Source organism: Planctomycetia bacterium (assembly GCA_015200345.1).
Taxonomy (GTDB): Bacteria; Planctomycetota; Phycisphaerae; order UBA1845; family UTPLA1; genus PLA3.
Window position 1 is genome coordinate 1,326,200 of the sequence record CP054187.1, and the last position, 57,671, is coordinate 1,383,870.

A 57,671-nucleotide genomic window follows, 5' to 3' on the forward strand; every position below is an offset into this window, starting at 1 on the left:
CAGGACGCCATTGCGACAGGTCGCCGACACACCCGATTCGCTCACCGGACCGGGCAGTTCGATCTTGCGCGCGAAGCTGCCATAGCGACACTCGCCGCGCAGCTTGCGACACGCCGCCTGGCTCTCGCCCGCCCCGACGGCGCCCGGTTTTTCACTCGCCCGCGCAGGCTCGGCCTTGAACCCGCGAATCGAGAGCGTCTGACCCAGCATCTCGACCGAAACGTCTTCCGCCGCCATGCCCGGCAACTCGGCTCGGACGATGTACCGATCCGCCTCCTCGAAGAGATCCAGGCACGGCGCCCAGTCCTGACCATCAAGCGGCGCGGTGCTCAAGCCCAGATGCCACACACGATCCAGCAGCCGATCCACCTCGTTCCGCACCCCCTGCACGTTGAACGGCCAATCCGACGGAAACGGGAAACTTGCCATGAGTGATTTCTCCTGCTGCCCCACGCGACGAAATCGCCGCGAATGAACGGACAAGCTCATTATATCACGGACGATGAGCCGGCTCGCCGGCTAATCGCTTCGAGCACGGCCCCGCTCGCCGCGCTGGCGCCGCGCCTCGTAGAACATCACCGCCGCCGTCGTCGCCACGTTCAGGCTGTCGGCCAGGCCCGCCATGGGCACGCGCACGAGCCGTGTTTCCGCACCGCGCCAGACGCCGGACAACCCGCGCGATTCGCTGCCATACACCAACGCCGTCGGCCGAGCCAAATCAATATTCGTGTATATTTCGTCCGCCGCCGGATCGGCCGCGACCGCCTGCATGCCCCGCGTCAACACCCACGCCCTCGCCGCGGACGCCGTCGTCTCCACCACCGGCAACGAGAAGATTGTCGACACGCTCGCCCGGATCGCATTCGGACCGTACACGTCGATCGCCGAATCCACGACGATCACCGCCTCGACGCCGGCTCCGTCGGCCGTTCGCACGATCGCTCCGAGATTGCCCGGCTTCTCCACGCCTTCTAAGACCGCAACCAGCGGCGACGATGAGAGCCTCAATCCATCGAGCGTGCGATGAGGCCGCCGCGCCACCGCCAGCACGCCGCCGGTCCGGTCGCCGTAGCGAATCTTCTCAAACACCGGCCGCGCCACTTCCACGGCCCGCGCCCCGGTTGCCTGCACCGCGTTCACCAGCGCCCCGCCAGGAGCGGCTTCCCACAATTCTTTACAATAGTATAATTCAAGGATCGCCGCCCCCGCCGCCGCCGCACGCGAAATCTCCCGCACGCCGTCAATCAGGACTTCCTCCCCGCCGCGAGACCGCCGCCGCAGCCGAAGCAGTTCCTTGATGCGCTCGTTCGAGGCACTGGTGATCACCGGCGAAGCTCCGCTAAAAGTTGTTCCATCGAATCGCCCGGACCGTGCGCCCGTACCGCGCCACCCAGACCGCCCCCAGCGCGAGATTCCCCAGTAACATGATCACAACCCCCCACGGAACTCCGCCGATTCCTCGCATTCCGGTAACCGCATGCATGAACGCTTCGAATTGCTTTGAAGCAAGAATGAACACCGTCAGCAATGAGCCATTGAACGCACAGTGTGCGAGCAGGAAACAACTCTCGTAGTTCAGCAGCTTCAGCAGCCAGCGCCCATCGCGCAGCGGCGCTTGCCACGCTACCAGCAATGCCACAACGGCCCCAATCCCCCGATGCCAGAGCCAACCGACCAGGGGACAAATGCATCCGGGAACCATCGGAATCGCCAGCGCTTCGACCCAATCAAATCGGCCCGGCGTCGCCGGCTTGCGCAACAACGCGACCATGCAATAGACCGTAAAAAACCAGCCATATGCCCCAACGCCGATCGCCAGGAACATCATGATCAAGAACCGGCCCGACGCGCGCATCCCGCTGCGCATCGGCATCATCCTGTAAGCCTCGGTCGGCATCAGCAAATTTGACCAGGTCGATTTTAGCCAATTTAAAAAAACCGGACGCGCCTCCCAGTCGGGCGTCCTCCGCGACCGCCCCGGCAGCAGGGAATCCGCCGCCACACGACCGCACTCCGAACACACCGCTTCGGCCTGTTCATCCACCAATTGGTAGCCGCAGCCCTCGCAGACCATGGGCAGTTCGTCCGTCTTCGTGCGCGAGACCATGCCTTCATCCAGTTGCCTCACCCACCAGACCAGCCCCCAGAACAGAAGTGAGACCCCCGTAAGAGCCAGAATGCCTTCCGCGTCGTGGCGATGGGAAGGGGGAACAACTCGCCGGAGTTCATAATCCACCGCGATCACCACAAAATAGCTCACCACAATGAGGATCGCCGCCAGCCAGACGAGGAGCAGGGACGATCGCAGGCCCCTTGCCAGCGTCTGCCACACGGACCCGTTGCGATGCAGCCCGGGAAACCGCAATACCGCGAGAATCAACGAGATGCCCACGAACCCCAACGGCGCCCCGAACAGCGCCGCCTGGCCGTCAGCTCGATTATGACCACGAACGTTGCGCGCGAGCGTTTCGGCGAACCCATTTCCGGATAGACCGTCCTCAAAAATGACCAGTCCGAAGACGGTCAGACTCAAAAACGCCAGCCCCGCAAGGAGGGACAGCGTTTGCGCAGCCGCTGGGCATCCCACAAGAGCGGCGCCCATCGCCCTCGGACGCAGTAGATGCGTCAGGGGTAACCAGAAGCCCCGGCAAAAAGTCAGCCGCGACATGGACGATTGAGACACGCCCTGCTCAACAACGCCGGACCCGGCGGCAATCTGAAGCGTTTCAAGATCGTTCATGCACGCTCTGTTAAGAAATGGAGCCGAGATGAACCTGCGGCGCCGACCCTGCCGGAGATTGCATCTAGTCGTTTGTCAGCTTCGCCGGTCCCTGCCGCTCAAACTCCGCCGGGTCGCGCAGGCTCTTCAGCGCGAAGCGGTCGGTTGTCCGCGAATACAGATCGCCCCCCATTCGCGCCACGGCCCGCAGTTTCGCCGGGTCGCATACCATATCCCCCGTCGCCAGCACCGTCTCGTCCACGTGCACCGCCACCACCTCGCCGAACACCGCCTGGCCCGCCCCCGGCTGGTCACCGCAACTGACAATCTGCATCAATCGGCACTCGATGTTCACCGGGCTTTCTTTCACGAGCATTGCCCGCACCTTCTTCCCCGGCAGCGGCGTCAATCCGCTCTTCTCAAACTCGCTCACGCCGTGCGGGAACTCCGTGCTGCACACGTTCATCCGCTCGGCGATGGCCTCCGTGACCGTCGCGATGACAAACTCCTTTGTCGCCCGGATGTTCGCCAGCGTGTCCTTCGGCTGCCCGTGGCGATTCAGCGCCGGGCTGAACACCACCACCGGCGGATTCGCCGACATCATGTTGTAAAACGAAAACGGCGCAAGATTCGGCCGACCCTCGGCATCGATCGTCGAGGCGAAGGCGATCGGCCGCGGTTGAACAAAGGACAGGTACAAGCGGTGCATGGCCCGCCACGAGTGCTCGGTAGTTGCCAAGTCAATATACATTGCGCCCTCAATCGGATCCGGTGAAACCTCGCCGCCGCCGCTCGAGCGACGCGGTGCGTTCGCGCGCGCAAACAACTCTACGAATCATAATCATGCCGCGCCCTCGCCGAGTCGGCCACGCGCAAAAAAACGCCCACGGGTCTTATTACCCCGTGGGCGCTGAATGGGTTCAACTCTCTCGCCGAATCGGTCGCCAACGGCTCACCGACTGGCCGATCTGCCGCCGCGCGTTAATTACACGGCGTCACGTTGAGCAGCAGGCTGACGAACATATCCACGTCGGCCGAGTCGAGCGGACCGCTCTCCGGCTTCTCAACCTGGGCGCACGCACTGGTGCTGATGCTGCCGATGTACATCTGGGTAAACAGGGCGACGTCGCCGCCGTCCACCACACCGCTATTGTCCAGATCGCCCGGACAATCGCAGGTCGGCACCGAGGGCACCAAAACGTCCGCCACCACGCTCGTCGGCGTGCCGGCCTTGTAAAGACCGATGGTCATCAGGCCCTCGACCGGCGGGCTGTCGGCGTCGAACCGGTAGTTGTACAACGTGCCCCAGCGCAGGGCGTTCGAGTTCGCCGCCGGCGAGGCCACGGGCATGTTCCACGAGATCGACGTTCCAGGAGTGACCGTCGCCGGCCAGTCGCTGCCGTCGAAGTTGATGCCAATCGTCGCACCGTCGCCGTTGTGGTACTCCACGTCGTGGAAGCCGGTGTTGGTCACCACGCTGCCCGCCGGAAGCGGAATGGAAATCGACGACGCGCTGCGATCCGAGTTCATGTTGAACACGGCGTACTCGTAGTGCCACGGGCCGTTGCCGACGCCACTCAAATCGGTGACGCGATAGCCGATCGTGAAGCGCCCGTCGTTGATGACATCGACGTGGACGATCTGTACCGCCGGATCATGCACTTTCCACGCGTTGATCGCTGCCTGCTGCCGCACCGTCTGACCGGCCAACGTGCTGAACCAGGTCATCGGATAGCTGCCGCTGGCGCCAAACTGACATCGCCGATACGAGGCATTGTTGTTGTCGTTGCCGGCGCCGGCGTCGTCTTGTGAAACATACATGCCCTCGGCATAGTACGCCGCCCCGGCATTTTGAGCCGGATCGATATCCGAGATCAGTACGCGACAGCGACCCAAGGTTGAATTGCTGGGAGGATTGCTTGTCGGATAGGGCCAAACCAGGATCTGACCGGTCGCCGCATTAATCTGCGACTTGGGGCCCATGCCCGTTCGATCGCCGTTGCGCGATGCCGTGTACGGGTCAGAACAACCGACGCCGAGATTGTCACAGCAGCCGCCGCAGTACGGCGAGCACGCACTACACACCGTGCCCTGCAACGCGCAGAAACCATGCTTCAGCCACGCCTGCCCCAGCATCTCAAAGCGACCCGAGCCATCGACGACCTTGTAGCGATACAGACCTTGGTTGATGACCGGGTGCCACGACGGATTCGCCGCCCCAAAGGTGTACCACCACAATGGATTCGTCCCAACGTTGCAGGAAGTCGTTCCAAACGAGTAGGCCACGTATCCGCCATTCGTGCCCCAATTCGAAGGCTGCGTCCCCGGGCTATCCCCATTGCCGCGCAGCTCGCCCACCGTCACGTCCGGACCCGGCGCACGAAGACCGGCCTCGCTATCCGGCTCGCTCGGCTCCATCGCCTCGCGGCTCATCCCCTGAATCGTCAGATGGCCGACAAAACGCCCGGCCATGCCCGACTGGTTCAGGACGTTGGCGGCAAATTGTTCCGAGACGACCAGCTCACCCCGCACGGTGATCGTGCCGAACGCTCCGTCGAAATCCACGGTGACGCTTTCAGGCGACACGGACAGGACTTCCAGGTGCAGGTCCTGGGCATCGCTCACATGGCCGTGTCGGCCGGCAAAGCCGATCAGAAAGTCGCCGACGTTCACCGTCTGGCGGCCGGCGTCGGTCGAAATCGTCCACTTGCCGGTGCCTTCCGTCGCGAGCACGCCGTACAACCCCGCGCTGGCGCCATCCACGCGCGCCAACTGAAAACTCGACGCGGCGCCATTCACATTGAACTGCATGCCGACGTTACCGTCCGCCCTGGTTTCGACCGGAAACGTCACGCCCAAAGCGCCCATCGCGCCGGCATTCAGCTCCAGCAGGGCCGTTCCCGTGGTCAAGCCGTATCGCTTCTCATTCGCCGCCGGCCCCTCGGCACGCACCCCAACCGAGGTCGCAGACAGCACCACGCCCAGGAACGCCAGTCGTTTCGTCCAGCCAAACACTTTCATTTCCACATCCTTATAAAACGAGCGGCCATCCCGCAGCACGTCCGGCGAACCGACGTCGATTCCGCGCGCGGTGTAGGACCGACTAGAGACCAATGGTGCGATGTGAACCTCACCCGCTCCTCGACTCCACCCACACATGGATCGGTCGACTCGCTGGTCGGGTCCCGCAGGAGCGCGCGGCCAGCGCGTCAATGACACGGAATGCTAGTTGCAACCACCGCCTCCATTATAACGTCTGAAAACCGCCCCCAATCGCGTCGAAAAAGTTTCTTAAATGGGGCTGCGCATTAACGCACGCTGGTAGCAGGCGGCCGCAACCATCGCCCTGTCAATGAGTTACGGCCCACGGCGATCGGCCCCAAGGGTAAGCGGCCCTCCTTGGGCGGGGTACACCGAGGCCGAGCAGTGGATGCCCCCGTCGCGACGGAGGCTTTCTCCGCATCGAATCGGCACAACCTTCACCCCTTCGCCCCAGGCGCGCGCGATCAATGCCGCCGCGTTGGAATCGAGTGCCACGAACATGCCACCGTATGCCGGCATGAAATAATGTGACCGCGACTGGATGCCGTTTAAATAGCACAAACTTTGCTCCGAATCGGCGAGGCTCGGCACGGCGACGACCTCCCAGCCCAGGCGCGTCAGCGCCTGCGTGATGTCCTGACGCTGGGCCCGCCGCCGGATGAGCGAGCGGAAATACGACGACGCGTGATCCGCGCCCGCGAAGGATGATTCCGTCGCTCCCGCTGTGTGAAGAATATCCACCGATGCCATGAACAGATTGAAGTTGCCCACGGCCGACTCCCCCGACCCGACCGCAAAGCAGCGAACCAGATCGAGCGGCCACTGTCCAGGCTGAACGGCGAGGCGTTCGAGGCATTCTGCCGCGGCGGCCCCTGCCTCGCGGTCATTCGACCGGTCCAGCATCGCCCTGGACCGCGCGAGCGATGTCCGGGCATCGAGCGGCAACGGACCTGACGAATCGCTTGACGCAAGCCGCGCCAGGCCCAGCCGGACGATCTCCCTCGCCGCAGCCAGCTCATCATTCATCAGGACGACGGGCCGGCCGTTGACGTTGCGGACCGCCACTTCGTAGTCGATGTGATAGGAAACCGCCGGTAGTACGACGGTTTCTTCGCAGCCGAACTCGATCGCCAACGCCGCTTCGACTTCCGCCGCGGTCAGGCCCAGCGATACGTTGCGTTGAATCTCCGCCTCCCCCACCAGCAGGACACGCTTACGCCGCGCGGCGTCCCACACCGCCAGCAAATTGCCCCCCTGAAACAACAGAGGCGACTGCGCAAACGGCAGCCCCGCCTCGGCCACGCCTTCGCACACGAACGAGTCGCCGGTGACAAAGATCGACGCCTCCTCGCCGCGGCTCGCGTAGCGCGGCACCAGCGTCAACGGCGACGCGGCCTGATCGATCTCGCCCGGCGCGAGGACCGTCCCCGGTTTTCCGTTGTCCTGCGCCCATTGTGAGAGGGGAAAGTCTTCAATAATTACTATTGTCTCATTCTGACGCGGAACCGCCCATCCGCGGAGCGAACCAAGCAGCCCGCCGGCGTGTTTGCGCTCCACGCTGATGATAAACCGAGCGTCGGGCAGCGCCGCGAGCAATTGGTGAAACACGTCCAGACAGCCGCCGTCACCGGGGCCTTCGTAGTAACTCCCGGCCGACGCCTGGAGCCGGACCCAGCCGATCGCGTGTTCACCTGACTCCGTCGCGGCGCGATAGCCCGGCTGCGTCGGGCGAAACACGAAGCGCCGCGCGCGGGCCATGGCGATGACTTCGTTCTCCGAACGACCCGCGGCGACGGCTTCATCCACCGCGCGCACCAATGGAGGAGGATCGCCGGCGATGCGTACGCCGATCGATTCACGTTCCGACGCGGAATCATCCACGAAGAACGATAACAAATCCGTGGGGAGGCCGATGCCACGCAGCACTGATTCGCGATCTCGATACGGAACGGTGAGATACGTCGGATCGCGCGCCGCCAGCCAGTACTCCACGCGCGCGAACGTCATCGGGAGACCGTCCGCCGCGAGACGTTTGGCCACGAGATCCGCCACGTGTTTTCTCGCCGCGGTTTCTCCGTCACGGCCCACTTCAAACGACCACCTGCCGCCGATCGGCTCGGAACCGCCCGCCGCAGGCGAAAACACCATCGCGCGAAAACCACGCGCGCCCGGGCGAGACTCGGGATACGACCGTCGAAGCTCCTGCCGAGCGCGATACCCCGGTACCGTTTCGCCCGCGTCTATGACTCGCACGACGCCCGACCCGTCAGTCTGCTGCGCCTCGGCGCGAGTTGACACACGAGCCAATCCATGCGCGCCGATGAGCGAAACAGCAAACGCATACGCTTGAATGAAGCGTCGGGTCATGCCCGCCTCCCGCGACGCCACAACACAACGTACAACACCGCCAATCCGATCACGAACCCACCCGCGCCCCACGCCAGCCAGTTCGCCGCGGTCGCACGATCGTCCATCGCGCGTTCCGTCACCGGCAGGACGCCGGGGCCAACGGGATTCCCTGCGGACGATCCGCGGATTGCATCGGATCGCACCACCGGGACCGGCAGGTTCGTCTGCGCGACGACCACGCGATACCGTTCTCGGAAAGTCGTGCGGATGACCCGATCGGCGACGCGCCGGAGAAATGGCTCCGGGAGTTTCAGATCGCGCACCGCCGCCGGGCCGAGTTCCTGCCCACGCAGGTTTTCGAGCACCTCGTCTTCTATCGCCGTCGAAACCCTTGGCGCATCGGAACGCGCCGCCCCGCCGGATTGACCCAGCGCGATCGGGCGCGCCGTGCCCAGGACAAGGCAGGTGAACAAAACGCCCCCCCCCAGGATGCCAGTATTGCTTTTCTTGATGTGCTTGTCTCTCGACATGAGTCCTGCCGATTGCAGAAGCCGACGATCTGCGCGTCGAACATGCGGTACGTTGCGCTCCGCGCCACGGCGAATCCCGGACCGATCGCGGCTCGGACGGCGCTCGCTCACTTGCCGCCGACTCGCGCAATGTCCCGCCGCCAGGCAGGCATCTGCTCGCGCCGGACGGCCGCCCAAAGCCCGGCCTTCGCCTTCTCCGCGCGCTGTTCAGCGGCCACAAACTCGCGCTCGCGGACATGACCAAATCGCCGATCCGCATACGCCAAGCCGCGCTCAATCAGCATCCGGTTCAGCAACTCGCCCTCGGTGTCGGAACCTTCGGCCACCACATACAGATACGCCAGCAGGCGACCATACCGATCGCGATTGGTTCGGTTTCGATCCAATTCCACACGCACGCGTCGACCCACGACTTCTCGCCGCACAAAGTTCGCCGCCTCGCGGCCGAAATGCGCGTCGGTCTCGCCCGGTGCGTGCGCGATCTCCGGGCAGTCGACGCCCCACAAGCGTACACGCGTCATCGGTCGCCCGCCGTCGGGCAACTCAAGGTCCAGCGTATCGCCATCGGCGGCGTGAATCACCCGTGCAACGCGATCATGATAATCCTGATCGCGCGCGCCACGGCGAATCGGCTCCCGCGCGTGATCCAGCGCGGACAGCAGCACGACGACGCCCAGCACGCTCGCCACGCGCCATCGACGACGCCAACGCCATCGCTTGACCAGATCGGGTATCACGGCTTGTGCAGGGGGTTCGCGCCGGGCTGGCCGCCGCTGGCTGCGTGATCCAGTTCAAAGACCTCGTGCACCGCGCGGAGCGCACGCTCGCCGTCCTCCTCGCGGATCACGCACGAAATCACGATTTCGCTCGTGGAGATGTTTTCGATGTTGACGTTTGACTGATGCAACGCCTCGAACATGCGGCTGGCCACGCCCGTGTGCGTGCGCATGCCCACGCCCACGACCGACACCTTCGCCAGCTTGTCGCGAATCTCGACGGACAAACCCGGCAACTCCTGCCCCAGCTCCAGCCCCAGATTGCGGCACGCCTCCACGTCGCCCTTGTCGACCGTGAAGCTTAAATCGGCCGTCGTGCCGCCGGCATGGATCACCTGGATGATGTCGTCCACCATGACCTCGCGCTCGGCCACGCGCCGGAAGATTTCGCTGGCGATGCCCGGCCGGTTCGGCACGCGCACCAGTTCCACGCGGGCCAGGCCCTTCTTCAGCGCCGCCCCGCGCACGATCACCTGCTGCAAGTCGCTTGATACGTTCACGATGTCGGTCCCCTTCGCGTCGGTCAGGCTGCTGCGCACACAAAGCCGCACGCCGTAGTTCTTGCCCAGCTCGATGCTGCGCGAGTGCATCACCTGCGCTCCCAGCGACGCCAGCTCCAGCATCTCGTCGTAGAAGATGTAGTCCAGCTTCCGCGCCGCCGGCACGATCCGCGGATCAGCCGAATAAATCCCATCTACATCTGTATAAATCTCGCACACGTCCGCCTGCAAGGACGCCGCCAGCGCCACCGCCGTCGTGTCCGATCCGCCCCGGCCCAGCGTCGTCACGTTGAACTGCTCGTCCACCCCCTGAAAACCCGCCACGATCACGATGCTGCCCTGATTCAGCAGGGACATCAACTGCGTCCGGCCCGTAATTTCGCGAATCCGCGCGCGCCCGTGCGAGCGATCCGTCTTGATGCCGATCTGCGCGCCGGTCATGCTGATCGCGTCGTGCCCCGCGTGATGAATCGCCATCGCCATCAGCGCGATCGACACCTGCTCGCCGGTGGCCAGCAACTGATCCATCTCCCGCCGGCTGGGACGGTCGGTCACTTCATACGCGAGGCTGATCAGCTCGTCGGTCGTCTGATCCATCGCCGAGACCACGACGGCCACCTGATTCCCGGCGAGCTTGGCCTGAATGGCGCGCCGCGCCGCGCGATGAAACTTCTCCGCATTGGCCAGGCTCGTCCCCCCGAACTTTTGAACGACAATGGGCATGATGGTTCCACGCGGATTATCGCCGTGGGGAGGCCGCGCCTCAACGCCAGCGAAGCCGTCCGCTCCCGCGGCGAACAACGCCGATTCGGTACACCGTCTCCCCGCGGACTTTCAAGAACGCCGCAACGCTCCGCGCGAACGCCGCACGAACCACCAACACGTAGCCAATGCCCATGTTGAACACTCGAAACATCTCGCGACGATCGATCCCCGTCGATGCCAGCAGCCGGAAGATCGGCGGCACCGGCCAGCTCGTTCGATCAATCTCCACGTCGCACGATTCCGGGATGACGCGCGGCAGGTTCCCCTCCAAGCCGCCACCGGTGATGTGCGCCATCGCGCCGACGACGCGCTTGCGCCGATACTTTTTCAACAACGCCGTGATCGACGGGGCGTAGATCCGCGTCGGCCGTAGCAGCGCGTCGACAAGCGGCTCACCGAGATCGACCGGCAGCTTGCCGCGCCGGGGCAGCCGCGCGATCGCTTTCCGCGCCAGCGCGTATCCGTTCGAATGAATCCCGCTCGACGCCAGGCCGAGGACCACGTCACCCGGCTGAACCGTGGAACCGTCGATGATCCGCCGCCGCTCGACAACGCCGACGCAGAAGCCGGCGAGGTCGAAATGCTCCGGCTCGTAGAGATCGGGCAGTTCGGCCGTCTCGCCGCCGAGCAGCGCGCAGCCGGCCTGGAGACATCCGTCCGAGATTCCGCCGACGATCTCGGCGACGCGAGCCGGTTCGAGTTTGTGACAAGCAACGTAGTCAAGAAAAAAGAGCGGCTCGGCGCCGCACGTCAGCACGTCGTTGACGTTCATCGCGACAAGATCGATGCCCAGCCCGGCGACTCGGCCGTACTTCAGCCCCAGCAGCATCTTCGAGCCGACACCATCTGCCCCGGCGACGAGCACGGGCTGCTTGTAGTTTCGCCGGAGAATCGGCTCGGCGTAGTCCAGGAGCATCAGCCCGGCAAAGGCGTTGTGACGCGAGAGCACGCGCGGGTCGTGCGTGCGGCGCAGGGCGTGGCGGATCTGTTCCACCATCTCGTCGTTCGCGGAAATATCGACACCAGAAGATTTGTAAGTCAGGGCTGCTTGCTTCGGCCGCGAGGTCCGTCTCATGGCAGGCTGCGCTGGGTGAGGGGTTGTCCGATCCGTCCGCCGGTCGTGAGGGGTCATCCTATCCGCGAGCCGGGATTTGCGCAACCTTCCACCGTGAACGCGTCAATTGTGCGGATTCCGATCGCAGAGGGATTCAATTGAGCATGTTTCTGGGGGCGTGGCGCGGAACGAGTGACTCCGCCTTACCGGCGTATTCAGGCCGAGCGGTAAAAATGAAAACCGCCGGTCATTGCTGACCGGCGGCTTGGGTTTCAAGGCTTTGTTGCCCGCCATACAAGCCGGGCGGCAGGAGGCTTAGCGTCGGCGGCGGATCAGGCCGAGCGCGCCGAGGCCGAGGAGGGCCAGCGACGACGGCTCGGGGATCAGGACCAACTGAACGCCGTTGATCGTGCCGAAGCTCGGAGCGACTTCATCAGCGCTGATCGTCAGCGTACCCGCGACGACGGCGACATTCGCGTGCAGCGTGTGCGTCTGGCCGGCGATGAAGACGTTGCCGGCCGGAATCGGACCGGTCGAGTTCAGCGTGATACCATTGACGGTAACCGCCGTGGTGTCCGTTCCGGTGAAGTCCGGAGCGACTGCGTAGGTGTACACGTCATAGATACCGTTGACCAAGCCAGTGAACGTAATCGTCAGCGGGCCGGTGACCGCACTAAGGTCCTGGCCATCGTCCAGCAGAAGCTCCTGGTTGCCAGTGGTGTTCGCATTGTTGAACGCGAAGTTACCACCGAGTGCGGAGCTGCGTGTGACCGTCACAGGCGTCGGCGTGCATGCCGCACCCGTGCCCGCATTCAGAATCTGGGTCTGCGAGATGCCGTCGAACAGGTTCCAGCAACCCGCACCCGCAGCGCCAGCAGCTGCGCCATAGGTGTTAGCAGGAGCGCCGTCGCCAGCACCGCCAGGTGCAGCCGTGTCAAAGTCGATGTTGATGTTCTGGGCGTTGACCGAAACGGCCGCAGCCAGAACGAACGCTACCGCAAGTGAAATCTTCCGCATGTCTCTTCCTCCTGATTGCCTTGAGGCGGCCAAGTCGATTTGACCCTCCGCCGCCTGTATTTCCTCGCTCCAACGGCACGCGCAGCTCGCCCAACGGGCCTGCACTACCGCAACTTGAGAGCATCCTAACCGAATTCACGACTCGATGTCAAGAGTTTGCGGCACTCGATTTCGTTTTTTTCCGCAGTCACTACAAAACACGAGCAGTTCGGCCGCCTGAACCACATGCACAAGCCGCCCGATTCGCCGTAACTCAATTATTTTCAAACGGTTAAGCCAATAACCGAGTGCCCGAGTGCCCAAGATACAAGATAGATAACAAGTATAGATAAATGGATTCGGGACGTAAACCACCATTTATCGCGAAATCAGTGATCCGGGAATACACCGCCGGATCCCGTCAGTCTTTCGAATGGAGCCGAAGAGATTTGAACTCTCGACCTGTCGCCGCGGCGAACGCTCTCCAGCAAGCCCTCCCGCCAGCAATCGTCGGTGCGTTTCCTGGCCCCAGCCCGACTTGTAATAACGCTCCTGCTGAACGGCTTGAGATCGTTCGGAGTAGCCCTCGCAGTGAACGAGTTGCCGCGGCACATCATGCCGCGTCGATTTGGATTGGCCGCGATTGTGGCGGGCCAAGCGATCAGTCAGGTTGCCCGTCGAGCCGACGTCAAGCCGACCCGTCACTTTGACCTGCCCAGAGTTCCTCTTCGACACACAGTTCATCGGTCCCGCTTCGGACCTGCGTTCCCGGCTGGATGCTCCGCGAGGCGTCAGGACTGTCAATCCGAGACTATCACCCGATGGCAGCGGGGTCGAAAACCAGGCCGAGGCGCGGTAACCTGTCAGGACATGAAGACGAGTGACGAGTATGGGTCCAAGCTCGATCTCAAATTTCTTTTTGCAGGCCGTCGGCGAAAGCTGCTTCGGATTTCAAGAGCGTTTTGCGCGCGAGCTGCCGGCGCTGGTCAATATCCCGACCGGACTGGGCAAGACCGCGATGGCCGTCGTGGGCTGGTTGTGGCGGCGGTTCGGGGCGGGCGACGAGCTACGCCGCCAGACGCCGCGGCGGCTGGTGTACTGCCTGCCGATGCGGGTGCTGGTGGAGCAGACGCGGGACAACGCGATCCGATGGCTGCACAACGTGGGTCGGCTCGGCGGCGAGGTGACGTTCGATCCTCCGCTGAGCTGGGGTCGGCAGGCGACGCCGAACGACGGCGTTGCGAAGTACGTACCGAGCGCCGACAAACCGGGCACCGTCGCGGTATACGTCCTGATGGGCGGTGAGGATGAGGACGACTGGGACCTCCACCCCGAGCGCGAAGCCATCATCATCGGCACGCAGGACATGCTTTTGTCGCGGGCGCTCAACCGCGGGTACGCGGCCAGCCGCTCGCGCTGGCCGATGCAGTTCGGGCTGCTCAACACGGACTGCCTGTGGGTCTTCGACGAAATCCAGTTGATGGGCAGCGGGCTGGCGACGACGGCGCAGTTGGAGGCGTTCCGCCGACTTTTACCCACCAACGAATCGCCCCACGCGAAGGAAGGCCACGGTTGCCTCAGCGTGTGGATGTCTGCAACGCTCGACCGAAAGTGGCTGGAGACTGTGGATTTCAAGGATCGCGTTGGCAACCTGGTTGTTCTGGAGCTGGACAAAACGGATCACGACAACGAAGAGATCAAGAAGCGCTGGGCGGCGAAGAAACCGCTCGGGAAGTCCTCGGCGACGATGGGCGACGCGGCCAGCCTCGCCGACGAAGTTCGCAAGGCTCACAAGCGCGGCACGCGGACGATCGTCGTGGTGAACACGGTCAAGCGGGCCTACGCGCTGTTTGAGGCGTTGCGCACATCGATGGCCGGGGGATCGAAGGCTCAACGGGGCAGGCGAGGAAAGGGCGCGGACACGCCGGTTCAGGCGTCGCCGGGAGACCAAACGCCGAAGGTCGTCCTCCTGCACTCGCGGTTTCGGCCTCCCGACAGAGCCGAGCGAGTCGAAGAGGCGCTCGCCGATCCGCCGCCCGAAGGCACGATCGTCGTCAGCACGCAGGTCATCGAGGCCGGCGTGGATGTGAGCGCCGCGACGCTGTTCACGGAGCTGGCGCCGTGGGCGTCGCTGGTACAACGATTCGGGCGGTGCAACCGGCGCGGAGAGCAGAATGAACGCGCATCCGTGCGGTGGATCGACGTGCCGGACAAGGACGCCGCGCCGTACGACGCGGAAGACCTGCGGAAGGCACGCGACACGCTGGGAGCCATCGCCGAACAGCCCGAGGCGCAACGGAGCGTCAGCCTGGCCGCGCTGAGTGCGCTGGACGTCAACCTGCCGTTCAATCACACCCACGTCATCCGCCGGCGGGATCTGATCGACCTGTTCGACACGACGCCGGACCTGGCCGGCAACGACATCGACATCGACCGCTTCGTGCGCGAGGTCGAGGACTCGGACGTGCGCGTGTTCTGGCGCGACTATGGTGACCCGGAGAAGGGCGCCACGCCGAACAACATCGGGGGAAAGGACGCGGAGAAGGGCGCCCCACGTATTGAACCGGCCCCGCGACGGGAGGAACTCTGCCCGGCGCCGATCGGGGCGGTGAAAAAGGACACCAAGGGGAAGACGACTTACACCGAGTTCCGCAAGTTCGTGAACGAGCACGCTAACAGCGTCTGGCGTTGGAGCTTTCTCGACGAGAAGTGGGAGCCGGCTCGGGCGGACGCCATTGCGCCCGGACAGGTGTTCCTGATCCATGCTGACGCGGGCGGGTACTCGGCGAAAACGGGATGGGATCCTGGGAGCACAGCGCGCGTTGCGCCCCTTGCCTCCCCGTCGGGTGCCGCGGGTGAAACGCTCGACGGGACTGACTCGGACCGGCTTTCCCGCGCCGGCGTGTGGCAGACGATCGCCGAGCACACGGACGCGGTGTTCAGGGAACTGGTCGCGATCGTAAAGTCACTTAAGCTCGACGGTCGCCAGGCCAGCGTGCTGAAAGAAGCGGCACGGCACCACGACTGGGGCAAGGCGCATCAGGTGTTTTGCGGCGCCCTGCCGGACGGCATGCCGAACCACGCAGTTCAGTGGGCCAAGGCACCCGGTTCGTGGAAGCGGTACGCCCGCCGGCATTTCCGGCACGAGCTGGCTTCCGCGCTGGCCGTGCTCCAGCGCCCGCACGATGCGCTCAAAAAACTGCGCGACGATGACCTCAACCTTGTCGCGTACCTCGTCGCCGCACATCACGGCAAGGTGCGGCTGTCGATCCGCTCGCTGCCCAACGAGCAGCGGCCGAACCCGCGGACTGACACCGATGGGCACGAACGGCGCTTCGCCCGCGGCGTATGGGACGGCGACGAACTACCGGAGGTCGACCTTGGTCAAAACGGCGATGGCACCCGGATCATCGCGCCCCGGGTCACGCTCTCGCTGGAACCGATGGAACTGGGCCTGTGCGAACAGGGGCAGTTTGCCGGTCAGCCGTCGTGGGCCGAGCGCATGATCCGCCTGCGCGATACGCTCGGACCATTCCGCCTGGCGTACTTGGAGGCGATCCTCCGCGCGGCGGACATGCGGGCGAGTCGGGCGGCGACCAGTCAAACGGCTGACAACACGGATGACAGCGAGGGAGCGAGCGATGGCTGAGTTGCAACGCCACGATGATGCAGGTACCGAGCACAAATCGTTGGAACCCACTCCCCCACAGTCGCGGCTCGGATCAAACCACCACGACCTGGAACTGCCGGGCTGCACGCCGGAACCGCTGATGGCGTACCTGAAGGCCCTGGGCGTTCTGCGCCTGGTGAGCGAACAGAAGGACCCCGGCGCCCGCGGCTGGTGGAAGAACGACGTCTTCTGGCTGCGATCCAAGCTCGACCGCGACGCCCTGGTGACGTTCTTCCTGGAGGTATACAAGCCCACACCGATCGTCGCACCCTGGGCCGGCGGCTCCGGATTCTTCAAGAAGGACAACACAAAGTACGTGAAGGAGTTGAGCAACAGCAAAACGTCTCGCGTCGGTCTTTGCGCGGAGGTGATCCGGACCGTCCAAGCAATCATCGATGAGGAGAAAATCGGCGACAAGCCGAAGGACGAGGACAAGACCCGCCTGATCCGCCGATACCGGCGCGAACTGCCCGACGAAGTCGTCGCGTGGATGGACGCCGCGATGGTGCTTCAGCAGGACGGGCAGGGGTTTGCCCCTCTACTCGGCACGGGCGGCAACGACGGCCGTCTCGACTTTACGCAGAACTTCATGCAACGGATCGTCTCGCTCGGCTTGCATAAGGAAGAGCAGGCGACTGACGAATCTCGAGCATGGCTTGCCCATGCCCTCTTCGCATCGACAGCAAAACTCCACTCGGCAAGTGTTGGCCAGTTCGCTCCAGGGCGTGCGGGCGGACCGAACGCCACGCAGGGCATGGAGGGCGACTCGACCGACGACCCGTGGGATTTCATCTTCATGATGGAGGGCGCGCTTGTCCTCGCTGGGGCCGCGGTACGACGGTTCGGCGTCGCAGATTCGGCACGAGCAGCGTTCCCGTTCACGGTTCGCGCCATCGCCGCCGGCTTCGATTCGCCAGCATCCAAGGACGGAGTGGATTCCCGAGGTGAGCTGTGGCTCCCGCTCTGGACCCGCCCGACCAACGTCGCCGAACTCCGTCAGCACTTCGGCGAAGGGCGTGCGGAGGTTTCCAGGCGCGCGGCACGGGACGGAGCGGACTTCGCCCGCGCCGTAACGGGTCTCGGTGTAGACCGCGGCATCACAGGATTCAACCGGCTTGGGTTCCTGAAGCGCAGCGGCAAGGCCTACTTGGCCGCGCCGCTGGGGCGGTTTGAGGTCGTCGAGCGCACCGATGTCGATCGACTGCGCGAGGTTGATCCTTGGCTCAACGGCTTCCGTCGTGCCGCTGGTGATAAGAACCCCCCGCCGCGATTCGCTTCGGCGCTGCGGCGGATAGACTCGGCAATCTTCGATTTCTGCAAGTACGGCGGCGCGGCGTTTTTCCAGAGGATCATCGTCGCGCTGGGCGCGGCCGAACGGGAACTCGCCAATACGGAGCGGTTCCGGGAAGACAAGAAACTCAAACCGCTCGCCGGGTTGTCGGCGGAGTGGATCGGGGCCGCCGATGACGGATCGCGCGAGTACAGCATCGCCCTGGCCCTGGCCGGGGTGCATCACGAGCCGGACGGCCCGGCCGAGCAGCCGAAGATCGGACCGCTGCGCACGAATCTGGAACCCGTGGATTGGCAGAAGCGCTGCCGCGCCTGGGCCGAGAAGGAGCGCTGCGTCGTCTGGAACGCCGCCGACCTGGCGACGAATCTGGCCAACGTCCTCCAGCGCCGCATGATGGACGGTGAGCGCGCCGGCTGCCAGCGCCTGCCGCTGGCGTCGCGCTTCACCGTGCCGCTCGACGTTATCGCGGCCTTCATCGCCGGCGAGCTCGACGACGCGCGGATCGAGGAACTGATCTGGGGACTGATGCTGATCGACACGTGGCGCCGGGATCTTGCGCCTGCGGGCATGAATCAGAGCCGCGACGGTCAGCGGGCCGATCCCAACCCGCTGCCGCGCGAGTACGCCCTGCTGAAACTTCTGTTCCTGCCGCGGCCGCTCGTGGCCGAACGGCCCGGCGACAAGGTCCGGTGGCGGCTTGCCCGGCTCCGGACTGATCCAGTCAACCCGCGTCGCAGGCACCTCGAATCGGGCATCGTCATCCGTCCCGAGCCGCGCATCCTGCCGCTTCTCCGCGCCGGACGGATCGGCGAGGCGTGCCGGATCGCCGCCCAGCGCCTGCGCGTCTCCGGCCTGCCGCCGATGCCGGGGCCATTGCCGACCGGCGTGATGCGCGACGGCGCCTGGGCCGAACGAATCATTGAACCGCGTCGTGCCCAGCGACTGGCCGCCGCGCTGCTGATCCCGATTGCATCAGAATCCGTCAACCGACTCGTTCATCTGGTCTGCCGCGCCGACGGATCGGACGCGGCCGAAGCACTCGCCGCTTCGGCGGCAGGAGAATCCCAATGAGCAATGGCAACACGATTGATTATCAAGCACTCAAGGACGCCCCGCGCCTCCTCATGGAGGCCAGGCTGAAACCGCTTCAGGGCCACCGTTTCCAACCCACCGGCTTCGCCGATCTCGGGCCGGCCCGTTACACGCTGCCCGACGGGACGGAGATGCTGCTGGTCGACTCCGTGCAGTCCGTGGCCAACCGCATGGAGCTGGCCTGTTGGGACGCTCCAGCAGAGGATTTGATCGCTGAACTGCGCGGCCTGCCATACATCAAGATCATAGACGCGAACAACAGGCACGTGAGCAATTCCCTGTTGGAAGCGCATCGGATTAACTCCGAGTACGTGATGAAGGAGGCGTGGCGCATCTTAGAGATAAACGGGAACCGGGAAATCGCCAACAAGCCATTCAGCGAGGAGTTTGCCACAGAGATCGGCTATGAGAAGGATGGTCGTGTCGATTGGAAGAAGTTCCACGCGGGGTTGCTCAAGTACGATCCCAACAGCCTCATTCACGGGTGTTTTCTCGAAGAGATCGGAGGTCGATTACGTGCGACGCGGGCCCTATCGGGCTTCATCGAGGCTTGCGGGGTCGCCGTAGCGGAGAGCGGTGGCGTCAAGAACAACATTGTTCAGCCCGAACTGAAGGGCGGCGAAGGCAATGTCCCCTTACATCGGACCGAGTTCACTGCGCGAGAGATCAAGGCCTATTTCAACCTGGACCTGGCCCTGCTGCGCGGCTACGGCCTGGGGCACAATCCTGACCGGAAAACGGACGGCGGCTTTGAATGGTCAGACCCCGAGAAGCTGCTGATTGCGCTGTCGCTGTTCAAGATCCGCCGGTTCCTTTCTACCGGCCTGCGCTTGCGTACCGCCTGCGACCTGGAACTTGATGGTGAACTGACCGTCACGCGGCCCGGCGGTTTCGCAGTGCCGTCCGAAAGCGATCTCCTGGCGGAATGCACGCAGCTGATCGGCGCTTGCAAGCCGTACTTTGCCGCAGCGCAGAAGGACGGCGACTTCAAAGACCGCCCCGTCACGCTGGTCGAGTGGAAGCCAGGCAAAAAAAAGAGCGGCAAGGGCAAGAAGTCTGAGGAGAGTGACGAGGCCGAAGACGAGAATGCCGGCGATAGTAACACGGATGATCAACAGGACGACGACGAATGATCGCAATCTCCTTTAAGTTCCTCGCCGGCCGTTACCACGCCACGCCGTGGGGCCGGCACGTCAACGAAGGCGCGGTCGAGTGGCCGCCCTCGCCGTGGCGGATTCTCCGCGCGCTGGTCGCGACGTGGAAGCGCACGATGCCGGACGTGGCCGAGTCGGAGATGAGGCCTATCTTCGAGGCGCTCGCCGCCGCGCCGCCGCGGTTCATATTGCCGCCCGCCTCAACCGGCCACACGCGCCACTACATGCCCTGGTTCAAGAAGGGCCCGGATGACCGCACGCTGGTGTTTGACACCTTTGTCGCCGTTTCGCGCGAGGCGGCGCTGCTTGTCCGCTGGCCGGAGGCTTCGCTTGACGACGCGCAGCGCGATACGCTGAACCGCATTCTCGCAAACGTCAACACCCTCGGCCGCTCCGAGTCCTGGTGTGAGGCGCGGCTTATGAACGACGATGACGCTTGCGCCATGATTGAGAATCGCAGATCAGTCCACGTCGAGCCGCTCAACGGCGCCGGCGTTCCCGACGACTGCGAAATCATCCGCCTGCTCTGCCCCGACCCGGGCACGGCGTTCGCGGACAGCCACGTTGTCAAGGTGAACGTGAAGACCATCGGCCGCGGAAGGAACAGACAGACAGCGGAGGAACGCATTACCATTTACGACCCGGCATGGAACCTCTGCATGGAAACGCTGCAACTGCACGACGAGAAGTGGTCTGACCCGCCCGGCTCGCGATGGGTCCAATACGCCCGCCCGCGCGACTGCTTCAAAATTGAGCCGACGGCGCGGACCGGTTCTCGTTCACCGGACCGCCCGCACATCCAGGTCGTCCGCTACGTACTCGATTCGACGGTCCTGCCGATGGTGACGGAGACGCTCCCCGTTGCCGAGGCGGCGCGCCGCAAGCTGATGAGCATTCACGGTCAACTCACGAAGCGCAACGGCGTTCGCGGCCGCTCGCCCATCCTCTCTGGCAAGGACGAACGCGGCCAGCCCCTCGTCGGCCACATCCATGCGTACTTCCTGCCCACCGACGAAGACGGCGACGGCCGACTCGACCATCTCACGGTTTTCGCGCGCGACGGCTTCGATCCCGAAGAGCGCCGCGCGCTGGACCGCCTGCGTGAACTGAAGACCGGCCGAAAGGGCGAAGAACGCCATCCGCTTCACCTGCTTCTGCTGGGCATGGGCACGCTCGACGAGTACTGCCCAGGGCCGCTTCGGGCGTCAAGCGGCTGGGTCTCCGCTACGCCGTACGTCGCCACGCGGCACGCGAAGGCTCGAGGGCGAGACCGGATCGACACGTCGTCGTCGCAGGCGCGTGTCGATTTTCTCATGTCCGATCTGCGCAGTCAGATTCGTGCCGTGCTCCCCGATTTCGCCAGCAACGCAGACAAAGTGAACAAGGTGAACATCACTCCCGTGCTCGACGGCGGCGCGTTCAAAATCGCCGGTCGCTGGCGGCCGATCCAGTTCAATCGCTTTCGTCGCAAGCCCGGCGACGACGGCGGCCTACGCCTCGCCGGTGCGTTTCGCATCACGTTCCCGCAGCCGGTCGCCGGCCCCATCGCCCTGGGCCATTCGTCGCACTTCGGCATGGGCTTGTTTGTGCCAGACTCAACCAACAGATCAGGAGAGGGCATTCCATGCTGATTCTCGCCTCTCTGTCCGGCATCCAGGACTTCCTGTTCGACGTCCGCGAGTCCGGCGGCGGGCAGGCCCGCTCGCTCCGCAATCGCTCGTTCCGGATCCAGCTCATCGCCGAATGCGTCGCGCTGCGCCTGCTCGAAGCGGCCGAGCTTGCCTACCACCGCCTCCTGTTCAGCGCGGCGGGCAAGGTCTGCATTGACGCCACGGGACTTTCTGGGGGCGCCATCTGCGCGGTGCGCGAGGCGGCCCAGGACATGGAGCGGCAGTTGCTCGAGGAAACCCATGGTCGGCTGCGCCTGTCGATTGCGGTGGAAGAAAGGCCCGGCAGCTTTGCCGAGCGGTTTGAACGCGCGGGCCGTGCGCTGGTCGCCGAAAAGTTGCGTCCCTACGCCACCACTGCCGCCGACCGCGGCACATGGCCGGACGGCGCGCTGTCGGTTCGCGCGATCTGGGACGCCGACGGGGAGGCCGAGCGCGACGCTGATCTGGGGCGCCGCCTCGTCTCCGCCCGATGGCTGACCATCCGGCGGCCTGATGATGCGACCCGCGCAGGCACCCTCGGCTACCGCGTGTCACTCGAAGCCAATGAACCGGACTCGGGGGCCAACCTGGTCTCGTGCAGCAATCTTGCCCAGCCGGAAACCCCGCCGCCCTCGATCGATCGCGGCCTCTTCCATCCCCGCCATCTGGCGCGGCACGTGCCACGAGATCGACACGGCCAGCCCATCGAGTTCCTCGACCTGGCCCGGCAGTCGCGCGGCGCACCCATGCTCGGCGTGCTCAAAGCCGACGCAGACTCACTCGGCACCGTGGTATCCGCGGCGCTTCGCGACTCCGACGGCGACGGCCTCACCGCCATGCGGAGGCTGAGCCAGTCGCTGGACCGCTTCTTCGCGGAGACGCTCGAAGCCGAAAAGCGGCGCAAGCCGTGGGATCTCATCTACACCGTCTTCTCCGGCGGCGATGACATGCTCGCCGTCGGCCCGTGGGACGTCATGCTCGACTTCGCCGCTCACATGTGCCAACTCTTTGACCAGCACTTCGGCACCGCAGCGCGCGAACGCCCCTGCTCAATACCGCTGACGATCAGCGCCGGCGCGGCGATCGTCAAGTCAAGGTATCCCGTCCATCTGGCCGTTCGGCAGGCTGAAGAACTGCTTGAAGAAGCCAAGAGCCACATCGCGCCGCATGCCGCACAGCCCAAGGACCAATGCGCCGCGCTGGGCGGCCTCTGGAAATGGGCCAACCACGATGCCATCATCGGCGCCGGAAAACAACTGGCCGACTGGGTGGATGCGGGCATCATCCAGCGCGGCTGGCTGCACACGCTGCTGCAACTGGCCCTCCTGCGCCGCGGACAGGCCGGACCCGAATACGCCGACGTACACCCAGCCGTCGGCACCTCGCGACTGGCGTATCACGTCGCCCGGAACTGGCCGGGCAAGCGCAACAATCCCCGCAACGACGGAGATCGCGCGGCCAACGCCGCACGCGACTGGATCGACGCCGTCCTGCGCGAGTTTGATCAGTTCGATACCACAGCACACGTGCATACGATTCACCTGCCGGCCATCGTGCGATACGCTATGCTCGCCACGCGATCCGGCGGTTCGGAGGACAAGCCATGAATCAATACAACCGTGCCGGTTACGGCGGAGGCGGCCAACAGGGCGGCCGTCAACAGGGGTACGCTGGCGGTCGGGATCTACCACGTGATGACAGGGTCACGAATTACTGGCCCGACTACCTCAAGGGCGGCTACTTCGACGACGACGGCTGCCTGAAGATCGAATACGTCAGCCGCGAAAAAGTCGAGCCGCTCGTGAAGAAAATGGCGAGCCTCACCTCGCACCAGGTTCGCCGCTACTTCGGCCACTGCCGTGCGCTCGAAACCCGTCTGAAATCCGGCGGGACCTCCTGGACCGCCGTCTGGCCCGAGGTCAAGAAGCTGGCCATCGCCGCCTCCGACGGTGTTTCCAAGTCTCCTCCGAAGATTCCCACGCTCTTCCACGACTTCATCCAGCGCAATGTCGACGCGATCAAATCCGAAAAAGACTTTCTGAAGGGATTCCTGCCCCACTTCGAGGCTCTCGTCGGCTTCGGACAAGCCCATTTCAAGAAGGAAAGGAGTTGATGAAATGAAGAAAGTCGACCACTACGTCATCCGCCCCGAGATCGAACTGCTCTCCGGAACACGCATCGGCGGGTCCGACGACATCCTCCAGATCGGCGGCACCGATCTCACCTGCATCAAAGACCCCGTCACCGGTCGCCCCTATATCCCCGGCTCATCCATCAAAGGCAAAATGCGCTCCAGCCTGGAGAAGGCCCTCGGCAAGACGACTTACGGACGCGAACCCTGCGGCTGCGCCGACGCCAAGTGCCCCATCTGTCGTGTCTTCGGCCCGCACAAGCAAACCAACCACCAGCTCGGCCCCACGCGCATCATCCTCCGCGACGCCCCGCTGATCAGCGGCGAATTCGCGATCGAGAACAAGACCGAATCCACCAATCGCCGCGACACCGGCGCCGCCGAGCACCCCCGCACCGTCGAACGCGTCGCCCCCGGGGCCAAGTTCGCCCTCGAAATCGGCGTTCAGGTATTCGATATCGACGCGCAGTTCAAGTACAAGAACGCCGACGGCAACGAGCTGACCGGCGCCAACGCGTTGCTCGAAGTCGTCGATCACGCCCTTTGGGAAATGGAGCAGACCGGCATCGGCGCCGGAACCAGCAAGGGTTACGGCAAGGTCAAGATCCACTGGGACGGCAGCGTCGAGAAGTGCAAACGCACCAGCCGAGCCAGGAACATTTCCGCCGGTCCCTGCATCACTCCTGGCGCAACCTCATGAAGCTCTACCGCCTCAAACTCTGCCCCCGTTCCCCATGGCGCACGCCTTGGCAGGCCGACACCCTCATCGGCGCGCTCTGCGCTACCGCCGCCCGCGTCCACGGCGCTGCCTTCCTCCGCCAGCGCCTCATCGAACCCATGCTCGCCGGTTCCCCGCCGTGCGTCCTCTCCGACGCCTTTCCCGGCGATCTGCTGCCGGTGCCCGTCACCGTGCGCCTGGCCCAACCGCCGCCCGACGCGGACCGCAAGGCCGTCAAGCGCGGCCGCTGGCTATCTCGTGACGATTTCTTGACACTCCGCGCCGCGACTCCCGACGCCGATGTGCCATGGGATCGCTTCCTGCCCGACTCCGCCGTCTTCCTCGACGAAACCACCCGCCACAACACGCTCGCCCGCGACTCCGACGCATCCCTCGAAGAAGGCGGCCTCTTCTCCAGACCGGACACGCACCTGCGCACCGGGCACAACGGCCGAACCGCGCTCACGCTTTACTTCCGCGCCGCGGACGACGCAGCCGCCGACCTCCTCCGCGACCTGCTGCACGAACTTTCACTCACCGGCTTCGGTGCAGACGTCGCCACTGGCCGCGGCCAGTTCGAGATCGCCGGAGACCCCGAACCTGCTACCGACCTGGACGCTGCGCCGCAGGACGCCGACGGTCTGATCGTGCTTTCCACGTTTCAACCGGCCCCCGGCGACCCGACCGACGGCTGCTGGGAGGCCTTCCCCAAGTTCGGCAAGCTCGGCCCCGACCTCGGCCTTGCCGACGTCCGCAAGCATACGCTCATCATGTTCCGACCCGGCGCTTGCTTCCGCACCGATCCGGCTCGCCCGTTTCTCGGAAGGGCTCTGCCGATGGACCTCGTGCTCCCGCAGGCATCTGCGTCCGAACTCCGCGCAAGAAGCATCGAGCTCGTCCATCCGGCATTCGGTTTGGCCGTCCCTGCGAGGCTGAACCTGGCGGCAGAAATGGAGTCATGACGAAGATGGATCAGGAATCGATGTCACAAACCCTCCTCATCTGCTCCGTCGGCGGTACGCCCGATCCGATTGTCAAGTCCCTTCTGCACTGGCGACCGGCGCGCGTCATCTTTATCCCCTCCAACCAGACGCGCGCCCATGTCGACGCCGTCCTCCGCGCCTTCGCCGAGGCCGCTGGCGATCCGCTCAGTCCCGGCCAGTACACCGTCAAACCGGTCCCCGACGCCGAAAACCTCCTCTCCGGCGTCGCAGCCCTCCGCACGCTCGATTCCGAAGTGGCCGACTGGCTCACCCGCGACGGCGCCGACTTCCGCGTCGTCGTCGACTTCACCGCCGGCACCAAGTGCATGACCGCCACACTCGCCCTCGTCGCCCGCCGCTGGCCGTGCCAGTTCTCCTACGTCGGCGGCCAGCAGCGCACCAAGGGCGGCGTCGGCGTCGTCGAAACGGGCACCGAGCGCGTCGTCTATTCTGCCAAACCCTGGGACGCCCTCGGCTACCAGGCCGTCGAAGACGCCGTCACAGTCTTCAATCACGGCGGATACGCCGCCGCCGCTCATCTGCTCGACGGCGCGGTGAAAAACGCCGGCAAACCGGAGGTCAAGCGCGAGCTGGCCACGCTCAAGGCCGTCATCGACGCCTACGCCGCTTGGGACCGCTTCGCGCATCGGAAGGCCGAGCATCACTTCGCCGACGCGTTGAAGAACCGCAACGACCTCGCTGCCATTTTCCCTCACGAAGCTTCCGCGCTGTTGACGCGCCTTCAGCAGCATCGTGACCGCGTTGCGAAATTGACCGAGCTGAATGAACCGACTGTTGAATGGGTCGTTGACCTCATGGACAACGCCCGCCGCCGCGCCGCCGAGCAACGTTTCGACGACGCCGTCGCCCGCCTTTACCGCGCCTGCGAAGCCCTCGCCCAGGTCCGACTGCGCGAGAATCATGACATCCCCGACACGAAGGCCGTTTCTCTGGCACAGTTGCCCGACGTACTCCGTACGGAGTGGGCCAACCGTGGACGCGACAACGGCTGCTTTGCCATCGGATTGCAGGACGCCTACCGACTCCTGAAGGAGCGCGGCGACGAGCTGGGCCGGAAATTCTTCGAACTCGGGCTGGCCGACGAAGAGTCACCACTCGCCGCCCGCAACCAGTCCATCCTGGCCCACGGCTTCGAGCCGGTCAACGAGACTGTTTATAAAAAATTGCTCCGGTGCCTGCTCCAAATCGCGCCATTTGACCAGCGCACCGACGCCGACGATTGGCGCTTCCCCGCCGCTGGCCTGGTTCCGAGGGAAAGCTGATCGTCATGGAGCGCCTCACGACCACACCATGCCCCCTCGCGACGCCGCTGAATCGCGGCATTCGCCCCCGTCGTGGCGGGGCCGCGCGTCGTGGGTCCGATCATCTCACCCGCGCCGGTGAGAACTGAAGGCGGCCGCACCGCGCGCCGATCTTTGACAAGTGAATACCACTTCCAGGGCTGGTGCAGATGTCCCTACCGGACCAGCGAGCGACATGCGATTCAGCTTCACCCGGCGGCGCGGCGGTGAGTGCCTCCACCGCCCCGCCGGCCGGGTCGGCTGATTCGCCCCCTCCGCTTTCAAACACCGACGCTGATCTCGGCCTGCCCATCCTCGGCCCCGGCGTCCCGGACCTCATACCCGCGCGGATGCTCAACGAGTTCGCGTACTGTCCGCGGCTCTACTACCTTGAGTTCGTCCAGGGACAGTTCGCAGACTCCGCCGACACGATCGAGGGCCGCCTTCGCCACAGACGGGCCGATCAGGAATCCGGTGACCTCCCTGTTCCCGAACCCGACGACGCTCGCACGGCGGGCGCGGAACCACTGATCGACGAGTCGGTTCCCGCCTCTGGTGTCGGCGCCGGCCCCGCCGACCGGGAAATTCACGCCCGGTCCCTCATGATGTCGGCACCGACGCTGGGCCTCATCGCCCGAATCGATGTCATCGAAGCCCAAGGCCGCCGCGTGACGCCCGTCGACTACAAAAAAGGCGCAGCGCCGGATCACCTCCCGGAACGGGCATGGGAGCCGGATCGCGTCCAGATTTGTGCGCAGGCCCTGATCCTCCGTGAGAATGGTTTCGACTGCGACGAGGGAGTTATCTATTACGCCGCCGGCAAGACCCGCGTTACGGTTCCCATCACCGACGATCTCGTCCGCCGCACTCTCGAGCTGCGCGACCAGGCCCACGCAGTGGCCGCCGTAGGGCAAATCCCGCCGCCGCTGGTGGACAGTCCCAAGTGTCCAGGTTGCTCGCTCGTCGGCATCTGCCTGCCCGATGAGACCAACGCCCTGCTGGATCAGGAGCGCGGCGCGGCCCGCGAAGTTCGTCGTCTCCTTCCCGCTCGCATCGAGGCCGCCCCCGTCTATGTTCAAAAACAAGGTGCTTCCGTGGGCAAGTCGGGCGACCAGCTCCGCATTGTCGCCAAAGACGATCCCCCTCGTTCCATCCGGTTGCTCGACGTCTCGCAGCTCAATCTCATCGGCAACGTCCAGGTCTCCTCCCAGGCTCTCCGAGAACTGGTCGCCCGTGGTATTCCCGTCTGTTACTTTACCTTCGGCGGCTCGTTCTCGGCCATCACCACCGGCATGCCGCACAAGAACGTCGAGCTGCGTATTCGCCAATACGCGGCCGCCTCGAACGCCGACACCTCCCTTGCCTTCGCCAAGGCCATCGTCATCGGAAAAATCCGCAACTGCCGCACCCTCCTGCGGAGGAACTATTCCGACCGCCCGCATCTCGCACTTCGAGACCTTAACGACCTCCGCAAGCGCGTCCCCGCTGCCGACTCGCTTGACTCTCTGCTGGGCCTCGAAGGCAGCGCCGCTCGAATCTATTTTCAGCACTTTGCCGGTATGCTCAAATCCTCTTACGGACCGCCGTTCGCCTTTGACTTCGCCGGCCGCAACCGACGCCCCCCTCGTGACCCCGTCAATGCCCTGCTTTCCTTCGCCTACGCCCTTCTGGTCAAGGAGCTGACAGCCGCACTGGTCGGTGTCGGCTTCGACCCGTTCCTAGGCCTGTACCACCGGCCCCGCTACGGCCGTCCTGCCTTGGCCCTGGACCTCGCCGAGGAGTTTCGGCCGATCATCGCTGACAGCGTCGTCATCCAGGTCATTAACACCGGCGAGATCAGGCCGGCCGATTTCGTCATCCGCGCCAATGCCGCTGCCCTTCGCCCGGCGGGCCGCCGGGCCTTCCTCGACGCCTATGAACGCCGCCTCGATTCGCTCGTCACCCATCCCATGTTCGGATACACGATCAGCTACCGCCGCGTCCTCGAGGTCCAGGCACGCATCCTCGCCGCACACCTCGCAGGTGAGTTGCCCCATTACGTCCCCTTCTGTACCCGCTAAACGCCATGCGCCATCGCTATCTCGTCTGCTATGACATTGCCGACCCCAAGCGACTCAAGGCCGTGTTCAAAAAGGTGCAGGGCTTTGGCGACCCCATCCAGTTCTCGGTTTTCAAGTGCGATCTCTCCCGCGCCGAAAAGGCCCTCATGATCGGCGCCCTCACCGAACTTGTGAACACCCGCACCGACCGCGTCATGATCGTCCGCCTCGGACCTGTTGACGGCCGCTCCGATGATCAGGTAGAATTCCTCGGTAGTCCGTTGATGTCTTGGGAGCGCCAACGCGTCGTGATTGTCTGAACGCTCGTATTGAGCCCGCCTCCCGCAACGGAGATCTCCGCTCACAGGCCAGCGACCCCGGACGACGGTGGGCAGGGCGGACCGTAGCATGATGTTCGCAGGGAGCAACGGCTTCGGAACCAGGCCGACCAGGAAGCACCGGCCAGAATATCGGGCCCACGCCTGCCACGTCGTCCCAGGCTACCGGACCCGTCTAAGACTTGATTTCGCCTTCGAGCGAGGAGGTGATGACAAAACGTTGGGAGTCGCTCGAATTCGTAAGGGCCCGAACCCACTGGACTTGCAATCCGACCTCCGCCATCGGCCACGGCCGGCGGTCCCGGATCGCCAGTCGCTCGAAATGCCCACGGCAAACTACGGCCGTCAATCGACTTGCGCGGTCGGCGATTTCCACGACCGAAAGGTCGTGGCCCCATTGAAGCCAGATTGATGATGATCGGATCAGCAAAGCCCGCGAATTTCCACGACCGAAAGGTCGTGGCCCCATTGAAGCGTCTAAATCCGCGCCCAATTCTTCTGGCGTATAGCAGATTTCCACGACCGAAAGGTCGTGGCCCCATTGAAGCCAGACCATCCACGCGGGCAACACCTTTTCGATAGTATTTCCACGACCGAAAGGTCGTGGCCCCATTGAAGCAATTACTCGCCGGATCAGGCGTTGGCCGAGCGGCAATTTCCACGACCGAAAGGTCGTGGCCCCATTGAAGCTTCCGGCCAGCCGCGGGGTGTTGAAAGGTTCCCATATTTCCACGACCGAAAGGTCGTGGCCCCATTGAAGCACTTCCGGCGGAAGATGAGCCGGTAATCGTCGCGAAATTTCCACGACCGAAAGGTCGTGGCCCCATTGAAGCGTCTGAATGCCAATGTTGACAGGATTGCCGGATGAATTTCCACGACCGAAAGGTCGTGGCCCCATTGAAGCACGCTCCTGCTCTCCAATCCCGGCAACTTCTTCCATATTTCCACGACCGAAAGGTCGTGGCCCCATTGAAGCAACCAAAACGCTGGCAATCCTTACGCCGGTGTCGATATTTCCACGACCGAAAGGTCGTGGCCCCATTGAAGCACAAAGAGCGCCTGAAGTTTTTGAGGGTCGAAGTCGGATTTCCACGACCGAAAGGTCGTGGCCCCATTGAAGCGATATACCTATCCGCTTCGCGGCCTCGGTCTGCGTGATTTCCACGACCGAAAGGTCGTGGCCCCATTGAAGCGCCGCGTAGTTTGCGTTGGCCGAGCCGATCGCTCCGATTTCCACGACCGAAAGGTCGTGGCCCCATTGAAGCGTAAGCGGAAACAACGGAGTGGGCGAACTGCTCTGGTATTTCCACGACCGAAAGGTCGTGGCCCCATTGAAGCATCATTGCGTTTCCTTTCTATAAATGGCGAGAACTTAATTTCCACGACCGAAAGGTCGTGGCCCCATTGAAGCGTTCTGCGGGATGGTGGCGATGGCTGAATCGTCCGGGATTTCCACGACCGAAAGGTCGTGGCCCCATTGAAGCAGCGTTCCGACGTTTCGACTTCTTGACGTTCTTCAATTTCCACGACCGAAAGGTCGTGGCCCCATTGAAGCGTCGCGTCCGGCAGCCACCATCGGCTCGCAAACCACATTTCCACGACCGAAAGGTCGTGGCCCCATTGAAGCGCATGTCAACTTTTCGCATACGGGGCAAAAGTCGCCATTTCCACGACCGAAAGGTCGTGGCCCCATTGAAGCATAGCGGGCCACGGTTCGGATGGGCGCGCTGGAGTATTTCCACGACCGAAAGGTCGTGGCCCCATTGAAGCACGATCAGGTCGCCGCGTGCAAGGGTCTGGTTGTTATTTCCACGACCGAAAGGTCGTGGCCCCATTGAAGCGTACCCCTTGCGATGAGCCTTGCGTGCAGGTTCAGATTTCCACGACCGAAAGGTCGTGGCCCCATTGAAGCGCATATTCCCGAACGTCGTTGGCGGTGTGAACAATGACATTTCCACGACCGAAAGGTCGTGGCCCCATTGAAGCCGGCAGTAAGAGGGGCCGTCGTCAAATAGACGCGAATTTCCACGACCGAAAGGTCGTGGCCCCATTGAAGCATTTCTGGAAGCTGTGGGAAAAAGCCGGAAAGACGATTTCCACGACCGAAAGGTCGTGGCCCCATTGAAGCCAGGTCTCCGGCGAATCACCGCGTAGGCATTATTATTTCCACGACCGAAAGGTCGTGGCCCCATTGAAGCCCGCCTTCCTCCTTCTTCTCGATTCCCAGCGCTGACGATTTCCACGACCGAAAGGTCGTGGCCCCATTGAAGCGACCCCTACTTCGCCAACTGGGAAGGCGGCAAGCATATTTCCACGACCGAAAGGTCGTGGCCCCATTGAAGCCCTGAAATCGGCTATCGCAGTTCCGACCGCAGCGCATTTCCACGACCGAAAGGTCGTGGCCCCATTGAAGCCAATCTGCACGCGAAGTAGCCTCTCCACAACGAATGATTTCCACGACCGAAAGGTCGTGGCCCCATTGAAGCCCGCAAGCTACTTGCCTGCTAGCAGTAGTGTATCCATTTCCACGACCGAAAGGTCGTGGCCCCATTGAAGCAGACATGCTCCCAGATGTATCGACAATTATCGAGATATTTCCACGACCGAAAGGTCGTGGCCCCATTGAAGCTTGCCTTCGTCAGGGTCTGGCAGCGCTCGCGCGAACATTTCCACGACCGAAAGGTCGTGGCCCCATTGAAGCGGCGTGTTTGCCGCCTTCCCAATTATGGAGGTAGGCATTTCCACGACCGAAAGGTCGTGGCCCCATTGAAGCTCGCGGCGTCTGTCGCAATCAGCCAGCGCGGATCGGATTTCCACGACCGAAAGGTCGTGGCCCCATTGAAGCCTTCGCGTCATCCACGAGCGCACCGCTGGCGGTGCATTTCCACGACCGAAAGGTCGTGGCCCCATTGAAGCGTTTCCTCAAGCGCCGACAACACCAAAGTACACACATTTCCACGACCGAAAGGTCGTGGCCCCATTGAAGCGCTTCTTCCAACGAAATCAAAACGAGACTACAAAAATTTCCACGACCGAAAGGTCGTGGCCCCATTGAAGCGCTAACTTCGTAGGCAGCAACAAAGCGCTGCCCGAATTTCCACGACCGAAAGGTCGTGGCCCCATTGAAGCGAGACAACCGCAGCGATACGCCCGTCTAATTCAACTGGATTTCCACGACCGAAAGGTCGTGGCCCCATTGAAGCACTGGTGAAGTTGCGGCAGACTCCGGCATCTTGCCATTTCCACGACCGAAAGGTCGTGGCCCCATTGAAGCGAGAAGTCGGGCCGCGACCGCATGAATCCTCGTTCATTTCCACGACCGAAAGGTCGTGGCCCCATTGAAGCATCCGCTGCGTGGAGGCCCTGGGCGGCGTGGCAATATTTCCACGACCGAAAGGTCGTGGCCCCATTGAAGCCATAAACGAAGGGGTCCATTTGTGTCTCCATTCTCCCGATTTCCACGACCGAAAGGTCGTGGCCCCATTGAAGCAAGGCTGGCTGCGTCGCGCCGACCGCTGGAATGAAAATTTCCACGACCGAAAGGTCGTGGCCCCATTGAAGCCTGTCAGAAACGTGGCACAACTCATAATCTGTCTCCATTTCCACGACCGAAAGGTCGTGGCCCCATTGAAGCTCGAGGGCCTCGGCCTCCAGCTCGGCGATGCCCGCGATTTCCACGACCGAAAGGTCGTGGCCCCATTGAAGCACGAAAGCAAGCGTGTCGGCATAGACCGCGTGAATAGATTTCCACGACCGAAAGGTCGTGGCCCCATTGAAGCAGCGGAACCCGAACTTCAAACTGCCGGAGCGCGGAGATTTCCACGACCGAAAGGTCGTGGCCCCATTGAAGCTCTTCGCCCGAATCGTCGACAGTTGTCTGGCCCTTATTTCCACGACCGAAAGGTCGTGGCCCCATTGAAGCGCCAATTGGGCGGGGGGCATCCACGAGCAATTCGCATTTCCACGACCGAAAGGTCGTGGCCCCATTGAAGCTTTTCCGCGCCGGGCGGATACGGCGGCGGCTCCGGCATTTCCACGACCGAAAGGTCGTGGCCCCATTGAAGCCGAAATGCCGCCGAATACTGTTCCAGATCAAGACGGATTTCCACGACCGAAAGGTCGTGGCCCCATTGAAGCTCTCGTTGACGCCACGCAGCTGCGCCGGTACGCCGATTTCCACGACCGAAAGGTCGTGGCCCCATTGAAGCCGATTCGAGTGTACATAGTTGTCTCCATTCTCTCATTTCCACGACCGAAAGGTCGTGGCCCCATTGAAGCGTAAGACGGCTGCTCTCGCGCGCGGCGGTATCCTTTATTTCCACGACCGAAAGGTCGTGGCCCCATTGAAGCGCGACGGCACAGCCGCTTGACGCACGCAAGCAGGCATTTCCACGACCGAAAGGTCGTGGCCCCATTGAAGCCTGTTCCGAATTGAGCGCGCAGTGGGTAGTTTGGTTATTTCCACGACCGAAAGGTCGTGGCCCCATTGAAGCGCTGTCATTAACGTGTCACTCATACTCTCATCCTTTATTTCCACGACCGAAAGGTCGTGGCCCCATTGAAGCAGGACATGCCTCGCGCGAATGAGTTTCAGTACATGAATTTCCACGACCGAAAGGTCGTGGCCCCATTGAAGCGCGGCGAGCCTTCCTTCGCCTCCTCCCGGTTTTCGTAATTTCCACGACCGAAAGGTCGTGGCCCCATTGAAGCACATCAACCGTGCCCGCGCCTCGGATCGCCTCCGAGATTTCCACGACCGAAAGGTCGTGGCCCCATTGAAGCGCGTTCGGCGACGGGCCGCCGTTGTGGCAGCGGGCATTTCCACGACCGAAAGGTCGTGGCCCCATTGAAGCTTCCAACCAGCCTACCAATCGGTAGAGGATGGTTAATTTCCACGACCGAAAGGTCGTGGCCCCATTGAAGCGTCGCCACACCACGCCGCGCGTCTTTTTGTCGGCCATATTTCCACGACCGAAAGGTCGTGGCCCCATTGAAGCGCGCCAACACTAGTGTGCATACTGTGCGGACGTTTGATTTCCACGACCGAAAGGTCGTGGCCCCATTGAAGCAAATTAGCCATTTTTCGATCTCTCCTTTTCTGCTATATTTCCACGACCGAAAGGTCGTGGCCCCATTGAAGCACACTAGACGGTGCAGCACTGTTCGGGGCCTTGCCCATTTCCACGACCGAAAGGTCGTGGCCCCATTGAAGCGCGCAGCAGGCGCGGGGCCTCGGATTCAGAGATTCCGATTTCCACGACCGAAAGGTCGTGGCCCCATTGAAGCAACAATTCTTGCAGCTTGCGGGCAAACATCTGCCTCATTTCCACGACCGAAAGGTCGTGGCCCCATTGAAGCGGCCTGGACCGACACATGGGGAACCGGCCTGACGTAATTTCCACGACCGAAAGGTCGTGGCCCCATTGAAGCAGGAAAAGCCCGTTCGCGCCGGGTGGCGGCGGTGGATTTCCACGACCGAAAGGTCGTGGCCCCATTGAAGCCGCTGCTTTGTTTTTGCTTGCCGCGGCGGCGCTGGATTTCCACGACCGAAAGGTCGTGGCCCCATTGAAGCCGGCGAGCATGGCGTCCGACGGCGGGGGGGCAACGATTTCCACGACCGAAAGGTCGTGGCCCCATTGAAGCTGGGCCGTCGTCCTCGAGGCGAAAACTTTCCACCGCATTTCCACGACCGAAAGGTCGTGGCCCCATTGAAGCAGTTCGACCGGCAACTTGGCATCCTCCATAGCCAGATTTCCACGACCGAAAGGTCGTGGCCCCATTGAAGCTCCATTTGTCTCTCTCTCTTTCTCCCGCAAGCGCGGGAATTTCCACGACCGAAAGGTCGTGGCCCCATTGAAGCGAGGCCATCTGCCCGCGCTTCGTTCAGGCGCGTTGATTTCCACGACCGAAAGGTCGTGGCCCCATTGAAGCACACTAGAAGGCGCTGCTGATTCGAGCGCTTTACCCCATTTCCACGACCGAAAGGTCGTGGCCCCATTGAAGCCCGCTTGCCGCCAGCTCAGCGATCTCCGAGATTCGCTATTTCCACGACCGAAAGGTCGTGGCCCCATTGAAGCCAGAGCCAGCAAAACAAGCGAACACACCGCCTTCAATTTCCACGACCGAAAGGTCGTGGCCCCATTGAAGCTGGACGCACCGTGCGAGCCGTGCATCCGCGCGTGCCATTTCCACGACCGAAAGGTCGTGGCCCCATTGAAGCGGTGCTCATCCTGGCGATGCTGCGGATTTTGGATTTATTTCCACGACCGAAAGGTCGTGGCCCCATTGAAGCGGCGACGACCCAGAGCCGCCCCGGTGGTCAGCGTGGTATTTCCACGACCGAAAGGTCGTGGCCCCATTGAAGCTCGTGGACTTCAAAACGCAAGGCGCGGAAAACGACATTTCCACGACCGAAAGGTCGTGGCCCCATTGAAGCGGCTTGAATCCGTCGGCCAGACCGCGGATACGGTCTGATTTCCACGACCGAAAGGTCGTGGCCCCATTGAAGCGGTTAACTCGCCACCCTCATCCAAATCGGAAGCCTCATTTCCACGACCGAAAGGTCGTGGCCCCATTGAAGCACATTTTGTCTACCCTTTCCTTGTGCCGCGTTCACGATTTCCACGACCGAAAGGTCGTGGCCCCATTGAAGCTCGACCGCGCGTCCGCGGCCATCAGCGCGGGCATCGCCATTTCCACGACCGAAAGGTCGTGGCCCCATTGAAGCGCACCGGCGCGACGCACAACTGGGAGCGGTTGCTGATTTCCACGACCGAAAGGTCGTGGCCCCATTGAAGCCTACTCACGCACGACGGCCCAGGCGAACGCCCTGCGATTTCCACGACCGAAAGGTCGTGGCCCCATTGAAGCCTGCCAGCTTCTTGGCAGTCAGCGTCACCACGTCAAATTTCCACGACCGAAAGGTCGTGGCCCCATTGAAGCCCAACTGCGTGCGGCGTCCTCGTCGGACCATATATATTTCCACGACCGAAAGGTCGTGGCCCCATTGAAGCCAGCAGCGCCAGCGTGCCCGTGCCGTTCCACAGCAATTTCCACGACCGAAAGGTCGTGGCCCCATTGAAGCACCGGCTGGTTCACAGCGAACCGAACGCGGACATGAAATTTCCACGACCGAAAGGTCGTGGCCCCATTGAAGCTTTTACGTTACGAGAAAAGGGGGCTGGAAGGGCTAATTTCCACGACCGAAAGGTCGTGGCCCCATTGAAGCGGAAGCGAAGGCGCGCCGCTGTCAGCGCTCTACGCCGATTTCCACGACCGAAAGGTCGTGGCCCCATTGAAGCTTCTTGCTGGAAGTAGTATTGCCTTCGTCAGGCAATTTCCACGACCGAAAGGTCGTGGCCCCATTGAAGCGCTAACGAATTGGCCGCGCTAGGCGGAGACGCCGAAATTTCCACGACCGAAAGGTCGTGGCCCCATTGAAGCGACCCCTACTTCGCCAACTGGGAAGGCGGGCGTCACGATTTCCACGACCGAAAGGTCGTGGCCCCATTGAAGCCATCAACACCCCACGTCCGGTACATAGCGTGAGTTGGATTTCCACGACCGAAAGGTCGTGGCCCCATTGAAGCTACGTTTTTATCGCATGCCCAACAACTTACAGTCGCATTTCCACGACCGAAAGGTCGTGGCCCCATTGAAGCATTAGGCGCCTTACTCCACAGACTAAGGCCGTGGTATTTCCACGACCGAAAGGTCGTGGCCCCATTGAAGCCACAATTGGGCGGGGGGCGAGCACGCTCAATTCGCATTTCCACGACCGAAAGGTCGTGGCCCCATTGAAGCTTTGGTTTCCACGTCGCAGATTCGCCGGTACGCGGCAATTTCCACGACCGAAAGGTCGTGGCCCCATTGAAGCTGAAAAATATGACCATACAGCAAGCGTGCCACAAGATTTCCACGACCGAAAGGTCGTGGCCCCATTGAAGCTCCCGCACAAGCGCGGGCCGTTGGGCGTGCCGTGAATTTCCACGACCGAAAGGTCGTGGCCCCATTGAAGCCGTTCGGACTGCTCCACGAAGGCATGGCCGGCCAGATTTCCACGACCGAAAGGTCGTGGCCCCATTGAAGCGAGGAGGCAAAGCTTCCTCCAAAACTGGATAAGCAGGATTTCCACGACCGAAAGGTCGTGGCCCCATTGAAGCATTTAGCGCGTCGACCAAGGCGTCTAGTGTCCACGCATTTCCACGACCGAAAGGTCGTGGCCCCATTGAAGCCGATCCCGGCGCCGGACGTCATGCTCGCCGGTATGCCCATTTCCACGACCGAAAGGTCGTGGCCCCATTGAAGCCACTAGCTGCAGGCCCAAAAGCCGAAGTCAGCACCAATTTCCACGACCGAAAGGTCGTGGCCCCATTGAAGCAAGCCGGTCGCGCGCATGCAACTAAATCCACGCTCTGATTTCCACGACCGAAAGGTCGTGGCCCCATTGAAGCTTCTTTAGAGGGCGTTTTGCCTTCGCGCCGCGCTCATTTCCACGACCGAAAGGTCGTGGCCCCATTGAAGCTCGTCGGCTTCGCGCTCAAGGTCGGCGATGCCGGCATTTCCACGACCGAAAGGTCGTGGCCCCATTGAAGCAAAACAACCGCCATCTGCGGCGAAATCTTCTCTTCATTTCCACGACCGAAAGGTCGTGGCCCCATTGAAGCTCCAGCTTTGGCGGCAATTCCACCTCCTGCTGCGCTATTTCCACGACCGAAAGGTCGTGGCCCCATTGAAGCTAACGCCAACGGGGGTGCCCCACCCGGACGATGCCGAATTTCCACGACCGAAAGGTCGTGGCCCCATTGAAGCTTGGCGATTTCCAGCGCGATCTCCTGTGTCACCAGATTTCCACGACCGAAAGGTCGTGGCCCCATTGAAGCGGATCGGCGGACCGGCGGCTCGGACCGGCGGCTCGGACATTTCCACGACCGAAAGGTCGTGGCCCCATTGAAGCAAAACGAACGGGTCCATATTCTCAATCCTTTCCGATTTCCACGACCGAAAGGTCGTGGCCCCATTGAAGCGTCCAGCCGCTCAGCCGACAGGCCGTACCAGCCGTGGAATTTCCACGACCGAAAGGTCGTGGCCCCATTGAAGCCGCGCGTGCCGTGTTCGCGGCTCGCGCGTTTGGCTTAATTTCCACGACCGAAAGGTCGTGGCCCCATTGAAGCCACTTGAACATGCGGACCGAGTCGGCGGTGCGCTATTTCCACGACCGAAAGGTCGTGGCCCCATTGAAGCGCCGCGCTCCAGCGCCGCTTCGGCGGCCCATCGCCATTTCCACGACCGAAAGGTCGTGGCCCCATTGAAGCTAAGACAAAGGGCTTAATGACGGTGGCCTCTCATGATTTCCACGACCGAAAGGTCGTGGCCCCATTGAAGCGCCGATGCGGCGATCGAAGGTGTGCGTGCGCTTGTATTTCCACGACCGAAAGGTCGTGGCCCCATTGAAGCGCAGACCATCGCGAGCCTGCCGCGGTTCGTGTTCCGATTTCCACGACCGAAAGGTCGTGGCCCCATTGAAGCGGGGGCGGCGCGAAGATCACGGGCGGGACGTATACGAATTTCCACGACCGAAAGGTCGTGGCCCCATTGAAGCTATATATTCTATGCTATATTACATACATACACACGGATTTCCACGACCGAAAGGTCGTGGCCCCATTGAAGCACCCCATGCGCTCAATCCATGGTTAGTCCATCCGCGGATTTCCACGACCGAAAGGTCGTGGCCCCATTGAAGCCTTCGATCCGGAGGTTTCGCCCTCGGCCACCGCGCCGAATTTCCACGACCGAAAGGTCGTGGCCCCATTGAAGCCATATCTTGTCTCCGTTTCTCTCGCACAAGCGCGAGCATTTCCACGACCGAAAGGTCGTGGCCCCATTGAAGCCATGCTCCGTGCTCACTTTCTCCGAGAACTCTCGAATTTCCACGACCGAAAGGTCGTGGCCCCATTGAAGCGCGGACCTGCGAGACTTCGGCGTGGCGGCATACGTATTTCCACGACCGAAAGGTCGTGGCCCCATTGAAGCCTAGTGTGTGGATTAATACGCATACCTTTTAACTCATTTCCACGACCGAAAGGTCGTGGCCCCATTGAAGCCAAGACATCTGTGTTCGTGCTGGGACAAGATATGACAATTTCCACGACCGAAAGGTCGTGGCCCCATTGAAGCGCGAACAACTCCACCACCGCGGGCACGCGCTGATAGATTTCCACGACCGAAAGGTCGTGGCCCCATTGAAGCTGTCAAGTGTCGTGATTCCGCGCGCCCGCTGCATACATTTCCACGACCGAAAGGTCGTGGCCCCATTGAAGCCTCTCGCAAGCGCGAGCCGTCAGGCGCGCTCGAGCGATTTCCACGACCGAAAGGTCGTGGCCCCATTGAAGCGATTTCAGCGCGAGACAGCAGGCTCGGCTCCGCCTCATTTCCACGACCGAAAGGTCGTGGCCCCATTGAAGCTTTTTCGCCGTCCGGTCCGCCGCAGCGCGCCGGTGATTTCCACGACCGAAAGGTCGTGGCCCCATTGAAGCGATTGCCACAAATGGCGACATTGCTAGCTGGTTGGGATTTCACGACCGAAAGGTCGTGGCCCCATTGAAGCGACAGCATATTTTGACATTTGTAGTCTCCATTTCTCATTTCCACGACCGAAAGGTCGTGGCCCCATTGAAGCGCGTGCGTGGCCGCCGAGCCGACCGAATGCGATGGACATTTCCACGACCGAAAGGTCGTGGCCCCATTGAAGCAGTTCCAGCACGCGGCCGGCTCCGTCCAGCAGCGTCGGCATTTCCACGACCGAAAGGTCGTGGCCCCATTGAAGCGGCGGGCAGGACATTTGGTTCGGCGGCCAGAAGAACCATTTCCACGACCGAAAGGTCGTGGCCCCATTGAAGCGCCTGCACTGTCGCCGGGTCGGTGATTCGCCGCCGGATTTCCACGACCGAAAGGTCGTGGCCCCATTGAAGCGAGAAAACGAACGGATCCATCTCTGTCTCCCTTTCCATTTCCACGACCGAAAGGTCGTGGCCCCATTGAAGCTTGGCGTCCGGTTCGTGATTTGCGCGAACCACGAAATTTCCACGACCGAAAGGTCGTGGCCCCATTGAAGCCCGTCAACGTGTCACTCACAACGGCGGCGATTTGCCGGATTTCCACGACCGAAAGGTCGTGGCCCCATTGAAGCGAGACCGCCCTTTGCGAGATTCACAAAGGTTTCAGATATTTCCACGACCGAAAGGTCGTGGCCCCATTGAAGCAAGCCGGTAATGGTCACACTGGTGCCGGTTCCGTTATTTCCACGACCGAAAGGTCGTGGCCCCATTGAAGCACACGGCGCGTGGCGTGGTGTACATTTTCTACAGCATTTCCACGACCGAAAGGTCGTGGCCCCATTGAAGCTACGCCTCATTGACGCGATTTACCAGCTCCGGCGTATTTCCACGACCGAAAGGTCGTGGCCCCATTGAAGCTTCATCCAGAGAACTTCGCTGCGAAGGGTTTTTGATTTCCACGACCGAAAGGTCGTGGCCCCATTGAAGCTGCTCGAACCACGAGCACTTGGGCCTGTCGCAGACATTTCCACGACCGAAAGGTCGTGGCCCCATTGAAGCACCGCTGCCGATGACAAAGAAGCACGGGCCAAAATATTTCCACGACCGAAAGGTCGTGGCCCCATTGAAGCAGCAGCGCCGACGGATGTCGATTTATGAAGCCTGCATTTCCACGACCGAAAGGTCGTGGCCCCATTGAAGCCGATCCTTATGCGTCTGCCTGTTTTGTGGCCGAACATTTCCACGACCGAAAGGTCGTGGCCCCATTGAAGCCGTTCCCGTTCAAGCCAGTGCCCATATCAGAAATCATTTCCACGACCGAAAGGTCGTGGCCCCATTGAAGCTCCGAACCACGAGTATATACGTCGGTCTGGAAACGCATTTCCACGACCGAAAGGTCGTGGCCCCATTGAAGCGGGGCAACTGGCGATACGTTCATGCTCGAGACATCCCCATTTCCACGACCGAAAGGTCGTGGCCCCATTGAAGCCGATGTAGGTGCAGCGCCGCAGGCGCAGCCAGGCCGATTTCCACGACCGAAAGGTCGTGGCCCCATTGAAGCCTCCCGCTCAAGCGCGGGCCGTCAGGCGTGCCGCTATTTCCACGACCGAAAGGTCGTGGCCCCATTGAAGCCTCAAGTGAGGAAGTGACCAGTGTGCACACCGTTTATTTCCACGACCGAAAGGTCGTGGCCCCATTGAAGCTAGTCTGTCTGTCGGCGGCGACTTTTTCGTCGCCAGCATTTCCACGACCGAAAGGTCGTGGCCCCATTGAAGCTACCGCGCTGCGAGATCAGCGGCGGTGCCGTTGATATTTCCACGACCGAAAGGTCGTGGCCCCATTGAAGCTTCAATAGCAAGGTTGATTGGACCGTTAGGTAATATTTCCACGACCGAAAGGTCGTGGCCCCATTGAAGCAAGCGCGGCGGACAGGCGAATGAGCATGTGCCATGCATTTCCACGACCGAAAGGTCGTGGCCCCATTGAAGCTGCATCGGGTCAACGGGGCAGGGTGGGGGTTTCATATTTCCACGACCGAAAGGTCGTGGCCCCATTGAAGCTCGATCTGATGCCTCCAGAGTGGCTGGCGGTTTGCATATTTCCACGACCGAAAGGTCGTGGCCCCATTGAAGCTCCGCGGCTTCGGCTTCCAGGTCGGCGATGCCCGCGATTTCCACGACCGAAAGGTCGTGGCCCCATTGAAGCGCACGCCCTCCGGTTCGCGCTCGCACTAGCCCGCCTATTTCCACGACCGAAAGGTCGTGGCCCCATTGAAGCCATCCGATATCCCGACGCCATGACCGCCTCGCCGCCATTTCCACGACCGAAAGGTCGTGGCCCCATTGAAGCCGTCAATTTTCCCAGAGCTTGCGTCTTTTGCAGGCCATTTCCACGACCGAAAGGTCGTGGCCCCATTGAAGCTGCTATCTGCTCTGTCCCGCAGGCGGCGAGGCCCGCATTTCCACGACCGAAAGGTCGTGGCCCCATTGAAGCGCTGTGCGCCGGTGTTCTGCGTATGCTTGCGCATAATTTCCACGACCGAAAGGTCGTGGCCCCATTGAAGCATATCCGAACCAACCGTATGGACGACGGCCTGGAAACGATTTCCACGACCGAAAGGTCGTGGCCCCATTGAAGCCGCATAACCCGATCCTGCTCAGCCAAACCGGCGCGATTTCCACGACCGAAAGGTCGTGGCCCCATTGAAGCTCAATGTACGCCGACAAATCAGGGTCCGCATTGCGATTTCCACGACCGAAAGGTCGTGGCCCCATTGAAGCCAGCCCGGGCGGCACCAGAGTGAGAAGTTTCGCGCGAATTTCCACGACCGAAAGGTCGTGGCCCCATTGAAGCGTCCATCGCTCGAGCGTGTCATCCGCCTGACACGGGAATTTCCACGACCGAAAGGTCGTGGCCCCATTGAAGCGACGGGCCTGGCACGTATGAGATACCCTGCCTTAATTTCCACGACCGAAAGGTCGTGGCCCCATTGAAGCGCCGTCCTGGTGCGCGCCCCGGTCCGCCGATCCGGTCATTTCCACGACCGAAAGGTCGTGGCCCCATTGAAGCGCCAACTCCGGCGTCAAAGAGCTAGCCGAGAGTGCGATTTCCACGACCGAAAGGTCGTGGCCCCATTGAAGCGTGCAAATGACGAAGCGGACTCCAAACGAGGGGTCAATTTCCACGACCGAAAGGTCGTGGCCCCATTGAAGCTCCCGCTTGCAAGCGCGGGCCGTCAGGCGTGACACGAAATTTCCACGACCGAAAGGTCGTGGCCCCATTGAAGCCGGAGGATATGCCCGCCCGCGTCCACCGCGGCGAGATTTCCACGACCGAAAGGTCGTGGCCCCATTGAAGCTCTAAAAGACAAAGTGAATAGTGACCAATGGTACGATTTCCACGACCGAAAGGTCGTGGCCCCATTGAAGCACGATCTGCGCGAACGCCGAGCACCTCGGACTGTCGCATTTCCACGACCGAAAGGTCGTGGCCCCATTGAAGCCGGCAGATCACGAAGCGCACGCCGAAAGAAGGGTTGATTTCCACGACCGAAAGGTCGTGGCCCCATTGAAGCGAGGTTGAGGATGGCGAAATGGTCTGGGGGAAGTGATTTCCACGACCGAAAGGTCGTGGCCCCATTGAAGCGCCGTCCTCGTCGATAAGCGAGTCGCGTCGCTGAAATTTCCACGACCGAAAGGTCGTGGCCCCATTGAAGCGGCAAATCAGAGCGCAGGCCGCCGCACGGGCGGCGGCTTCGTCGCCCCGGGCGAAGGCGGTGTAGATGCGGCAGTCCTGCGGGAATTGCTCCGGCAGCCCGAGGCGGTTCTTGGCGACATGCGCCGGCCGGCGGCGTCGCGGTAGTACTCGCGCGCGTGGCACCAGTAACGCGCGAGCAGTTCTTTGACGGTCACGTCGCAGAGTTGGAACTTAGGCTGCTGGCCGGCTGCCAACCACTCGGCGATCACCTGGTGGTAGCGGCGCTCGGTTACGAGCAGGCCGGTGCGGCCGAGGTAGATCGCGCGGCCGTTGAGCACGACGTAGCCCTGGCCGGTGGCTTTGTGGGTGCGGAGCTTGGGGACGCGGGGTGGTTTCTCGACGGGCATCGGCCGTCCTCCTGGCGGCGCGAGTAGTACTACTCGCGTTTAGGCCTCGGATTACGGCCGCTCCGCCCGCAGGCGGGTCTCCGCAAGATCGCGGAATCGGCGTTAGTTACGATCACTGGAGCCGAAGAGATTTGAACTCTCGACCTCTTGCATGCCATGCAAGCGCTCTCCCAACTGAGCTACGGCCCCGGGATGTCTTCCATTTATTCCGTAAACGCCCATCTGTCAAGCCGACGGCCGGTCCGCACCCAGCGCGTGCAAGACCGCTCGAACCGCCGCCGCCGGGTCTGGTGCACCAATTGCACCCTGGCAAACCGCTACGCTAAACCGACCGCCGCCGCGGCACGATTCCGCCAGGGACGCGGCGTTGGTTGCGTTGACGCCGCCGATTGCCACGACGGGCATTTTTGACCCGCTCGCCGATCCAACGATCTCCAGTGACCGCTTCAACAAGCCCGGTCCATTAACAGACACGGCCGGCTTGGTCGGCGAACTGAACATCGGCCCCACGCCGAGGTAGTCTGCCCCGGCCGTCAACGCATCGGCGATTTCGCGCTCGTCGTGCGCCGTCGCGCCAATCATCACGGTCGGCCCGGCGATGGCCCGCGCGGCCGGCACCGGCAGATCGTCCCGCCCGAGGTGTACCCCGTCGGCCCCGGACAATCGCGCGATGTCGGGCCGGTCATTGATAATCAGCAACGCGCCGCGCGCTTGCGTCAGCTCGCGCAACGCAACCGCCCGTTCAAGCAGCGCCGCATCGGGCATGGCCTTCTCGCGAAGTTGAATCGCCCCCGCACCGGCCTCGAGCACGGCCACCGCCACGTCGCGCCACGGCCGACGGCACAGCGACGCGGTCAGGAGGACGTGCAATTTCGCCTCGGCAAGCTTTCGCCGGCGCGGGCCGGTCAGAAGCAGCGACTGCTCGGCCGTGTAAACGCGATAGCGAATCGCCTCCACGCGCGCCGCCACGTCCACGGCGAGCGTCTTGCCATATTCCTCCATGCAGCGGAGCGATTCCGCCGCGCGCTTGCACGCCGCCGCCGCGACGGCCTCGGCGCTGTCACGCACGCCTTCGCTCGCGGTGGTGATCGTCGTGCCGACATCGCCGGGCGTGTCGCGCGACGCCAGCAATTGCGACGATCCGATTAATCGGCCGACCTCCGCGAGCTCGTGGCGGAGTTGCTTGATCTCGGCCGTGAGCCGCGCGTCGTTCAGCACCATCCGCGCGTGCTCTTCCATCACGCGCAACCCCTCGCGGGCACGGTTGAGATTGGCATCCAGAATTCGCAGGATCGCGGCGTCCATTCAGGGGGATTGTAATCGCCCGGTCGCCCCCTCGTGCAACATCTCAAACACGCCTTGCACGAGCAGCTCATCGCCGGGTTCGACTTTCGTCTCCACCGGAGGGAACAACTTCGCCGCGCCGCCACGCGGGCGATGCTCCACCACGCCCACGCCGCGCGTGCTGATGATCTGACCGATCGTCCGCCCCGCCAGCCCGCCGGCCGCGTCAATCTTCCATCGCTGCATCACCACCAGTTGGTCGCCCACGGCGAAGCTGTTCTCGATCTCCGCGCCGATCGCCGCCGTGGCGAAGGCCGGCGCCGACATGGCGGATTGCGACATGGCCATGGGAATATTGAAGCCCTCGCGGATCTTGTCGGCCATGTTCTGATCGAACATGCGCAGAACGACGCGGATGCTCGGATTGATCTTGCGGGCGTCCAGCGCGATTTCGAGATTGGCGAGATCGTTGTCGGTCGCGAGGATGATGCTGCGGGCATGTGCGACGTTGGCGTCGGCAAGGAGCAATTCGCGCCGGGCATCGCCGATCAGCACGGGCACGCCGTCGCGCCGCGCTTCTTCGAGGAACTGACAACCGGTGTTGCTTTCGATGATGACGACCGACTCGTTGAGTTGATGCAGGAGCTTGTAGGTCCGAAAGCCGAGCTTGCCGAAGCCGACGAGCACGATGTGATTCTTGTAGGCCGCCGCCATGATCGCGCACCACCTCCGTTCGGATCGCCGCCGGTCGCCCACGAGCAGCGACAAATCGACAATTCCCTCGATGATGACCGTCAGCCCCAGCACCGGCACGATGAAGAACAGTGATTGCAGGAACAAATGATCGGGGAACTCCTCCGGCGACTCGCCGAAGACCAGCGCCCAGGTGAAATAACACGCGCGGATGAAACCATGCTGCCGCTCCGGCTCGAACAGCTTGAAACTCACGCCGCCCATCACGACGATGGCGACCATCAGCCCCAGCCGCACCCCGAGGTGCCCGATCGTCGCCTTGAGAAAGCACCATTCGCGCCAGACCCGCGCGCGCAGCCGATTCCGCCGCGTTGAGCGAACTTGAAAAGAGCGAACAGCTAACAGGTCGTTCGGGTCCACGGCGCGATCGATCATCAGAGGTCCGGTCGCTTCAAGGCTTTACCCGAGGCCCTGCGCTCCCGGGCGGTGGCCTGACGCTACCATAGGCCTCGCGTCACGGTCAATTCACAGGGACGGAGGCGTAGGATGGCGCTTGACGCTAAGGTTATGAATGGCTTAAGCTAGCACGTTCCGAATCGGCGGATCGCCGATGGCCGAAGCGATTGCACCCTGAACAGCCTTTTGGACCAACCCGCACAGCCGTCGGGGCAGGAGGGGAACCCGGCGGCATTTTTTCTGCGCGCGGAGAGGCCGACGGGGAAGCTCCCGCGCCCGGCGATGGCGTCAGGATTTCTTTTGGCATTTCTTACAGATCACTTGCCCCTGGCCCTTGCAGGCGGGACAAGTTTTTTGGCCGTTATTGCACTTATCGCAATCAACCAGTTCGGACGTATGGCCTGTGGTCGCGCCGCCGCTCGGTCCTTTCGACCTGACGTGGATGCGCTTCCCGCTGCCTTTGCATGCCTGACAAGAGATGCTCGTCGTGCCCAGGCAATGCAGACATTTGCGCAGGCGCGTGTCCTGGCAATCCGCGCAGGGCGGCGGCGGCTCAACCGCGAGCGAGACAATTCGCACCGACGGCTCGGCATCCTTGATCTTCCAATCACAAGTCTTGGTCCGTTCCCGCCCCGGCGCCACGTCGGACATCGCCAGGGGAACCGGCTTGAGACGGGCCGGTTTGCTGGTCAACTCCACATTCACATCCCGCATGAGGAAATCGGTCTTGTTCTTGGCCTTCACCACGCACTTGCCGTCCCGCAGTTTGGTGCTGATCTGAACCATTTCCCTGTAAAAGCGTGACGCTTCCGTGTCCGTCGCCTTCTTCTCGGCGGCGCGATAGTCGTTCCAGTATTGCCGGACTGCCGGCACGGCATCGCTCAAGTCGATCGGCACGACGGACAGCAGTTCCTTCTTGGGCCCCAGGAGCTTGACCACGCGGTCTTCCTCGAATTCGTGCGTCTGATCCGCTTCACTCTTCTGCTGGCCCTTTTTCTTCTTGGCATTCTCGGTCGAGACGCGCTCGGTCTCCTCCTGTTCGACCTCGCCGGCCTGGCGGCTGCCGATGCGCTCCTGCGCCTCGCTGGACGTCTCTTCGCTCTCCACTTTCTGGGACAGGGTGACTTTGTCCTTCCGTACGCCGGAACCGATCACGCGGCGCTCGCCAATCACACGATCGTATTTCTCATTTCCCTTGATCTGAACCGAATGCAGCTCCAGCGGGCAATCGTTGCACACCGTCGTCACGCCGGCCAAACCGCGCACGAGCACCAGGAACTCCCGTCCTTGGAAATACGTGGTCACGACGGCCATGTCGTCGTTGATGGCGTCGATGATCGTCGCCTTGCCGAGGGAGCCGATCTTGCCGAGTTCCTGCTTCCCGCCGTCCATGAGGTGCGGCTGGGCCGGCGTGAAATCCTGCTCCTTGCGAATCTCTTCCAGGACCTGCGCTGCCTGGAGGTACTGCCGGTCCACGCGCAAATCCTTGAACTTCCTCAACAATTGTTCGCGAACCGCTTCATGCGGACGCGCCTGGGCCTTCAAGTGATTCATCACGGCGGGATCGAGCGGCGCGGCGGTCGGCGTCGCGCGATTCTGCCCCCACGCCGCGTTGCACGCGACTAAGATCAAGACGTTTGCATAAACCATTCGCAGCCCAGTAACGAATCGTGCTTGCATGGTGTCACCTTGTGTTGAAGGGGTCTGGCCGACCCGGCCCGTGCCTCGTGCGGTACATCCAACCTCTTGCCAAACGGATGAAGGATCGGTGCGAAAACTACAAACGTGATGGCCGTCAACCCACTGCGAATTTACTCATCTGCCTTTCTCGAAGCAAGCCCACATCGGCCATCCACTCCCCGCGCACCGACGAAAATCCCTGCCGGGAATGCGAACGACTCCCATCCTTAATGGGGATCCGGTGACAGTTCCTGACACCGGCCGCGGAATACGCCCCGGGCCGGCCTTCGCTCGCACCCCGTCTAGGGAAGAATCCCCATTTTTGCAGTCGCTTGGACAACCTTCGTGGACGATGCTTTCTCCGCCATCCCGATGCAGGATTGCCAAGGCGGCCCAAGTCGTACGACAGGCAAGAGGCGCGAAAACGCGAGCAAACACGGCACGATCCGGCCTTCCGAACAGAACCTAACTTTTTCCGAAAATCCCCCTTGCCAAGGCCCCGCTGCGCGCCCATGATATCTCCGCCGCGCGATGCTTCGGCGATGGATGCCGTGGCGCGCGGCGCATGCGAGAATCTGACCACGCGGCTCGCGCCGCATCGACCCCTGACCGGAGAAACCACCGATGATTCCTTCCACGACCGACAGCAAGCGGCAGCAGGCCCTCGACCGGGCGCTTCAGCAGATCGAGAAGGCCTACGGCAAGGGCGCCATCATGCAGATGGACAGCGATTTGAGCGCGGCCCGCGACGGCATCAGCACCGGAGCGCTGTCACTGGACCTGTGCCTGGGCGGGTTCGGGCTGCCGCGCGGGCGGATCGTGGAGATCTTCGGACCGGAGTCCAGCGGCAAGACGACGCTGGCGTTGCACGTGATCGCGGCGGCGCAGCGGGCCGGGGGCGTGGCGGCCTGCGTCGATGCCGAGCACGCGCTGGACCCGTCGTGGATGAAGCGCTGTGGTGTCAATCCGGAGACACTGCTGGTGAGCCAGCCCGATTGCGGCGAGCAGGCGCTGGAGATCACCGACATGCTGGTGCGGTCCAATGCGGTGGATGTGATCGTCGTGGACTCGGTGGCGGCGCTGATCCCCAAGAGCGAGCTGGAGGGTGAAATGGGCCAGTCCACCGTCGGCGTGCAGGCCCGGCTGATGAGCCAGGCCATGCGCAAACTGACGGCGGCCATCGCCAAGAGCCGCGTCATCGTCATTTTCATCAACCAGATTCGCGAGAAGATCGGTGTGATGTTCGGCAACCCGGAGACGACGCCGGGCGGGCGAGCGCTGAAGTTTTACTCCTCCATTCGCATCGACGTGCGACGGATCGCATCGATCAAGGAGGGCGACAAGGTGACCGGCAGCCAGGTCAAGGCCCGCGTCGTGAAGAACAAGGTTGCCCCGCCCTTCCGCGAGACGACGTTCGACATCATGTTCGACAGCGGCATCAGTCGCTCGTCGGACCTGATCGACCTCGGCACGAAGCTGAACATCATTGAGAAGCAGGGCGCGTGGCTGCGTTACGGCGACGTGCAGCTCGGCCAGGGGCGCGAGAACGCGAAGGTCTTTCTCGACGACAACAAGGCTCTCTTCGAGGAGATTCGTATGAAGATTCTCGAAATCAGCGGCGTGCTGGCGGCGAGCAAGTCGACCGGCAAAGACGCGGCGGGCACGGCGGCGAAGGGCGGTGGCGCGGTCAAACCCGACCCCAAGGACAAGTCGGTGGCCGAATCAGACAACACGGATAAATCCAGGGCGGCCGCGCCCGTGAGCAAGTCGGCCCCGCTGGTGAAGGGGCGAACGGCAGTGGCAACGGGCAGCGCAGCGGCTCGCAAGCCGGCGTCGGCGCGATAGGAGGATCAGCCGGTGCGAGTTCGCCTACAATAGGCGTATGGCCATTCAACACTCGACTCGACACGCCGGAATCAGATCGTGGGCGCTTTGCGCGTTCATCGCATTAGCCTTCGGCATGCCCGTTCGGGCGGACGACGCACCGAAAAAGGCCGACGTTCGCGATGCCGTCGAAGTTTGCGGCAAACTGGAGACGATTGACGGCGCGCGGGTGCTGACGCTGTGGGGCAAACCGCACGAGCGCGGCTTCGCGCACGGCTATCTGCTCGCGCCGGACATCGTCTCGCTATTAGACGGTTATCTGCGCGAGACGGTGACCGACCCGGCGGAGTTTGAGCAGCGCGTGCAGGCGTTCCTGCGGATGATGAGCCTGCTGCCGCGGTATCAGGACGAAGTGCGCGGGATGCTCGAAGGCATCCAGAAGCGGCTGGGGGACGCGGCCCGCATTGCGACGCTCGATCGCGCAATCACGTATGACGATTTGTTCACCGTCGCCTGCATTCCCGAATTATCGCGCCTCGCCTGTTCGTCGTTCGCCGCCTGGGGCAGCCTGACCGGCGACGGCGGCACGATCTGCGGGCGCAATCTCGACTGGCACGGCATCAAGGCATTGCACGGCACAGAGCTGATCATCGCGCATCTGCCGGATGATTCGACGCGATCGCGCGGCTGGGTCTCGGTCACGTGGCCGGGCTTTTCCGGCGCGCTCACCGCGATGAACGATGCGGGCGTCTGCGGGAGCCTGCACGACGTGCCCGCGCTGCGACCGACCATGCCCTTCGGCTTCACGCCGCGAGCCATGGCCCTGCGCGAAGCATTGGAGGCGGCCGGCGCCGACGCGGCGATTGAAAAGTTTACAATCGTCTTTAAGAAGCGCCTCGTCCTGGTCGGGAACAACATCCCCGTGGCCTGGCCTTACAAGCCGGAAGGCGGCAAGCCCTTCGCGGTGATCGAGTACGACGGCAATCTCGCGATGGATCGGGGCGTCACGGTGCGGCAGGACGAGTACCCCCCGGGCGACGGCGAAGCCAACCAGGCCACCATGAAGCGTCACGCGCGCAAGGTTTTGATTGATCCGCCGCCGCCTTACACCGACAAACCGGCGCAGCGAACGGAGAGGTACTCAAAACAGGAATTTCTCATCTGCACGAACCACTACTGCCTGCGGGCCGCGCCGCCATCCTGCGATCGCTACGAGAAGCTCTACGATCAATTGGTCGTCTGCTCGCAACGAGGCATCCCGGTCGATCCGCCCCGTGCGTGGGAACTGCTTCGCAGCGTCGCCTGCGACGGGTCTCGCCTGGAAACGCATCACAGCGTCGTCTTCGAACCAAACCGCCGCCGCCTGCACGTCGCGTTCGCGAGGGAGGGCAAGCCGGCCCCGGCCTGCAAGCCCGTCTCGCTCAACGTGGACGCGCTGACGGCCCGCGGACTGGTCAAGCCCGCCGCTTCCCCCTAACTTGCCCGAATGCTCCGTCACCGATTGTTTTTCGGCGCTTTGCTCATCGCGGCCCTGGCCGGACTCTTCATCGCCGACGCCCGTTTGAGCGCGGCGGCGGCCCTGCCGCGGGCCGACGGTCTCATCGTCACGCTCATCGTCGCGGCAATTGTGATCACCGGCGGCATCGAACTGACTGCGCTGCTCCGCGGCGCGGGACTGGCCCCCCGACGCACGTGGCCAATTGCCATGTGTGTGGCACTCTCGCTCGCGCCGTTTGCCGCGCACAACCGCTGGCTGAATCTGGAAAGCCCGCCCGCGACCGTCGATTACCAGCTCACGGTCGGACTGCTCGTGGCCGCGTTCGCCGGTGCGTTCCTCTTCATCGGCCATCGCCGCCGCACCGAGCGGGCGTCGGCCGATCTCGCCGCCACGATGTTCGTCGTGCTGTATCTCGGCCTCTTTCCCGCCTTCCTCGTGCGGCTGCGCGTGGAATCGCCCGACGGCTCGGTCTGGCCGCTGGTCTTTTTCGTCGCCACGGCCAAGGCCTGTGACATCGGCGCGTATTTCACCGGGCTGGCCATCGGCCGCACAAAGCTGATCCCGTGGCTTAGCCCCAAAAAGACATATGAAGGTTTGCTGGGCGGCATCGCGTTCTCGATCGGCGCGGCGTTTCTGATCGCCCATTTCGTGCGCGAATCGCTCGGGCCGTTTGTCGTGGCCGACGACGGCTCGCTCCAGATCGGCCCGATCGTCGCGTTCGGCGCGATCCTGGCCCTGCTGGGCCAGGCCGGCGACCTGCTCGAATCGCTCATCAAGCGTGATGCACAGGCGAAGGACTCTGCGACCGCGATCCCCGCGTTCGGCGGCGTGTTGGACCTGATCGATTCGCTGATCCTGTCGGCTCCCGCGGCCAGCTGGATGCTGTTAAGATAGGTCTCCCAGGAGGAGTCGCCCCCCGCGTGGAACTGGTCATCACACTCGACGGAGCCGTCGATCAAAGCGAGCTGTTTGGCCCGGCCGACGCCAATCTTCGCGCGGTGCGCGATGCGTTCGGCGTGAAGCTCGTTGCGCGCGACAGCGTGCTGAAAATCACGGGCGAATCCGAATCCGTCTCAAAAGCCGCCTCGGTGATCGAAGTCCTCCAGACCCGCCTCCGCCAGCACGGCCACCTCGGCAGGGAATCCGCCGCAGAGGTGATCGGCGAGTTGGCCGTCGCCGAGAAGCATCGCGATCGGCCGCACAGCCTGATGGCGCACGCACGGTTCCTGCGGCCCAAGACGGCCGGCCAGGAGGCGTACATTCGAGCGGTGGAAGAAAACGATCTTTGTCTATGTTTTGGCCCCGCCGGCACGGGCAAGACCTATCTCGCCGTCGCCATGGCCTTGGCCCTGCTGAAGGCCAATCGCATCAAGCGGATCGTCCTCGCGCGACCGGCCGTCGAGGCCGGCGAGAAGCTCGGCTTCCTCCCGGGCGACATGCAGGCGAAGGTGAATCCGTACCTGCGGCCGCTGTTCGACGCCATGCACGACATGATGGACTTCGAGCAGATCCGCCGGTTCATGATGAACGACGTGATCGAAGTGATCCCGCTGGCGTTTATGCGCGGGCGAACGCTGAACAACGCGGCGATCATCCTCGACGAAGCGCAAAATGCAACGCCCCAGCAGATGCTGATGTTCCTGACGCGCATGGGCCATCACAGCAAGATGATCGTCACCGGCGACGCCAGCCAGTCCGATCTTGAAGAGGGCTACGACAGCGGGCTGGTCGATGCCATCCGCCGGTTGGAGGGCAAAGACGGCATCGGCGTGGTGCACCTGACAAACGAGGACATCGTGCGGCACAAACTGGTGACGCGGATCGTGCAGGCGTACAACGACCTGCCGCCCGGCGCGGCGCGGAAGAAGCGTTAGCGCTCAACAACAGGTGACGGATTAGAGCCGCCGGGTGATGCGGCCGCGGGTGAGGTCGTAGGGGCTTAGCTCCAGGCGGACGTTGTCGCCCGGGAGAATGCGAATGAAATTCTTTCGGAGCCGCCCCGCGATGTGGGTCAGCACCGTGTGCTTCTTGCCGCCCAGTTCGAACTCGCAGCGAAACATGGTGTTCGGCAGCGCCTGGACGACCTGGGCCTCGACTTCGATCACTTCCGACTTGGACATAAACTCCTTTGGCATCCGGAGCGAGCGTCGGCTCGCCGGTGTTGTGCTGGATCCGCGGGAATTCATGCTAACCGCCCTCCGTGGCGCCGACAAGCCGCACGGCTTTGACAAGCTCCGGCGCGGGGACTAGCTTGATGCCGTGCGGCGGATGGTCCGCTCTGCGTTTTTCTTCATGCGAGGGTCCTGACATGTCGAGTTCACGAATCATCAAGGGATGGATGCAAGGCGCGATGGCGGCGCTGGGGTTCCTCGTCCTCGCCAGCGGTTGCAGCCAGGCGATCGTTGGAACCTGGAAGACCGATCCCGAGCCGAAGGACGAGCCGTTCTACATTACCAATGCCCAATTCAAGGAAGACGGCAGCTACACGGCGGTCGCCAAACAGGGCAATGAGAACGTGCGTCTGGCCGGCACCTATCAATTCGACGGCATGAACCTGAAGCTTGTCACGCCCGGCAAGCCGGAGCGCAAGTACGGCGCGACCTACCTGATGATGGGGCCGAAACTCGAACTGCGTCAGGATGGCAAGAAGATCACGATGAAGAAGCAATAGGACGCGCGGGCGATCAGCGCCTGCCGGTTCGCGGCCGAACCGTTAGTCGTTGTCGTCTTCGTCTTCGATCTCTTCCATTTCGCGCACGCGCCGTTCGGACTCGCCGGCGCAGGCCAGGCACCGCCGCGCGAACGGAAGGACTTCAAGCCGCTTTCGCGGGATCGCCTTGCCGCAATCGATGCACAGACCGTAACTGCCGTCGTCGATTCGTTTGATCGCGGCCTCGATGTCATCGAGCTTGGCGGCCTCAATGGCGATCAGCCCGACTGCCAGTTCGTCTTCAAACCCTTCCGATGCGCGATCGCTGACATCAGGGAGATCGCCGGCCTTCTCCGCCATCTGCGCTTGCGTGGACGACACGACCGACAGAAGCTCGTGGCGCTGCTGCACCATGGCCTCGCGGATTGTTGCCATCCACTCGGCATCGACCGCGGGCTTCTGCAGTTTGGCCGGCGTCCCTTCCACGGCAACGCCGGCGGCAGCCGATTCGCGCGACGCGGGCCGCAGGTCTTCCGGCCCATATTGAGCCACCGCCACGCGGCGCGACTCGGTTTTCCGCGGCGCTTTCGGCGCGGGCGCCGGTTTCTCCACGGCGACGGCCTTGGTCGCTGCCACGGGCTTTGGCTCGATGCGCGTTTCGGGTTTCGATCGGGCCGCCGGTTTCGAAGGCTTGACCACTTTCGCGGGTTTCGGTCTTGTTGCCGCTTTGGGTTCTGCCGACTTGGCGCGTGCCGCCGGCTTGACAGCCTTTGCCGTCGGCGTTTTCTTCTTCGTGGGTTTCTTCGTTGCCATGCTACCGCTCGATTCCGCCATCCCGGCCCAGATCGACGGGCGGAAGACGCTCGCTTACCCGAACCCCCATGGAACTAATACCCCGTTCGACGTCCCCGCCGGTCGCTCGCACGCCTGCCCGAGCGCACGGCGCATCAAGCCGGCGCCCCCTGGCAGTCCGAGAGTGTAGTCGCCCGAAAACGGGACGCAAAAGAATCCTATCCAAGCCCTTCCAAGTCAAGTGCTTATTTTGTACCCAGTTATGACGCCACGTTGGACGGCTGCGGCAGCGTGCCCGGCCTCGCCTGCGCGCCCATTCCGTACCCATTCGTCGGAAGGTGCGATAAGCCTTCGCACGGAACCATCAGGATAAAAGCTTGCAAAGAACCGGTTTAGCCGATATTCGGGCAAGCGATTTCTTGCCGCGCTGCGCGGCAACTCATAGAATTGAGGCGGGTCAGGAACGGGAAGAGGCAATGGGCGCCGGCGAATGCTGACGAGGCCTGACTGCGTCAATTCGCGCTGCGTTGCGCACTCGGCCCCCGGTCCAGCCAACTTGAGAAACCCGTCAGTCGGTTCGCGACCGACGCGGCCTGTTGTGAATTCTCCGACGGCGGTCAGGAAAGAACGTCGTGACTCGTTGGAGGGGTGAGGCGGGCGGCATGATTGCGCACAAAGATGACATCGGAAGAGGAACCGGCGCCGCGGCGCGCTCGGGCCTAGGGACGCGGCTCAACCCGATCCGCCTGTTGCAGCGCGTGGCCAAGCGTGGCGCCTACATGCATCAGATGATCCATGGTGCGCTGCGGCGCAGCGGCTGGTTCGTCGAGCAGCTCACGTTCCGCCGCTTGATGAACATGGCGACGACCGGCGTGCAGTTTTTCCTCAAGAGCGAGCGGATGCACGCCCTGCCGGTCATCGTGAAGATCGACATCTCGCCGATGTGCAATTTGAGTTGCACGACCTGCGTCCACGCCGATCCGCACGGCGATCCGCAACTGGAGAAACAGGAATTCAAGCCGCAGCATCGCATGAGCGTCGAGCAGTTCCGGCGAATCATCGACGAAATCCGCGGCAAGGCGTCGGCCGTTTCGCTGTACTACGTGGGCGACCCGCTCGTTCATCCGGACCTGGACGAGATGTGCTCGATCGCGCGTGACGCGAAGCTGAACGTACACATCAGCACGAATTTCAGCTTCTCGCTGACCGACGCGCGGCTCAAGCGCATGATCGACAGCGGCCTGACGCACCTGACTGTCTGCGTGGACGGCCTGTCGCAGAAGAAGTACGAGTTGACGCGGGTCGGCGGGCGGATCGAGCGCGTGCTGAATAACCTCGAACGGATGTGCAGGTTCCGCCGCGAATTGGGCCGCACATACCCGAAAATCGAAGTGCAATACATCAAGTTTCAACACAACGTGGATGAGCTGGAGCCGGCTCGCAATCTGCTGCTTGGCTGGGGCATCGATCAGTTCACCGATTTTTGGGGCGACTTGGGAAATTACGTCGATCGCGACCCCGGCACGTTCCGAATCATCGGTCCGCGCGAGAACAAACGCATCCCGCAATGCTACTGGCCGCACGGGAACATCGTCATCAAGTACAACGGCGACGTGATTCCGTGCTGCACGTACCGCATCGGTCAGCAATACACGGCGAGCGACGACGCGCGGGTGCTGGGCAACGTCTTCCAGACCAGCGTGCGCGAAGTCTGGAACAACGAAAAATATCGCCAGGCCCGGCGGATGGTTTCGAACCCGCAATCGGTGCTGCACGACCCGGCGCTGAAGGATCACTTCTGTTACGGATGCCCGGCCATTTTTGAAACCACGTCGGACACGCCGTTCAAGATGGCCAACCATCTCAAATGGGAAGAGCATTACGAACTGGGCGCCGACGGCCGGCCGATCCCCAAGCATCCGCACTTCCGGCCTGTCTCGGTCACGCAGGTGGGCCTGCCCAGCGGCGAGATGGCCTCGGTGTGAGGCGTCAGTATCGCGGCACCGATGGATCGATCTCCAGCGACCACGCATCGATGCCGCCGGCCATGCTCTTGACCGGTCCCAGACCGGCTTCGCGCAGCATGGCCGCAGCCTTCAGACTGCGCACGCCGTGGTGGCAATGCACGATGACCGTCTTTCCCGATGCAAGGTCGCGCAGCTCATCCAGCCGATTCGCCAGGTCCGGCAGCGGCATCGGCACGGCCCCTTGGATGCGGCACGTCGCGTGCTCATCCGGATTGCGCACGTCGAGCAGCACACATCCGTCACCGGCATCAAGCATCTGCCGGGCCTGCTGGACGCTGATTTCCCACTCCGCGTTGATTCCGCGCATCCCTCCGCCTCCGTACCATGCTCGCGCCCTGGTCGCAGCGTGCCCCGTCCTCCGACGCGTCACGCGCTGCACAAGCGCAGCACCTCGTTCACCGTCTTGCGAATCCCCTCGAACACTTCGGCCGGACCCTTGCCAAGCATGTAGGCCGGCGTGCTCACGATCTTATGCCGCTCATCGACGACGATTTCCCGCGCGGCGCAAACCACATGCTCGCAGCCCATTTCACCAATGGCGGCGGCCGTGCCGGCGTCGTTGCCGATCGTAAGCTTCGCGTGAAGGTCCCGTCCGCCGAGGACGCGCGCCAGCGCGGCCGGCGCGATGCAGATCGCGCCGATCGGTTTCCTCGCGGCCAGCATCTCGCCGACGAGTCGTTCGACCTCGGGGTTGACGCGGCATTTCGGGCCGTCGACGGCGAAAGTGCAAAGGTTCTTCGCCACCCCGAAGCCCCCGGGGAAAATCAGCGCGTCAATCTCTGCCGCATGAACGTCCTTAAGATTCCTGATGTCGCCGCGTGCAATCCGCGCCGACTCAACCAACACGTTCCGTGAACCTTCGCCGGGCTTGTTCGTCAGATGATTCACGACGCCGGCCTGGGGGACGTCGGGCGCGCAGCAGATCGCCTTCGCGCCGGACTGGTCAATGGCCAGCAGCGTCAGGACGGATTCGTGAATCTCGGCGCCGTCGAAGACGCCGCAGCCACT

At 62.8% G+C, this 57,671-nt stretch carries 37 protein-coding genes, 2 tRNA genes, 1 pseudogene and 1 CRISPR repeat array (2 of these 41 running past the window's edge); of the genes and pseudogenes, 18 read left to right on the top strand and 22 right to left on the bottom strand.

What is annotated here, in order from left to right:
• The 13 genes and pseudogenes from HRU71_05575 to HRU71_05635 all read right to left on the bottom strand — a co-directional run.
• Window positions 1-429, bottom strand: the 5' portion of a protein-coding gene (locus tag HRU71_05575; protein ID QOJ02988.1) for an Hsp20/alpha crystallin family protein. It extends 63 nt beyond the left edge of the window; the window shows 429 of its 492 coding nt (coding positions 1-429); the start codon lies at window positions 427-429; the stop codon falls past the left edge of the window.
• A 90-nt stretch (window positions 430-519) separates the two neighbouring features.
• Window positions 520-1,326 (bottom strand): RNA methyltransferase, encoded by an 807-nt coding sequence (locus tag HRU71_05580; protein QOJ02989.1) that lies wholly within the window; start codon window positions 1,324-1,326, stop codon window positions 520-522.
• Between the two features lie 13 nt (window positions 1,327-1,339).
• On the bottom strand, window positions 1,340-2,740 hold the full coding sequence (locus HRU71_05585) for a hypothetical protein (GenBank protein QOJ02990.1): 1,401 nt from the start codon (window positions 2,738-2,740) through the stop codon (window positions 1,340-1,342).
• 64 nt (window positions 2,741-2,804) lie between these two features.
• The gene (locus tag HRU71_05590; GenBank protein QOJ04928.1) at window positions 2,805-3,428 is read right to left on the bottom strand and encodes a flavin reductase family protein; all 624 of its coding nucleotides are present in this window, start codon (window positions 3,426-3,428) and stop codon (window positions 2,805-2,807) included.
• A 272-nt stretch (window positions 3,429-3,700) separates the two neighbouring features.
• Window positions 3,701-5,740, bottom strand: a complete 2,040-nt coding sequence (locus tag HRU71_05595) for a hypothetical protein (protein QOJ02991.1) — start codon at window positions 5,738-5,740, stop codon at window positions 3,701-3,703.
• 336 nt (window positions 5,741-6,076) lie between these two features.
• Window positions 6,077-8,128, bottom strand: a complete 2,052-nt coding sequence (locus HRU71_05600; GenBank protein ID QOJ02992.1) for a hypothetical protein — start codon at window positions 8,126-8,128, stop codon at window positions 6,077-6,079.
• Window positions 8,125-8,640: a hypothetical protein gene (locus HRU71_05605; GenBank protein ID QOJ02993.1), complete on the bottom strand. Its 516-nt coding sequence runs from the start codon at window positions 8,638-8,640 to the stop codon at window positions 8,125-8,127. The genes HRU71_05600 and HRU71_05605 overlap by 4 nt, the downstream gene beginning before the upstream one ends.
• Window positions 8,641-8,747: 107 nt before the next feature.
• Window positions 8,748-9,329, bottom strand: a complete 582-nt coding sequence (locus HRU71_05610) for a thermonuclease family protein (protein ID QOJ02994.1) — start codon at window positions 9,327-9,329, stop codon at window positions 8,748-8,750.
• 44 nt (window positions 9,330-9,373) lie between these two features.
• Window positions 9,374-10,639: an aspartate kinase gene (locus HRU71_05615; protein QOJ02995.1), complete on the bottom strand. Its 1,266-nt coding sequence runs from the start codon at window positions 10,637-10,639 to the stop codon at window positions 9,374-9,376.
• Between the two features lie 40 nt (window positions 10,640-10,679).
• On the bottom strand, window positions 10,680-11,756 hold the full coding sequence (locus HRU71_05620; GenBank protein ID QOJ02996.1) for a phosphoribosylformylglycinamidine cyclo-ligase: 1,077 nt from the start codon (window positions 11,754-11,756) through the stop codon (window positions 10,680-10,682).
• Between the two features lie 294 nt (window positions 11,757-12,050).
• Window positions 12,051-12,752 carry a PEP-CTERM sorting domain-containing protein gene (locus HRU71_05625; protein ID QOJ02997.1) on the bottom strand — a complete coding sequence of 234 codons (702 nt, stop codon included), beginning with the start codon at window positions 12,750-12,752 and terminating at the stop codon, window positions 12,051-12,053.
• Between the two features lie 413 nt (window positions 12,753-13,165).
• Window positions 13,166-13,229: transfer RNA gene (locus HRU71_05630), tRNA-OTHER, on the bottom strand.
• Between the two features lie 36 nt (window positions 13,230-13,265).
• A pseudogene (locus HRU71_05635) lies at window positions 13,266-13,475 on the bottom strand (GIY-YIG nuclease family protein).
• Window positions 13,476-13,620: 145 nt separating this feature from the next.
• Here HRU71_05635 and HRU71_05640 point away from each other — a divergent pair.
• From HRU71_05640 to cas2, 11 genes are all read left to right on the top strand, one after another.
• Entirely contained in the window at window positions 13,621-16,380 is a 2,760-nt protein-coding gene (locus HRU71_05640) for a DEAD/DEAH box helicase (GenBank protein QOJ02998.1), read from the top strand.
• A complete protein-coding gene (csx17, locus tag HRU71_05645) occupies window positions 16,373-18,763 on the top strand; it encodes a type I-U CRISPR-associated protein Csx17 (GenBank protein ID QOJ02999.1) in 2,391 nt (796 codons plus the stop codon). Before HRU71_05640 ends, csx17 begins: the two co-directional genes overlap by 8 nt.
• Window positions 18,760-19,917, top strand: coding sequence for a type I-U CRISPR-associated protein Cas7 (cas7u, locus tag HRU71_05650; GenBank protein ID QOJ03000.1), 1,158 nt, complete (start codon window positions 18,760-18,762; stop codon window positions 19,915-19,917). Before csx17 ends, cas7u begins: the two co-directional genes overlap by 4 nt.
• On the top strand, window positions 19,914-21,569 hold the full coding sequence (cas5u6u, locus tag HRU71_05655; protein ID QOJ03001.1) for a type I-U CRISPR-associated protein Cas5/Cas6: 1,656 nt from the start codon (window positions 19,914-19,916) through the stop codon (window positions 21,567-21,569). The genes cas7u and cas5u6u overlap by 4 nt, the downstream gene beginning before the upstream one ends.
• Window positions 21,563-23,194 carry a hypothetical protein gene (locus HRU71_05660; GenBank protein ID QOJ03002.1) on the top strand — a complete coding sequence of 544 codons (1,632 nt, stop codon included), beginning with the start codon at window positions 21,563-21,565 and terminating at the stop codon, window positions 23,192-23,194. Before cas5u6u ends, HRU71_05660 begins: the two co-directional genes overlap by 7 nt.
• Window positions 23,191-23,700 carry a type III-A CRISPR-associated protein Csm2 gene (csm2, locus tag HRU71_05665; GenBank protein ID QOJ03003.1) on the top strand — a complete coding sequence of 170 codons (510 nt, stop codon included), beginning with the start codon at window positions 23,191-23,193 and terminating at the stop codon, window positions 23,698-23,700. The genes HRU71_05660 and csm2 overlap by 4 nt, the downstream gene beginning before the upstream one ends.
• A gap of 4 nt (window positions 23,701-23,704) precedes the next feature.
• The gene (gene csm3 / locus HRU71_05670; protein ID QOJ03004.1) at window positions 23,705-24,418 is read left to right on the top strand and encodes a type III-A CRISPR-associated RAMP protein Csm3; all 714 of its coding nucleotides are present in this window, start codon (window positions 23,705-23,707) and stop codon (window positions 24,416-24,418) included.
• Entirely contained in the window at window positions 24,415-25,398 is a 984-nt protein-coding gene (locus HRU71_05675; GenBank protein ID QOJ03005.1) for a hypothetical protein, read from the top strand. The genes csm3 and HRU71_05675 overlap by 4 nt, the downstream gene beginning before the upstream one ends.
• A complete protein-coding gene (locus tag HRU71_05680) occupies window positions 25,395-26,702 on the top strand; it encodes a TIGR02710 family CRISPR-associated protein (GenBank protein ID QOJ03006.1) in 1,308 nt (435 codons plus the stop codon). The genes HRU71_05675 and HRU71_05680 overlap by 4 nt, the downstream gene beginning before the upstream one ends.
• A gap of 368 nt (window positions 26,703-27,070) precedes the next feature.
• The gene (gene cas1 / locus HRU71_05685; GenBank protein QOJ04929.1) at window positions 27,071-28,780 is read left to right on the top strand and encodes a CRISPR-associated endonuclease Cas1; all 1,710 of its coding nucleotides are present in this window, start codon (window positions 27,071-27,073) and stop codon (window positions 28,778-28,780) included.
• A 5-nt stretch (window positions 28,781-28,785) separates the two neighbouring features.
• Entirely contained in the window at window positions 28,786-29,079 is a 294-nt protein-coding gene (cas2, locus tag HRU71_05690) for a CRISPR-associated endonuclease Cas2 (GenBank protein ID QOJ03007.1), read from the top strand.
• 386 nt (window positions 29,080-29,465) lie between these two features.
• Window positions 29,466-43,372: direct repeats of the CRISPR family, unit length 36 nt; unit sequence ATTTCCACGACCGAAAGGTCGTGGCCCCATTGAAGC.
• Between the two features lie 6 nt (window positions 43,373-43,378).
• Here cas2 and HRU71_05695 read toward each other — a convergent pair.
• The 5 genes from HRU71_05695 to HRU71_05715 all read right to left on the bottom strand — a co-directional run bounded on the left by HRU71_05695 (window position 43,379) and on the right by HRU71_05715 (window position 47,872).
• Window positions 43,379-43,759, bottom strand: a complete 381-nt coding sequence (locus HRU71_05695; GenBank protein ID QOJ03008.1) for a hypothetical protein — start codon at window positions 43,757-43,759, stop codon at window positions 43,379-43,381.
• A gap of 116 nt (window positions 43,760-43,875) precedes the next feature.
• Window positions 43,876-43,948, bottom strand: a tRNA-Ala gene (locus HRU71_05700).
• A gap of 36 nt (window positions 43,949-43,984) precedes the next feature.
• Window positions 43,985-45,064 carry a thiamine phosphate synthase gene (gene thiE, locus HRU71_05705; GenBank protein QOJ03009.1) on the bottom strand — a complete coding sequence of 360 codons (1,080 nt, stop codon included), beginning with the start codon at window positions 45,062-45,064 and terminating at the stop codon, window positions 43,985-43,987.
• Window positions 45,065-46,171, bottom strand: coding sequence for an NAD-binding protein (locus HRU71_05710; protein ID QOJ03010.1), 1,107 nt, complete (start codon window positions 46,169-46,171; stop codon window positions 45,065-45,067).
• A gap of 309 nt (window positions 46,172-46,480) precedes the next feature.
• Entirely contained in the window at window positions 46,481-47,872 is a 1,392-nt protein-coding gene (locus tag HRU71_05715; protein ID QOJ03011.1) for a hypothetical protein, read from the bottom strand.
• 624 nt (window positions 47,873-48,496) lie between these two features.
• On the opposite strand from HRU71_05715, the gene recA reads away from it, so the two are divergent.
• From recA to HRU71_05735, 4 genes are all read left to right on the top strand, one after another.
• Window positions 48,497-49,717 carry a recombinase RecA gene (gene recA, locus HRU71_05720; protein ID QOJ03012.1) on the top strand — a complete coding sequence of 407 codons (1,221 nt, stop codon included), beginning with the start codon at window positions 48,497-48,499 and terminating at the stop codon, window positions 49,715-49,717.
• A 115-nt stretch (window positions 49,718-49,832) separates the two neighbouring features.
• A complete protein-coding gene (locus HRU71_05725; protein QOJ03013.1) occupies window positions 49,833-51,173 on the top strand; it encodes a hypothetical protein in 1,341 nt (446 codons plus the stop codon).
• A gap of 24 nt (window positions 51,174-51,197) precedes the next feature.
• Window positions 51,198-52,088 (top strand): phosphatidate cytidylyltransferase, encoded by an 891-nt coding sequence (locus HRU71_05730; GenBank protein QOJ03014.1) that lies wholly within the window; start codon window positions 51,198-51,200, stop codon window positions 52,086-52,088.
• Window positions 52,089-52,114: 26 nt separating this feature from the next.
• On the top strand, window positions 52,115-53,068 hold the full coding sequence (locus HRU71_05735) for a PhoH family protein (GenBank protein QOJ03015.1): 954 nt from the start codon (window positions 52,115-52,117) through the stop codon (window positions 53,066-53,068).
• A 21-nt stretch (window positions 53,069-53,089) separates the two neighbouring features.
• On the opposite strand, the gene infA is transcribed toward HRU71_05735, so the two are convergent.
• On the bottom strand, window positions 53,090-53,314 hold the full coding sequence (gene infA / locus HRU71_05740; GenBank protein ID QOJ03016.1) for a translation initiation factor IF-1: 225 nt from the start codon (window positions 53,312-53,314) through the stop codon (window positions 53,090-53,092).
• A 188-nt stretch (window positions 53,315-53,502) separates the two neighbouring features.
• On the opposite strand from infA, the gene HRU71_05745 reads away from it, so the two are divergent.
• The gene (locus HRU71_05745) at window positions 53,503-53,865 is read left to right on the top strand and encodes a hypothetical protein (protein ID QOJ03017.1); all 363 of its coding nucleotides are present in this window, start codon (window positions 53,503-53,505) and stop codon (window positions 53,863-53,865) included.
• A gap of 42 nt (window positions 53,866-53,907) precedes the next feature.
• Here the strand turns inward: HRU71_05745 and HRU71_05750 are convergent, their stop codons facing one another.
• Entirely contained in the window at window positions 53,908-54,480 is a 573-nt protein-coding gene (locus HRU71_05750) for a TraR/DksA family transcriptional regulator (protein ID QOJ03018.1), read from the bottom strand.
• Between HRU71_05750 and HRU71_05755 the strand changes: the two genes are divergently transcribed.
• Both HRU71_05755 and HRU71_05760 read left to right on the top strand, forming a co-directional pair.
• Complete coding sequence (locus tag HRU71_05755; protein ID QOJ03019.1) at window positions 54,467-54,826, top strand: hypothetical protein; 360 nt, start codon at window positions 54,467-54,469, stop codon at window positions 54,824-54,826. The genes HRU71_05750 and HRU71_05755 overlap by 14 nt on opposite strands.
• A 472-nt stretch (window positions 54,827-55,298) precedes the next feature.
• Window positions 55,299-56,621 carry an SPASM domain-containing protein gene (locus HRU71_05760; GenBank protein ID QOJ03020.1) on the top strand — a complete coding sequence of 441 codons (1,323 nt, stop codon included), beginning with the start codon at window positions 55,299-55,301 and terminating at the stop codon, window positions 56,619-56,621.
• 4 nt (window positions 56,622-56,625) lie between these two features.
• On the opposite strand, the gene HRU71_05765 is transcribed toward HRU71_05760, so the two are convergent.
• Window positions 56,626-56,970, bottom strand: coding sequence for a hypothetical protein (locus tag HRU71_05765; GenBank protein ID QOJ03021.1), 345 nt, complete (start codon window positions 56,968-56,970; stop codon window positions 56,626-56,628).
• A 59-nt stretch (window positions 56,971-57,029) separates the two neighbouring features.
• Window positions 57,030-57,671 carry the 3' portion of an isoprenoid biosynthesis glyoxalase ElbB gene (elbB, locus tag HRU71_05770; GenBank protein QOJ03022.1) on the bottom strand. It continues 24 nt past the right edge of the window, so 642 of the gene's 666 nt are visible here — the last part of the coding sequence; its start codon lies off the right edge, out of view; the stop codon is at window positions 57,030-57,032.

Coding starts and splice junctions, on each gene's coding strand:
- HRU71_05660 (QOJ03002.1), top strand. CDS start 21,563: ATGCTGATTCTCGCCTCTCTGTCCGGCATCCAGGACTTCCTGTTCGAC.
- HRU71_05605 (QOJ02993.1), bottom strand. CDS start 8,640: ATGTCGAGAGACAAGCACATCAAGAAAAGCAATACTGGCATCCTGGGG.
- HRU71_05715 (QOJ03011.1), bottom strand. CDS start 47,872: ATGCAAGCACGATTCGTTACTGGGCTGCGAATGGTTTATGCAAACGTC.
- HRU71_05710 (QOJ03010.1), bottom strand. CDS start 46,171: ATGATCGATCGCGCCGTGGACCCGAACGACCTGTTAGCTGTTCGCTCT.
- HRU71_05615 (QOJ02995.1), bottom strand. CDS start 10,639: ATGCCCATTGTCGTTCAAAAGTTCGGGGGGACGAGCCTGGCCAATGCG.
- HRU71_05745 (QOJ03017.1), top strand. CDS start 53,503: ATGTCGAGTTCACGAATCATCAAGGGATGGATGCAAGGCGCGATGGCG.
- recA (QOJ03012.1), top strand. CDS start 48,497: ATGATTCCTTCCACGACCGACAGCAAGCGGCAGCAGGCCCTCGACCGG.
- cas7u (QOJ03000.1), top strand. CDS start 18,760: ATGAGCAATGGCAACACGATTGATTATCAAGCACTCAAGGACGCCCCG.
- HRU71_05695 (QOJ03008.1), bottom strand. CDS start 43,759: ATGCCCGTCGAGAAACCACCCCGCGTCCCCAAGCTCCGCACCCACAAA.
- csx17 (QOJ02999.1), top strand. CDS start 16,373: ATGGCTGAGTTGCAACGCCACGATGATGCAGGTACCGAGCACAAATCG.
- HRU71_05595 (QOJ02991.1), bottom strand. CDS start 5,740: ATGAAAGTGTTTGGCTGGACGAAACGACTGGCGTTCCTGGGCGTGGTG.
- HRU71_05760 (QOJ03020.1), top strand. CDS start 55,299: ATGATTGCGCACAAAGATGACATCGGAAGAGGAACCGGCGCCGCGGCG.
- HRU71_05680 (QOJ03006.1), top strand. CDS start 25,395: ATGACGAAGATGGATCAGGAATCGATGTCACAAACCCTCCTCATCTGC.
- cas5u6u (QOJ03001.1), top strand. CDS start 19,914: ATGATCGCAATCTCCTTTAAGTTCCTCGCCGGCCGTTACCACGCCACG.
- infA (QOJ03016.1), bottom strand. CDS start 53,314: ATGTCCAAGTCGGAAGTGATCGAAGTCGAGGCCCAGGTCGTCCAGGCG.
- csm2 (QOJ03003.1), top strand. CDS start 23,191: ATGAATCAATACAACCGTGCCGGTTACGGCGGAGGCGGCCAACAGGGC.
- cas2 (QOJ03007.1), top strand. CDS start 28,786: ATGCGCCATCGCTATCTCGTCTGCTATGACATTGCCGACCCCAAGCGA.
- HRU71_05585 (QOJ02990.1), bottom strand. CDS start 2,740: ATGAACGATCTTGAAACGCTTCAGATTGCCGCCGGGTCCGGCGTTGTT.
- cas1 (QOJ04929.1), top strand. CDS start 27,071: ATGCTCAACGAGTTCGCGTACTGTCCGCGGCTCTACTACCTTGAGTTC.
- thiE (QOJ03009.1), bottom strand. CDS start 45,064: ATGGACGCCGCGATCCTGCGAATTCTGGATGCCAATCTCAACCGTGCC.
- HRU71_05590 (QOJ04928.1), bottom strand. CDS start 3,428: ATGCACCGCTTGTACCTGTCCTTTGTTCAACCGCGGCCGATCGCCTTC.
- HRU71_05625 (QOJ02997.1), bottom strand. CDS start 12,752: ATGCGGAAGATTTCACTTGCGGTAGCGTTCGTTCTGGCTGCGGCCGTT.
- HRU71_05675 (QOJ03005.1), top strand. CDS start 24,415: ATGAAGCTCTACCGCCTCAAACTCTGCCCCCGTTCCCCATGGCGCACG.
- HRU71_05640 (QOJ02998.1), top strand. CDS start 13,621: ATGGGTCCAAGCTCGATCTCAAATTTCTTTTTGCAGGCCGTCGGCGAA.
- csm3 (QOJ03004.1), top strand. CDS start 23,705: ATGAAGAAAGTCGACCACTACGTCATCCGCCCCGAGATCGAACTGCTC.
- HRU71_05765 (QOJ03021.1), bottom strand. CDS start 56,970: ATGCGCGGAATCAACGCGGAGTGGGAAATCAGCGTCCAGCAGGCCCGG.
- HRU71_05620 (QOJ02996.1), bottom strand. CDS start 11,756: ATGAGACGGACCTCGCGGCCGAAGCAAGCAGCCCTGACTTACAAATCT.
- HRU71_05725 (QOJ03013.1), top strand. CDS start 49,833: ATGCCCGTTCGGGCGGACGACGCACCGAAAAAGGCCGACGTTCGCGAT.
- HRU71_05600 (QOJ02992.1), bottom strand. CDS start 8,128: ATGACCCGACGCTTCATTCAAGCGTATGCGTTTGCTGTTTCGCTCATC.